Source organism: Streptomyces sp. NPDC057694, assembly GCF_042799415.1.
Lineage (GTDB): Bacteria > Actinomycetota > Actinomycetes > Streptomycetales > Streptomycetaceae > Streptomyces.
The window spans coordinates 60,702-117,090 of record NZ_JBHVIX010000008.1 but is presented as its reverse complement, the minus strand read 5'-3'; the positions used below and the strand labels follow the sequence as shown (position 1 = coordinate 117,090).

General features: G+C 71.9%; 54 protein-coding genes and 1 riboswitch (1 of these 55 running past the window's edge). Of the genes, 38 read left to right on the top strand and 16 right to left on the bottom strand.

Annotated features, from left to right (window positions below; translation table 11 throughout):
• The 13 genes from ACFVDP_RS19835 to ACFVDP_RS19775 form a co-directional block, all read left to right on the top strand.
• Positions 1-28, top strand: the final stretch of a protein-coding gene (locus ACFVDP_RS19835) for an aspartate carbamoyltransferase catalytic subunit (RefSeq protein WP_383491145.1). 950 nt of this gene lie to the left of the window's left edge; the window shows 28 of its 978 coding nt (coding positions 951-978); its start codon lies beyond the left edge, outside the window; its stop codon occupies positions 26-28.
• Positions 29-33: 5 nt separating this feature from the next.
• Complete coding sequence (locus ACFVDP_RS19830) at positions 34-1,320, top strand: dihydroorotase (RefSeq protein WP_383491143.1); 1,287 nt, start codon at positions 34-36, stop codon at positions 1,318-1,320.
• Positions 1,317-1,898 (top strand): hypothetical protein, encoded by a 582-nt coding sequence (locus ACFVDP_RS19825; RefSeq protein WP_383491141.1) that lies wholly within the window; start codon positions 1,317-1,319, stop codon positions 1,896-1,898. Before ACFVDP_RS19830 ends, ACFVDP_RS19825 begins: the two co-directional genes overlap by 4 nt.
• Positions 1,895-3,049: a glutamine-hydrolyzing carbamoyl-phosphate synthase small subunit gene (gene carA / locus ACFVDP_RS19820; protein WP_383491139.1), complete on the top strand. Its 1,155-nt coding sequence runs from the start codon at positions 1,895-1,897 to the stop codon at positions 3,047-3,049. Before ACFVDP_RS19825 ends, carA begins: the two co-directional genes overlap by 4 nt.
• On the top strand, positions 3,042-6,350 hold the full coding sequence (carB, locus tag ACFVDP_RS19815; RefSeq protein WP_383491137.1) for a carbamoyl-phosphate synthase large subunit: 3,309 nt from the start codon (positions 3,042-3,044) through the stop codon (positions 6,348-6,350). The genes carA and carB overlap by 8 nt, the downstream gene beginning before the upstream one ends.
• Positions 6,351-6,405: 55 nt before the next feature.
• A complete protein-coding gene (locus tag ACFVDP_RS19810; RefSeq protein ID WP_383491135.1) occupies positions 6,406-7,509 on the top strand; it encodes a quinone-dependent dihydroorotate dehydrogenase in 1,104 nt (367 codons plus the stop codon).
• Positions 7,506-8,354, top strand: coding sequence for an orotidine-5'-phosphate decarboxylase (gene pyrF, locus ACFVDP_RS19805; RefSeq protein ID WP_383491133.1), 849 nt, complete (start codon positions 7,506-7,508; stop codon positions 8,352-8,354). Before ACFVDP_RS19810 ends, pyrF begins: the two co-directional genes overlap by 4 nt.
• 274 nt (positions 8,355-8,628) lie before the next feature.
• Positions 8,629-8,952: an integration host factor gene (locus ACFVDP_RS19800; RefSeq protein ID WP_026246651.1), complete on the top strand. Its 324-nt coding sequence runs from the start codon at positions 8,629-8,631 to the stop codon at positions 8,950-8,952.
• Between the two features lie 62 nt (positions 8,953-9,014).
• On the top strand, positions 9,015-9,572 hold the full coding sequence (gene gmk / locus ACFVDP_RS19795; protein WP_353941326.1) for a guanylate kinase: 558 nt from the start codon (positions 9,015-9,017) through the stop codon (positions 9,570-9,572).
• A 53-nt stretch (positions 9,573-9,625) separates the two neighbouring features.
• A complete protein-coding gene (rpoZ, locus tag ACFVDP_RS19790; protein WP_005319902.1) occupies positions 9,626-9,898 on the top strand; it encodes a DNA-directed RNA polymerase subunit omega in 273 nt (90 codons plus the stop codon).
• 115 nt (positions 9,899-10,013) lie between these two features.
• Positions 10,014-11,228 (top strand): bifunctional phosphopantothenoylcysteine decarboxylase/phosphopantothenate--cysteine ligase CoaBC, encoded by a 1,215-nt coding sequence (gene coaBC, locus ACFVDP_RS19785; protein ID WP_383491130.1) that lies wholly within the window; start codon positions 10,014-10,016, stop codon positions 11,226-11,228.
• Positions 11,229-11,480: 252 nt separating this feature from the next.
• The gene (gene metK, locus ACFVDP_RS19780) at positions 11,481-12,689 is read left to right on the top strand and encodes a methionine adenosyltransferase (protein WP_383491128.1); all 1,209 of its coding nucleotides are present in this window, start codon (positions 11,481-11,483) and stop codon (positions 12,687-12,689) included.
• Positions 12,690-12,815: 126 nt separating this feature from the next.
• Positions 12,816-14,966 carry a primosomal protein N' gene (locus ACFVDP_RS19775; protein WP_383491126.1) on the top strand — a complete coding sequence of 717 codons (2,151 nt, stop codon included), beginning with the start codon at positions 12,816-12,818 and terminating at the stop codon, positions 14,964-14,966.
• An 88-nt stretch (positions 14,967-15,054) separates the two neighbouring features.
• Here ACFVDP_RS19775 and ACFVDP_RS19770 read toward each other — a convergent pair whose 3' ends face one another.
• Positions 15,055-15,633: a hypothetical protein gene (locus ACFVDP_RS19770; RefSeq protein WP_383491125.1), complete on the bottom strand. Its 579-nt coding sequence runs from the start codon at positions 15,631-15,633 to the stop codon at positions 15,055-15,057.
• Between the two features lie 277 nt (positions 15,634-15,910).
• On the opposite strand from ACFVDP_RS19770, the gene fmt reads away from it, so the two are divergent.
• The 6 genes from fmt (at position 15,911) to ACFVDP_RS19740 (ending at position 21,214) form a co-directional block, all read left to right on the top strand.
• The gene (fmt, locus tag ACFVDP_RS19765) at positions 15,911-16,840 is read left to right on the top strand and encodes a methionyl-tRNA formyltransferase (RefSeq protein WP_383491123.1); all 930 of its coding nucleotides are present in this window, start codon (positions 15,911-15,913) and stop codon (positions 16,838-16,840) included.
• Positions 16,841-16,963: 123 nt separating this feature from the next.
• Positions 16,964-18,421: an RsmB/NOP family class I SAM-dependent RNA methyltransferase gene (locus ACFVDP_RS19760; protein ID WP_383491121.1), complete on the top strand. Its 1,458-nt coding sequence runs from the start codon at positions 16,964-16,966 to the stop codon at positions 18,419-18,421.
• Between the two features lie 193 nt (positions 18,422-18,614).
• Positions 18,615-19,292 carry a ribulose-phosphate 3-epimerase gene (rpe, locus tag ACFVDP_RS19755; protein WP_383491119.1) on the top strand — a complete coding sequence of 226 codons (678 nt, stop codon included), beginning with the start codon at positions 18,615-18,617 and terminating at the stop codon, positions 19,290-19,292.
• 206 nt (positions 19,293-19,498) lie between these two features.
• A complete protein-coding gene (locus tag ACFVDP_RS19750) occupies positions 19,499-20,482 on the top strand; it encodes a sugar-binding transcriptional regulator (protein WP_383491489.1) in 984 nt (327 codons plus the stop codon).
• Positions 20,483-20,558: 76 nt separating this feature from the next.
• Positions 20,559-20,906, top strand: coding sequence for a ribonuclease domain-containing protein (locus ACFVDP_RS19745; RefSeq protein ID WP_383491117.1), 348 nt, complete (start codon positions 20,559-20,561; stop codon positions 20,904-20,906).
• A complete protein-coding gene (locus ACFVDP_RS19740; RefSeq protein ID WP_383491115.1) occupies positions 20,903-21,214 on the top strand; it encodes a barstar family protein in 312 nt (103 codons plus the stop codon). The genes ACFVDP_RS19745 and ACFVDP_RS19740 overlap by 4 nt, the downstream gene beginning before the upstream one ends.
• Before the next feature lie 17 nt (positions 21,215-21,231).
• Here ACFVDP_RS19740 and ACFVDP_RS19735 read toward each other — a convergent pair whose 3' ends face one another.
• The 3 genes from ACFVDP_RS19735 to ACFVDP_RS19725 form a co-directional block, all read right to left on the bottom strand.
• Positions 21,232-21,786, bottom strand: coding sequence for a DUF1097 domain-containing protein (locus tag ACFVDP_RS19735; RefSeq protein ID WP_383491113.1), 555 nt, complete (start codon positions 21,784-21,786; stop codon positions 21,232-21,234).
• Between the two features lie 68 nt (positions 21,787-21,854).
• The gene (locus ACFVDP_RS19730) at positions 21,855-23,105 is read right to left on the bottom strand and encodes an amidohydrolase family protein (RefSeq protein WP_383491111.1); all 1,251 of its coding nucleotides are present in this window, start codon (positions 23,103-23,105) and stop codon (positions 21,855-21,857) included.
• A complete protein-coding gene (locus ACFVDP_RS19725) occupies positions 23,102-24,166 on the bottom strand; it encodes an acetamidase/formamidase family protein (protein ID WP_383491109.1) in 1,065 nt (354 codons plus the stop codon). The genes ACFVDP_RS19730 and ACFVDP_RS19725 overlap by 4 nt, the downstream gene beginning before the upstream one ends.
• Positions 24,167-24,370: 204 nt before the next feature.
• On the opposite strand from ACFVDP_RS19725, the gene ACFVDP_RS19720 reads away from it, so the two are divergent.
• The 4 genes from ACFVDP_RS19720 to ACFVDP_RS19705 all read left to right on the top strand — a co-directional run bounded on the left by ACFVDP_RS19720 (position 24,371) and on the right by ACFVDP_RS19705 (position 30,590).
• Complete coding sequence (locus ACFVDP_RS19720) at positions 24,371-25,942, top strand: PucR family transcriptional regulator (protein WP_383491107.1); 1,572 nt, start codon at positions 24,371-24,373, stop codon at positions 25,940-25,942.
• Between the two features lie 103 nt (positions 25,943-26,045).
• On the top strand, positions 26,046-27,587 hold the full coding sequence (gene fdrA / locus ACFVDP_RS19715; protein WP_383491105.1) for an acyl-CoA synthetase FdrA: 1,542 nt from the start codon (positions 26,046-26,048) through the stop codon (positions 27,585-27,587).
• The gene (locus ACFVDP_RS19710; RefSeq protein ID WP_383491103.1) at positions 27,584-28,990 is read left to right on the top strand and encodes a DUF1116 domain-containing protein; all 1,407 of its coding nucleotides are present in this window, start codon (positions 27,584-27,586) and stop codon (positions 28,988-28,990) included. Before fdrA ends, ACFVDP_RS19710 begins: the two co-directional genes overlap by 4 nt.
• Positions 28,991-29,147: 157 nt before the next feature.
• Entirely contained in the window at positions 29,148-30,590 is a 1,443-nt protein-coding gene (locus tag ACFVDP_RS19705; RefSeq protein WP_383491101.1) for a GuaB1 family IMP dehydrogenase-related protein, read from the top strand.
• Between the two features lie 61 nt (positions 30,591-30,651).
• Here ACFVDP_RS19705 and ACFVDP_RS19700 read toward each other — a convergent pair whose 3' ends face one another.
• From ACFVDP_RS19700 to ACFVDP_RS19670, 7 genes are read right to left on the bottom strand one after another with little or no spacing between them, the layout of a single operon-like run.
• Positions 30,652-31,008 carry an ATP-binding protein gene (locus ACFVDP_RS19700; protein ID WP_383491099.1) on the bottom strand — a complete coding sequence of 119 codons (357 nt, stop codon included), beginning with the start codon at positions 31,006-31,008 and terminating at the stop codon, positions 30,652-30,654.
• A 21-nt stretch (positions 31,009-31,029) separates the two neighbouring features.
• Positions 31,030-31,422 carry an STAS domain-containing protein gene (locus ACFVDP_RS19695; protein WP_383491097.1) on the bottom strand — a complete coding sequence of 131 codons (393 nt, stop codon included), beginning with the start codon at positions 31,420-31,422 and terminating at the stop codon, positions 31,030-31,032.
• The gene (locus tag ACFVDP_RS19690; RefSeq protein ID WP_383491095.1) at positions 31,419-32,636 is read right to left on the bottom strand and encodes a PP2C family protein-serine/threonine phosphatase; all 1,218 of its coding nucleotides are present in this window, start codon (positions 32,634-32,636) and stop codon (positions 31,419-31,421) included. Before ACFVDP_RS19690 ends, ACFVDP_RS19695 begins: the two co-directional genes overlap by 4 nt.
• The gene (locus ACFVDP_RS19685) at positions 32,633-33,649 is read right to left on the bottom strand and encodes a SpoIIE family protein phosphatase (protein WP_383491094.1); all 1,017 of its coding nucleotides are present in this window, start codon (positions 33,647-33,649) and stop codon (positions 32,633-32,635) included. The genes ACFVDP_RS19690 and ACFVDP_RS19685 overlap by 4 nt, the downstream gene beginning before the upstream one ends.
• Positions 33,646-34,104: an ATP-binding protein gene (locus ACFVDP_RS19680; protein ID WP_383491092.1), complete on the bottom strand. Its 459-nt coding sequence runs from the start codon at positions 34,102-34,104 to the stop codon at positions 33,646-33,648. The genes ACFVDP_RS19685 and ACFVDP_RS19680 overlap by 4 nt, the downstream gene beginning before the upstream one ends.
• Complete coding sequence (locus ACFVDP_RS19675) at positions 34,088-34,489, bottom strand: STAS domain-containing protein (protein ID WP_383491089.1); 402 nt, start codon at positions 34,487-34,489, stop codon at positions 34,088-34,090. Before ACFVDP_RS19675 ends, ACFVDP_RS19680 begins: the two co-directional genes overlap by 17 nt.
• A complete protein-coding gene (locus ACFVDP_RS19670) occupies positions 34,486-35,370 on the bottom strand; it encodes an STAS domain-containing protein (RefSeq protein ID WP_383491087.1) in 885 nt (294 codons plus the stop codon). Before ACFVDP_RS19670 ends, ACFVDP_RS19675 begins: the two co-directional genes overlap by 4 nt.
• Before the next feature lie 425 nt (positions 35,371-35,795).
• On the opposite strand from ACFVDP_RS19670, the gene ACFVDP_RS19665 reads away from it, so the two are divergent.
• The 3 genes from ACFVDP_RS19665 (at position 35,796) to ACFVDP_RS19655 (ending at position 39,669) form a co-directional block, all read left to right on the top strand.
• Positions 35,796-37,271 carry an amino acid permease gene (locus tag ACFVDP_RS19665; RefSeq protein WP_383491085.1) on the top strand — a complete coding sequence of 492 codons (1,476 nt, stop codon included), beginning with the start codon at positions 35,796-35,798 and terminating at the stop codon, positions 37,269-37,271.
• 10 nt (positions 37,272-37,281) lie between these two features.
• The gene (locus ACFVDP_RS19660; RefSeq protein ID WP_111665623.1) at positions 37,282-37,734 is read left to right on the top strand and encodes an Lrp/AsnC family transcriptional regulator; all 453 of its coding nucleotides are present in this window, start codon (positions 37,282-37,284) and stop codon (positions 37,732-37,734) included.
• 240 nt (positions 37,735-37,974) lie between these two features.
• Positions 37,975-39,669, top strand: coding sequence for a flavin monoamine oxidase family protein (locus ACFVDP_RS19655; protein WP_383491083.1), 1,695 nt, complete (start codon positions 37,975-37,977; stop codon positions 39,667-39,669).
• A gap of 18 nt (positions 39,670-39,687) precedes the next feature.
• On the opposite strand, the gene ACFVDP_RS19650 is transcribed toward ACFVDP_RS19655, so the two are convergent.
• The 3 genes from ACFVDP_RS19650 to ACFVDP_RS19640 all read right to left on the bottom strand — a co-directional run bounded on the left by ACFVDP_RS19650 (position 39,688) and on the right by ACFVDP_RS19640 (position 42,319).
• Complete coding sequence (locus ACFVDP_RS19650; RefSeq protein ID WP_383491081.1) at positions 39,688-40,344, bottom strand: DUF4232 domain-containing protein; 657 nt, start codon at positions 40,342-40,344, stop codon at positions 39,688-39,690.
• A gap of 225 nt (positions 40,345-40,569) precedes the next feature.
• On the bottom strand, positions 40,570-41,499 hold the full coding sequence (locus ACFVDP_RS19645) for an LLM class F420-dependent oxidoreductase (protein ID WP_383491079.1): 930 nt from the start codon (positions 41,497-41,499) through the stop codon (positions 40,570-40,572).
• Between the two features lie 97 nt (positions 41,500-41,596).
• Positions 41,597-42,319, bottom strand: a complete 723-nt coding sequence (locus ACFVDP_RS19640; protein ID WP_383491077.1) for a DUF5995 family protein — start codon at positions 42,317-42,319, stop codon at positions 41,597-41,599.
• 98 nt (positions 42,320-42,417) lie between these two features.
• Here ACFVDP_RS19640 and ACFVDP_RS19635 point away from each other — a divergent pair, with 98 nt between their 5' ends.
• Positions 42,418-43,608 (top strand): glycoside hydrolase family 6 protein, encoded by a 1,191-nt coding sequence (locus tag ACFVDP_RS19635; protein WP_383491075.1) that lies wholly within the window; start codon positions 42,418-42,420, stop codon positions 43,606-43,608.
• Here ACFVDP_RS19635 and ACFVDP_RS19630 read toward each other — a convergent pair.
• Complete coding sequence (locus ACFVDP_RS19630) at positions 43,590-44,993, bottom strand: uracil-xanthine permease family protein (protein WP_383491073.1); 1,404 nt, start codon at positions 44,991-44,993, stop codon at positions 43,590-43,592. The two genes, ACFVDP_RS19635 and ACFVDP_RS19630, sit on opposite strands and share 19 nt — an antisense overlap.
• Before the next feature lie 190 nt (positions 44,994-45,183).
• On the opposite strand from ACFVDP_RS19630, the gene ACFVDP_RS19625 reads away from it, so the two are divergent.
• Positions 45,184-45,657: an acyl-CoA thioesterase gene (locus ACFVDP_RS19625; RefSeq protein ID WP_383491071.1), complete on the top strand. Its 474-nt coding sequence runs from the start codon at positions 45,184-45,186 to the stop codon at positions 45,655-45,657.
• Here the strand turns inward: ACFVDP_RS19625 and ACFVDP_RS19620 are convergent.
• Positions 45,620-46,843 carry an MFS transporter gene (locus tag ACFVDP_RS19620; protein ID WP_383491069.1) on the bottom strand — a complete coding sequence of 408 codons (1,224 nt, stop codon included), beginning with the start codon at positions 46,841-46,843 and terminating at the stop codon, positions 45,620-45,622. The two genes, ACFVDP_RS19625 and ACFVDP_RS19620, sit on opposite strands and share 38 nt — an antisense overlap.
• 116 nt (positions 46,844-46,959) lie before the next feature.
• Here ACFVDP_RS19620 and ACFVDP_RS19615 point away from each other — a divergent pair, with 116 nt between their 5' ends.
• The 10 genes from ACFVDP_RS19615 to ACFVDP_RS19570 all read left to right on the top strand — a co-directional run bounded on the left by ACFVDP_RS19615 (position 46,960) and on the right by ACFVDP_RS19570 (position 56,286).
• Positions 46,960-48,123 carry an ROK family transcriptional regulator gene (locus tag ACFVDP_RS19615; protein WP_383491067.1) on the top strand — a complete coding sequence of 388 codons (1,164 nt, stop codon included), beginning with the start codon at positions 46,960-46,962 and terminating at the stop codon, positions 48,121-48,123.
• A 469-nt stretch (positions 48,124-48,592) separates the two neighbouring features.
• Positions 48,593-48,723, top strand: a riboswitch (FMN riboswitch).
• 162 nt (positions 48,724-48,885) lie between these two features.
• Positions 48,886-49,500, top strand: coding sequence for a riboflavin synthase (locus tag ACFVDP_RS19610; protein ID WP_383491065.1), 615 nt, complete (start codon positions 48,886-48,888; stop codon positions 49,498-49,500).
• A complete protein-coding gene (locus ACFVDP_RS19605; protein WP_383491063.1) occupies positions 49,497-50,138 on the top strand; it encodes a nicotinamide riboside transporter PnuC in 642 nt (213 codons plus the stop codon). The genes ACFVDP_RS19610 and ACFVDP_RS19605 overlap by 4 nt, the downstream gene beginning before the upstream one ends.
• Positions 50,135-51,424, top strand: coding sequence for a bifunctional 3,4-dihydroxy-2-butanone-4-phosphate synthase/GTP cyclohydrolase II (locus ACFVDP_RS19600; RefSeq protein WP_383491061.1), 1,290 nt, complete (start codon positions 50,135-50,137; stop codon positions 51,422-51,424). The genes ACFVDP_RS19605 and ACFVDP_RS19600 overlap by 4 nt, the downstream gene beginning before the upstream one ends.
• A 48-nt stretch (positions 51,425-51,472) precedes the next feature.
• Positions 51,473-51,958: a 6,7-dimethyl-8-ribityllumazine synthase gene (ribH, locus tag ACFVDP_RS19595; RefSeq protein WP_351460958.1), complete on the top strand. Its 486-nt coding sequence runs from the start codon at positions 51,473-51,475 to the stop codon at positions 51,956-51,958.
• Between the two features lie 35 nt (positions 51,959-51,993).
• On the top strand, positions 51,994-52,266 hold the full coding sequence (locus ACFVDP_RS19590; RefSeq protein WP_383491059.1) for a phosphoribosyl-ATP diphosphatase: 273 nt from the start codon (positions 51,994-51,996) through the stop codon (positions 52,264-52,266).
• A 68-nt stretch (positions 52,267-52,334) separates the two neighbouring features.
• Positions 52,335-53,183, top strand: coding sequence for an ATP phosphoribosyltransferase (gene hisG, locus ACFVDP_RS19585; protein ID WP_383491057.1), 849 nt, complete (start codon positions 52,335-52,337; stop codon positions 53,181-53,183).
• A gap of 16 nt (positions 53,184-53,199) precedes the next feature.
• A complete protein-coding gene (locus ACFVDP_RS19580) occupies positions 53,200-53,646 on the top strand; it encodes a PH domain-containing protein (protein WP_383491055.1) in 447 nt (148 codons plus the stop codon).
• Between the two features lie 226 nt (positions 53,647-53,872).
• Positions 53,873-55,213, top strand: a complete 1,341-nt coding sequence (locus ACFVDP_RS19575) for a hemolysin family protein (protein WP_383491053.1) — start codon at positions 53,873-53,875, stop codon at positions 55,211-55,213.
• Entirely contained in the window at positions 55,210-56,286 is a 1,077-nt protein-coding gene (locus tag ACFVDP_RS19570) for a hemolysin family protein (RefSeq protein WP_383491051.1), read from the top strand. Before ACFVDP_RS19575 ends, ACFVDP_RS19570 begins: the two co-directional genes overlap by 4 nt.
• Positions 56,287-56,389: the final 103 nt, after the last annotated feature.

Sequence of the window (56,389 nt, the reverse complement as noted above, 5' to 3'; positions counted from 1 at the left end):
CACGCACACCCGTACCGAGGGGAACTGAACAACATGAGCAAGATCCTGATCCGTGGTGCGAAGGTGCTCGGCGGCGAGCCGCAGGACGTCCTGATCGACGGCGCCGTCATCGCCGAGGTCGGTACCGGGCTGAGCGCCGAGGGCGCCGAGGTCGTCGAGGCCGACGGCAAGGTCCTCCTGCCGGGCCTCGTCGACCTCCACACCCACCTGCGCGAGCCGGGCCGCGAGGACTCCGAGACCGTCCTCACCGGCACGCGGGCCGCCGCCACCGGTGGCTACACCGCCGTGTTCGCCATGGCCAACACCTTCCCCGTGGCCGACACCGCGGGCGTCGTCGAGCAGGTGTACCGGCTCGGCCAGGAGCACGGCTACTGCGACGTGCAGCCCATCGGCGCCGTCACCGTCGGCCTGGAGGGCGCCAAGCTCGCCGAGCTGGGCGCCATGCACGAGTCCGCGGCCGGCGTCACCGTCTTCTCCGACGACGGCAAGTGCGTCCACGACGCCGTGATCATGCGCCGCGCCCTGGAGTACGTGAAGGCCTTCGGCGGCGTCGTCGCCCAGCACGCGCAGGAGCCCCGCCTCACCGAGGGCGCCCAGATGAACGAGGGCACCGTCTCCGCCGAGCTGGGCCTGGGCGGCTGGCCGGCCGTGGCCGAAGAATCGATCATCGCCCGGGACGTCCTGCTCGCCGAGCACGTCGGGTCCCGCGTGCACATCTGCCACCTGTCGACCGCCGGGTCCGTCGAGATCGTGCGCTGGGCCAAGTCCCGCGGCATCGACGTCACCGCCGAGGTCACCCCGCACCACCTGCTCCTCACCGACGAGCTGGTGCGCTCGTACAACCCGGTCTACAAGGTGAACCCGCCGCTGCGCACCGAGAAGGACGTCATGGCGCTGCGCGAGGCGCTCGCCGACGGCACCATCGACATCGTCGCCACCGACCACGCCCCGCACCCGCACGAGGACAAGGACTGCGAGTGGGCCGCCGCCGCCATGGGCATGGTCGGCCTGGAGACCGCGCTGAGCGTCGTCCAGCAGACGATGGTCGAGACGGGCCTGCTCGACTGGGCCGGCGTCGCCGACCGGATGTCCGCCAAGCCCGCCGAGATCGGGCGGGCCGACGGCCATGGACGCCCCGTCTCGGCAGGTGAGCCCGCCAACCTGGTTCTGGTCGACGCCGACTACCGTGGAGCCGTTGACCCCGCGGGCTTCGCCTCCCGCAGCCGCAACACCCCGTACGAGGGCCGTGAGCTGCCGGGGCGCGTCACCCACACCTGGCTGCGGGGCAAGGCCACCCTCGCCGACGGGAAGCTCGCGTGACACCTCTGCTGCAACTGGCCGCCGAACAGAAGTCGGCGGACGTGACGGACTGGCCCGGCCGGATCGGCTGGATCGTCGGACTGCTGCTCTTCATCGCGCTCGTCTACTGGCTCATGCGCCAGGGCTGGAAGTGGCGCGGCACGCTCCAGGGAGACGTACCGCCGCTGCCCGCCGCGCCGAGTGAGCAGAGCCCGGCGAAACTGGAGCTGAGCGGTCGCTACCACGGCTCGACCACGGCAGGGCAGTGGCTCGACCGCATCGTGGCGCACGGCCTCGGCACCCGCAGCCGCGTCGAGCTGACCCTCACCGACGAGGGGCTGAATGTCGTACGCCCGGGGGCGAACGACTTCTTCGTCCCGACGGCGGCGCTGCGCGAGGCCCGGCTCGACAAGGGCATCGCCGGCAAGGTCCTCGCCGAGGGCGGCCTGCTGATCGTCACCTGGAGCCACGGCGAGAAGCTGATCGACTCCGGGTTCCGCTCCGACCGCGCCGCCGAGCAGGCCGAGTGGGTCACCGCCATCAACAACATGATCGACACGAGTTCCACGCCCATCACGACGGAAGGCACCGCACGATGACCACCTCCACCAGGGGAGCCAGCAAGGTTCCCGCCGTTCTCGTCCTGGAGGACGGCCGCGTGTTCCGCGGCCGCGCCTACGGGGCCGTGGGGGAGACCTTCGGCGAGGCCGTGTTCTCCACCGGCATGACCGGCTACCAGGAGACCCTGACCGACCCGTCGTACGACCGCCAGATCGTGGTCGCCACCGCCCCGCAGATCGGCAACACGGGCTGGAACGACGAGGACGACGAGTCGAGCCGCATCTGGGTCTCGGGCTACGTCGTGCGCGACCCCGCCCGCATCCCCTCGAACTGGCGCGCAAAGCGCTCGCTCGACGACGAGCTGGTCGCCCAGAACATCGTCGGCATCAGCGGCATCGACACCCGCGCCCTCACCCGCCACCTGCGCGAGCGCGGCTCGATGCGGTCCGGCATCTTCTCCGGCGCGGACCTGGCGTCCGACGCCGAGCTGATCGCGAAGGTCCAGGCGCAGCCCGTCATGAAGGGCCTGAGCCTGTACGAGGAGGTCGCCACCAAGGAGGCCTACGTCGTCCCGGCGGTCGGCGAGAAGAAGTTCACCGTCGCCGCCATCGACCTCGGCATCAAGGGCATGACCCCGCAGCGGATGGCCGAGCGCGGCATCGAGGTGCACGTGCTGCCCGCCACGGCGAGCGTCGAGGACGTCTACGCCGTCGGCCCCGACGGTGTGTTCTTCTCCAACGGCCCGGGCGACCCGGCCACCGCCGAGGGCCCCGTCGCGCTGATGACCGCCGTCCTGGAGCGCAGGACGCCGCTGTTCGGCATCTGCTTCGGCAACCAGATCCTCGGCCGCGCCCTCGGCTTCGGCACGTACAAGCTGAAGTACGGCCACCGCGGCATCAACCAGCCGGTGCAGGACCGCACCACCGGCAAGGTCGAGGTCACCGCGCACAACCACGGCTTCGCCGTGGACGCGCCGCTCGACAAGGTGAGCGAGACGCCCTTCGGCCGAGCCGAGGTCTCCCACGTCTGCCTGAACGACCAGGTCGTCGAAGGCCTCCAGCTGCTCGACCAGCCGGCCTTCTCCGTCCAGTACCACCCGGAGGCGGCGGCCGGTCCGCACGACGCCGCCTACCTGTTCGACCGCTTCACGTCTTTGATGAACACCGCCTTGGAGGGCCAGCGTGCCTAAGCGCTCCGATATCCAGTCCGTCCTGGTCATCGGCTCCGGCCCGATCGTCATCGGCCAGGCCGCCGAGTTCGACTACTCCGGCACCCAGGCGTGCCGCGTCCTGAAGTCCGAGGGCCTGCGGGTCATCCTCGTGAACTCCAACCCGGCGACGATCATGACCGACCCGGAGATCGCCGACGCCACGTACGTCGAGCCGATCACCCCCGAGTTCGTCGAGAAGATCATCGCCAAGGAGCGCCCCGACGCGCTGCTGCCCACCCTCGGCGGCCAGACCGCGCTCAACACCGCGATCTCCATGCACGAGCAGGGCGTCCTCGAGAAGTACGGCGTCGAGCTGATCGGCGCCAACGTCGAGGCGATCAACAAGGGCGAGGACCGCGACCTCTTCAAGGGCGTCGTCGAAGAGGTCCGCAAGAAGATCGGGCACGGCGAGTCCGCCCGCTCGGTCATCTGCCACACCATGGACGACGTGCTGAAGGGTGTCGACACCCTCGGCGGCTACCCCGTCGTCGTCCGCCCCTCCTTCACCATGGGCGGCGCCGGCTCCGGCTTCGCGCACGACGAGGAGGAGCTGCGCCGCATCGCCGGTCAGGGCCTGACCCTGTCTCCCACCACCGAGGTGCTCCTGGAGGAGTCCATCCTCGGCTGGAAGGAGTACGAGCTGGAGCTGATGCGCGACAAGAACGACAACGTCGTGGTCGTCTGCTCCATCGAGAACTTCGACCCGATGGGCGTCCACACCGGCGACTCGATCACCGTCGCGCCCTCGATGACGCTGACCGACCGCGAGTACCAGCGCCTGCGTGACATCGGCATCGCGATCATCCGCGAGGTCGGCGTCGACACCGGCGGCTGCAACATCCAGTTCGCGATCGACCCCGAAGACGGCCGCGTCATCGTCATCGAGATGAACCCGCGTGTGTCGCGGTCCTCCGCGCTCGCCTCCAAGGCCACGGGCTTCCCGATCGCGAAGATCGCCGCCAAGCTGGCCGTCGGTTACACGCTCGACGAGATCCCGAACGACATCACCGAGAAGACGCCGGCCTCCTTCGAGCCGACGCTCGACTACGTGGTCGTGAAGGCCCCGCGGTTCGCCTTCGAGAAGTTCCCGAGCGCCGACTCCACGCTGACGACGACCATGAAGTCGGTCGGCGAGGCCATGGCGATCGGCCGCAACTTCACCGAGGCGTTCCAGAAGGCGCTGCGCTCCCTGGAGAAGAAGGGCTCGCAGTTCACCTTCGTCGGCGCGACCGGCGACAAGACCGCCCTCCTCGAAGAGTCGGTCCGCCCGACCGACGGCCGGATCAACACCGTCATGGAGGCGATCCGCGCCGGTGCCACGCCCGAGGAGGTCTTCGACTACACGAAGATCGACCCGTGGTTCGTGGACCAGCTGTTCCTGATCAAGGAGGTCGCGGACGAGCTGGCCGCCGCCGAGCGGCTCGACGCCGAGCTGCTCGCCGAGGCCAAGCGCCACGGCTTCTCCGACCACCAGATCGCCGAGATCCGCGGCCTGCGCGAGGACGTCGTCCGCGAGGTCCGGCACGCCCTGGGCGTCCGCCCGGTCTACAAGACGGTCGACACCTGCGCCGCCGAGTTCGCCGCCAAGACGCCGTACTTCTACTCCTCGTACGACGAGGAGTCCGAGGTCGCGACCCGCACCAAGCCCGCTGTGATCATCCTGGGCTCCGGCCCGAACCGCATCGGCCAGGGCATCGAGTTCGACTACTCCTGCGTCCACGCCTCCTTCGCGCTCAGCGACGCGGGCTACGAGACCGTGATGGTCAACTGCAACCCGGAGACGGTCTCCACGGACTACGACACGTCCGACCGCCTGTACTTCGAGCCGCTGACGCTCGAGGACGTGCTGGAGATCGTGCACGCCGAGTCCCTCGCGGGCCCGATCGCGGGCGTCATCGTGCAGCTCGGCGGCCAGACCCCGCTGGGCCTCGCGCAGGCGCTCAAGGACAACGGCGTGCCGGTCGTCGGCACCTCTCCGGAGGCGATCCACGCCGCCGAGGACCGCGGCGCCTTCGGCCGCGTCCTCGCCGAGGCGGGCCTGCCGGCCCCGAAGCACGGCACGGCCACCACGTTCGCGGAGGCGAAGGCGATCGCCGACGAGATCGGCTACCCGGTCCTCGTCCGCCCGTCGTACGTCCTCGGCGGCCGCGGCATGGAGATCGTCTACGACGAGACCCGCCTGTCCTCGTACATCGAGGAGTCCACCGAGATCAGCCCGTCCCGGCCGGTCCTCGTCGACCGCTTCCTGGACGACGCCATCGAGATCGACGTCGACGCCCTGTACGACGGCGAGGAGCTGTACCTCGGCGGCGTCATGGAGCACATCGAGGAAGCCGGCATCCACTCCGGCGACTCGGCGTGCGCGCTGCCCCCGATCACCCTCGGCGGCTACGACATCAAGCGCCTGCGCGTCTCGACCGAGGCCATCGCCAAGGGCGTCGGCGTGCGCGGACTGATCAACATCCAGTTCGCCATGGCCGGGGACATCCTCTACGTCCTCGAAGCGAACCCGCGCGCCTCGCGCACCGTGCCCTTCACCTCGAAGGCGACCGCGGTGCCGCTCGCGAAGGCCGCCGCCCGCATCTCGCTGGGCGCCACCGTCGCCGAGCTGCGCGCCGAGGGCCTGCTCCCGAAGACCGGCGACGGCGGCACCCTGCCGCTCGACGCGCCGATCTCCGTCAAGGAGGCCGTCATGCCGTGGTCGCGGTTCCGCGACATCCACGGCCGCGGCGTCGACACGGTCCTCGGCCCGGAGATGCGCTCCACCGGCGAGGTCATGGGCATCGACTCGGTCTTCGGCACGGCGTACGCCAAGTCGCAGGCCGGCGCCTACGGCCCGCTGCCCACCAAGGGCCGCGCCTTCATCTCGGTCGCCAACCGCGACAAGCGCTCGATGATCTTCCCGGCGCGCGAGCTGGTCGCCCACGGCTTCGAGCTGCTCGCCACGTCCGGCACGGCCGAGGTGCTCAAGCGCAACGGCATCAACGCCACCGTCGTGCGCAAGCAGTCCGAGGGCGAGGGCCCCAACGGCGAGAAGACGATCGTCCAGCTGATCCACGACGGTGACGTCGACCTGATCGTCAACACCCCGTACGGCACCGGCGGCCGCCTCGACGGCTACGAGATCCGGACGGCCGCCGTGGCCCGCTCCGTGCCCTGCCTGACCACGGTCCAGGCCCTCGCGGCCGCCGTCCAGGGCATCGACGCGCTCAACCACGGCGACGTGGGCGTCAGCTCACTGCAGGAACATGCGGAACACCTGACCGCGGCCCGCGACTAGCAACCCAAGAGGGGGACACCGGAAACGGTGTCCCCCTCTTCATGAGGACACCATCATGTACAAGCTGTTCTTCAACCTCGTCTTCAAGCGCATGGACCCCGAGAAGGCCCACTACCTGGCCTTCCGCTGGATCCGCGGCGCGGCCCGCACCCCCGTCCTGCGCACCTTCGTGGCGGCCGCCCTCGCGCCCCGCCACAAGGAGCTGCGCACCGAGGCCCTCGGCCTGCGCATGCACGGCCCCTTCGGGCTCGCCGCCGGATTCGACAAGAACGCCATCGCGATCGACGGCATGGCGATGCTCGGCTTCGACCACATCGAGATCGGCACCGTCACCGGCGAGCCGCAGCCCGGCAACCCCAAGAAGCGCCTCTTCCGCCTGGTCCCGGACCGCGCGCTGATCAACCGCATGGGCTTCAACAACGAGGGCTCGCTGGCCGTCGCCGCCCGCCTGGCCTCCCGCAACCCGGTCTTCAGGACCACGGTCGGCGTGAACATCGGCAAGACCAAGGTCGTCCCCGAGGCGGAGGCCGTCGGCGACTACGTGAAGTCCACCGAGCGCCTCGCCGCCTTCGCCGACTACCTCGTGGTCAACGTCTCCTCGCCGAACACCCCCGGCCTGCGCAACCTCCAGGCCACCGAGGCGCTGCGCCCCCTGCTGACCGCCGTGCGCGAGGCCGCCGACCGCACCGTCCGCGCGCACCGCGTCCCCCTCCTGGTGAAGATCGCGCCCGACCTCGCCGACGAGGACGTCGACGCCGTCGCCGACCTGGCCGTCGAGCTGGGCCTGGACGGCATCATCGCCACCAACACCACGATCTCCCGCGAGGGCCTGAAGACCACCGGCGCCGTCGTGAACGAGACCGGCGGCCTGTCCGGCGCGCCCCTCAAGGAGCGCTCCCTGGAGGTCCTCAGGCGTCTCTACGCGCGCGTGGGGGACCGGATCACCCTCGTGGGCGTCGGCGGCGTCGAGAACGCCGAGGACGCCTGGCAGCGCATCCTCGCCGGCGCCACGCTGGTCCAGGGCTACTCGGCCTTCATCTACGAGGGCCCGTTCTACGCCCGCGCGATCCACAAGGGCCTCGCCGCCCGCCTTCGTACGAGCCCGTACGCCACCCTCGCCGAAGCGGTCGGCGCCGATGTGAAGAAGGTGTCCGCATGACTGCTCTGGAGCCCTTCGGCGCCCGGCTGCGCCGCGTCATGGACGAGCGCGGGCCGCTCTGCGTCGGCATCGACCCGCACGCCGCCCTGCTGGCCTCCTGGGGCCTGAAGGACGACATCGCGGGCCTGGAGACCTTCACGCGGACCACCGTCGAGGCGCTGGCCGAGACGGTCGCCGTGGTCAAGCCGCAGATGGCGTTCTTCGAACGGTTCGGCTCGCGCGGGGTCGCCGTCCTGGAGAAGGCGGTGGCCGACCTGCGCGCCGCGGGCACCCTCGTCGTCATGGACGCCAAGCGCGGCGACATCGGCTCCACCATGGCCGCGTACGCCCAGACCTTCCTGCACCGGGACTCCCCGCTGTTCTCGGACGCCCTCACCGTGTCGCCGTACCTCGGCTACGGCTCGCTGAAGCCGGCCGTCGATCTTGCGCGCGAGTCCGGCGCCGGGCTCTTCGTGCTCGCGCTGACCTCCAACCCGGAGGGCGGCGAGGTCCAGCACGCCGTGCGGGCCGACGGGAAGAACGTGGGCGCCACGATGCTCGCCCACCTCACCGAGGAGAACGCCGGCGCGGCCCCCATGGGCTCCTTCGGCGCGGTCGTCGGCGCGACCCTGGGCGACCTGTCCTCGTACGCGCTCGACATCAACGGCCCGCTCCTCGCGCCCGGCATCGGCGCGCAGGGCGCCACGGCGGCCGATCTCCCGGCCGTCTTCGGCTCCGCCGTCCACAACGTCGTACCGAATGTGAGCCGGGGCGTCCTCAAGGAGGGGCCCTCCGTGACGGCGCTGCGGGACGCGGCCGTGCGGTTCGCGGACGAGGTGCGTGAGGCGGTCGGGACCGCGAATTGAGGCTGCTCAGGGGTGGCACTGCGTGCCGACCTTTGGCCGAGCGTCCGAATCCTGACCGATTTAGCAGACGATATGCCCGAAATGCGCGGCCTGGGAGAGGCTGACCAGGACTTTTCCTCTGTTCTCGCTGACTCTGACCGCCGCGGCCGCTAGTCTCCGACGAGAGCGAACGGGCGAACGCAGGCAAGCGCGTTGCTCCTAGCTCACCAGGTGTGGGGCGACCAGCTTCCGCACCGGTCCGTATCCGACAGTTGACATCCGAGGTGACGTAGGCGTGGCTCTTCCGCCCCTTACCCCTGAACAGCGCGCAGCCGCGCTCGAAAAGGCCGCCGCGGCTCGCCGGGAGCGGGCCGAGGTCAAGAATCGACTCAAGCACTCCGGCGCCTCCCTGCACGAGGTCATCAAGCAGGGCCAGGAGAACGACGTCATCGGCAAGATGAAGGTCTCCGCCCTGCTTGAGTCCCTGCCTGGCGTGGGCAAGGTCCGCGCCAAGCAGATCATGGAGCGCCTCGGGATCTCCGAATCCCGCCGGGTGCGCGGTCTCGGTTCCAACCAGATCGCCTCCCTGGAGCGCGAGTTCGGCAGCACCGGCGCCTGAGTGACTCCGGGCCGGCCCCGGGGCTGGTCCGGGCACTCCGGAACAACTGGAATAATCGCTGCATGAGTGAACGTCCGCGGCTGACCGTGCTCTCCGGCCCCTCCGGGGTCGGCAAGAGCACGGTCGTCGCTCATATGCGCAAGGAACACCCCGAGGTCTGGCTCTCGGTGTCGGCGACGACCCGTAAGCCGCGCCCGGGCGAGAAGCACGGTGTCCAGTACTTCTTCGTCACCGACGAGGAAATGGACAAGCTGATCGCCAACGGCGAGCTCCTTGAGTGGGCCGAATTCGCGGGGAACCGCTACGGCACCCCGCGGCGTGCCGTCCTCGACCGCCTCGAAGCGGGCGAGCCGGTGCTCCTCGAGATCGATCTCCAGGGCGCGCGTCTGGTCCGTGAGTCGATGCCCGAGGCGCAGCTGGTCTTCCTCGCCCCGCCGAGCTGGGACGAGCTGGTGCGCCGGCTCACCGGGCGCGGTACCGAGTCCGCCGAGGTGATCGAGCGCCGTCTCGACACCGCCAAGGTGGAGCTGGCCTCGGAGGCGGAGTTCGACACGACCCTTGTCAATACCTCCGTCGAGGACGTAGCGCGCGAGCTGCTAGCCTTGATGAAAGTTCTTTGATCTTTACCCCAGTCGGGACCCCTCCGGTTCCGGCGCCCATCGGAAGGCAGAGAGTGTCCTCTTCCATTACCGCGCCCGAGGGCATCATCAACCCGCCGATTGATGAGCTGCTCGAAGCCACCGACTCGAAGTACAGCCTGGTCATCTACGCCGCCAAGCGCGCGCGTCAGATCAACGCGTACTACTCGCAGCTCGGTGAGGGCCTCCTCGAGTACGTCGGCCCGCTGGTGGACACCCACGTCCACGAGAAGCCGCTCTCGATCGCCCTGCGCGAGATCAACGCGGGTCTGCTGACGTCCGAGGCCATCGAGGGCCCGGCGCAGTAACGCTCGTCTCTCGCGGTATGTACGTCGTCACAGGCCCGGCAGAGCTTCTGCCGGGCCTGTGGTGTGTCATGGAGTCGTACGTTTCCTCGTACGCAGTGGAGTCAGGGGAGAGCCGGTGCCGTCGAAGCCGAAGGTCGTTCTGGGAGTCAGCGGTGGGATCGCCGCCTACAAGGCGTGCGAGCTGCTGCGTCGGCTGACGGAGTCCGGCCACGACGTACGCGTCGTCCCCACCGACTCGTCGCTGCACTTCGTCGGCGCCGCGACCTGGTCCGCCCTCTCCGGCAACCCGGTCTCCACCGAGGTCTGGGACTCCGTCCACGAGGTCCCGCACGTGCGCATCGGCCAGCACGCCGATGTCGTGGTCGTCGCCCCGGCCACGGCCGACATGCTGGCCAAGGCGGCCCACGGCCTCGCCGACGACCTCCTCACCAACACGCTCCTCACCGCCCGCTGTCCGGTGATCTTCGCGCCCGCGATGCACACCGAGATGTGGGAGCACCCGGCGACCCAGGAGAACGTCGCCACGCTGCGCCGCCGCGGCGCCCTCGTCATCGAGCCCGCCGTCGGCCGGCTGACCGGCGTGGACACCGGCAAGGGGCGCTTCCCCGACCCGGTGGAGATCTTCGAGTACGTGCGCCGGGTGCTCGCCCGCGGCGCCGAGGCCCCGGACCTGTCCGGGCGGCACGTCGTCGTCAGCGCCGGCGGCACCCGCGAGCCCCTCGACCCGGTCCGCTTCCTCGGCAACCGCTCCTCCGGCAAGCAGGGCTACGCGCTCGCCCGCACCGCCGCCGCGCGCGGCGCCCGGGTCACGCTGCTGTCCGCGAACGCGACCCTGCCCGACCCGGCCGGCGTCGACGTCGTCCACGTGGGTACCGCCGTGCAGCTGCGCGAGGCGGTCCTGAAGGCGGCCGCCGACGCCGACGCGGTCGTCATGGCCGCGGCCGTCGCCGACTTCCGCCCCCAGGCGTACGCCACCGGCAAGATCAAGAAGAAGGACGGCGAGGAGCCCGCGCCGATCACCCTGGTCCGCAATCCGGACATCCTCGCCGAGATCTCCGCCGGGCGGGCGCGCCCCGGCCAGGTGGTCGTCGGCTTCGCCGCCGAGACCGACGACGTCCTCGCCAACGGCCGCGCCAAGCTCGCCCGAAAGGGCTGTGACCTGCTCGTCGTCAATGAGGTCGGGGAGCGCAAGACGTTCGGCGCGGAGGAGAACGAGGCCGTCATCCTCGGCTCCGACGGCAGTGAGAACCCGGTTCCGTACGGCCCCAAGGAAGCACTCGCGGACCGTATCTGGGATGCCGTCGCATCCCGGTTGCCCCAAAAAGAGTGAAAACCCGCATTCGCCCCTTTGGGCGCACCGAACCCCCGAAAACACCGGAATTTCGGGCGTCCCTCACTCTTCCTAAGACCGATCGTCATATCGGAGAATGCGGTGTCGCAGGTCACAGCGCTCCCAGTAGGCGAGACGCGTGGTCCGGCGAGCGAGCACGACCGATAAACTGTTTCTGGATGTCGTCGGGCGCAGCTCCCGTACCCATCCGTAAATGATCAGCCAGCAGCCGCTGCAACCACAGGGAGCGTTGTGTCCCGTCGCCTGTTCACCTCGGAGTCCGTCACCGAGGGCCACCCCGACAAGATCGCTGACCAGATCAGCGACACCATTCTCGACGCGCTCCTGCGCGAGGACCCCACGTCCCGCGTGGCCGTCGAGACGCTGATCACCACGGGCCTCGTGCACGTGGCCGGCGAGGTCACCACCAAGGCGTACGCGCCGATCGCGCAGCTCGTGCGCGAGAAGATCCTGGAGATCGGCTACGACTCGTCGAAGAAGGGCTTCGACGGCGCGTCCTGTGGCGTCTCGGTCTCGATCGGCTCGCAGTCCCCGGACATCGCGCAGGGTGTCGACACCGCGTACGAGAAGCGGGTCGAGGGCGATGACGACGAGCTGGACAAGCAGGGCGCGGGCGACCAGGGCCTGATGTTCGGCTACGCGTGCGACGAGACGCCGGAGCTGATGCCGCTCCCGATCCACCTCGCGCACCGTCTGTCGCGCCGCCTGTCCGAGGTCCGCAAGAACGGCACGATCCCGTACCTGCGCCCCGACGGCAAGACGCAGGTCACCATCGAGTACGACGGCGACAAGGCCGTCCGCCTCGACACGGTCGTGGTCTCCTCGCAGCACGCGAGCGACATCGACCTGGAGTCGCTGCTCGCCCCCGACATCCGCGAGTTCGTCGTGGAGCCGGAGCTGAAGGCGCTCCTGGACGACGGCATCAAGCTGGAGACCGAGGGCTACCGCCTCCTGGTGAACCCGACCGGCCGTTTCGAGATCGGCGGCCCGATGGGCGACGCCGGCCTGACCGGCCGCAAGATCATCATCGACACGTACGGCGGCTACGCCCGCCACGGCGGCGGCGCCTTCTCGGGCAAGGACCCGTCCAAGGTCGACCGTTCCGCCGCGTACGCGATGCGCTGGGTCGCCAAGAACGTCGTGGCCGCGGGTCTGGCCTCGCGCTGCGAGGTCCAGGTCGCGTACGCGATCGGCAAGGCCGAGCCGGTGGGCCTGTTCGTCGAGACGTTCGGCACCGCGACGGTCGACACGGACAAGATCGAGTCGGCGATCTCCGAGGTCTTCGACCTCCGCCCGGCCGCGATCATCCGCGACCTCGACCTGCTCCGCCCGATCTACTCCCAGACGGCCGCCTACGGCCACTTCGGGCGCGCGCTGCCCGACTTCACCTGGGAGCGGACGGACCGCGTGGACGCGCTGCGCAAGGCTGCCGGGGTGTAGGTCCCGCGTCATGCCCTGTGGGCCCGGTTCTCCTTTGGGAGAACCGGGCCCACTGCTTTCCGGACGCGGGGGCGGGCCCGTCCGCGGCCCGGACCGCTGTCAGTTCCCTCTGGTAGGAATGCACCTGTGAGCAGCGAGAACGACAGGCCCGAGCGGGACGGCGGTGGGAGTGAGCCCGAGCAGCTCGCGTTGATTCGGGAGAGTGTGCGCCGGGCCAAGGCGCCGAAGGCCAAGCCGCGGACGTGGCGGGGGGCCGCGCTGGCCAAGGAGCTGCCCGTCGCGCGGGTGCTCGTCGACAAGGGGGTGCTGCATCTCGACCGGTACTTCGAGTACGCGGTGCCCGAGGAGCTCGATGCCGTCGCGCAGCCGGGCGTGCGGGTCCGGGTGCGGTTCGGGGCCGGGTCGAAGAACGTGCGGGACGGGCGGCGCGAGGGCGGTGGGCTCATCGACGGGTTCCTCGTCGAGCGCGTCGCCGAGGCCGAGTACCAGGGACCCCTTGCCGCCCTGGCGCAGGTGGTGTCGCCCGAGCAGGTGCTCGACGCGGAGTTGCTGGGGCTGACGCGGGCCGTGGCCGACCGGTACGCGGGGAGCCTCGCCGATGTGCTCCAGCTCGCGATCCCGCCGCGGCACGCCAAGGCCGAGGCACGGGAGTTCCCGGCCCCGCCCGCGCCGCCCGCCGTTCCCGAGCCCGGTTCCTGGCAGCGCTACGAGCGCGGGGCCGACTTCGTCGCCTCGCTCGCCGCGGGGGGCTCGCCGCGGGCCGTGTGGACCGCGCTGCCGGGTCCCGAGTGGGCCGAGGAGATCGCCCGGGCCGTGCAGGCGACCCTGGCGTCGGGGCGCGGAGCCCTGGTCGTCGTACCGACCGTGCGACTCGCCGCGCGCGTCGATCAGGCGATGCGGGAGCTGCTCGGGCCGGGACAGCACGCCCTGCTCACCTCCGAGGCCGGGCAGCAGCGGCGGTACTCGGAGTGGCTCGCCGTGCGCCGCGGGACAGTGCGGGCCGTGGTGGGGACCAGGGCCGCCATGTTCGCCCCCGTAAGGGAGTTGGGGCTCGTGGTGGTGTGGGACGACGGGGACGCGCACCACAGCGACGACCATGCGCCCTTCCCACACGTGCGCGAGGTACTGGAGTTGCGGGCCGCCCGGGACAAGTGCGCCTTCCTGGCGGGGAGTTGGAGCTGCACCGTCGAAGCGGCGCAGCTGGTGCGCAGCGGGTGGGCCGCCGCTGTCGCCGCCCCGCGGGCCGAGGTGCGCCGGACCGCACCGCTCGTGCGGACCGTCGGCGATCTCGATCTCGCGCGGGACGAGGCGGCGCGCGCGGCCCGGCTGCCCAGCATCGCGTGGGAGGTCGCGCGGACGGCGCTGCGCGAGGGCCCGGTGCTTGTGCAGGTGCCCCGGCGCGGCTACGTGCCCCGGCTCGCCTGCCAGCGCTGCCGGGAGCCCGCCCGCTGCCGGGCGTGCGCCGGGCCGCTGGAGGCACGGGAGGCGACCGGCGTGCTCGCCTGCGGCTGGTGCGGCCGCGAGGAGCCCGGCTGGAGCTGCGCCGAGTGCGGGGGCACCCGGCTGCGGGCCCAGGTCGTCGGCGCCCGGCGGACCGCCGAGGAGCTGGGCCGGGCGTTCGCCGCCGTCCCGGTGCGGACCTCGGGGCGCGAGCAGGTGCTCGACACCGTGTCCGGGGAGCCCGCGCTCGTGGTGAGCACACCGGGCGCCGAGCCGGTCGCCGAAGGAGGCTACGCGGCGGCGCTGCTGCTCGACGGCTGGGCCATGCTCGGCCGCGCCGATCTGCGGGCCGGCGAGGACGCCCTGCGGCGCTGGATCGCGGCGTCCTCGCTGGTCAGGCCCCAGGAGGCGGGCGGCACCGTCGTCGTCGTGGCCGAGCCGACCCTGCTGCCTGTGCAGGCACTGGTGCGCTGGGACCCTGTGGGGCACGCGGTGCGGGAACTCGGCGACCGGGCCGAGCTGGGGTTCCCGCCGGTGTCCCGGATGGCCGCGGTGAGCGGTCAGCCGGACGCGCTGGCCGGATTCCTGAGCGCGGTCGAACTGCCCGCGGACGCCGAGGTGCTGGGGCCCGTGCCGGTGCCCGAGAGCGCCGGCGGGGGCACGCGCAGGCCGGGCGCGCCCCCGCCCGGTGAGCACTGGGAGCGGGTGCTCGTGCGGGTTCCGCCGGGCAGCGGCGCCGCGCTCGCCGCGGCCCTCAAGCAGGCGCAGGCGGCGCGGATGGCGCGCGGGGGGAACGAGCCGGTGCGCGTGCGGGTCGACCCGCTCGACATCGGGTGACCCGGCGTCAGGCCGGATTGCCGCGGGAGCGTCAACATGGCAAAGCCTCCCCGGACACGATGTGCGGGGAGGCTGTGTCGAACGCGGCTCAACCGTTGCGCGGGCCGGGGAAGGCGCTCGGGCGCGCCTCTTCGCGCAGGCCGGAGCTGCCCGCCGTCGGCTGGGTCGGCATCGACCGGGCGGCGGGCACCGACGGAAGCGGGCCCGTGCTCAGCGGACCTGTGGCCAGCGGACCCGCGGTCAGCGGAACGGGCGGCCGGGGTGCGGTGGCCGTCGGGGTCTCGGTGGCCCGCTCGGCCTCGGCGGCGGCCTGGGTCGCGGCCCGGCGCGCCCCGTAGCGGCGGTGCACCGCCTGCTTGGTGACTCCGAGCGCGGAGCCCACCGCGTCCCACGAGAATCCCAGCGAGCGGTCGAAGTCCACGGCCGCTGTCACCAGGGTCTCGACGCTGTCCCGCAGCTCCTGGGCGAGGCGGACGGTCGGGGCGGGCGCCCTGCCGTAGACGACGAAGCCCGCGGAGGGGCCTGAGCGGCGCGGGCGGTAGACGTTGCCGAGCTGTGCGGTGAGGGTGCGCAGTGCGTCCACCTGCCGCCGGACCCGCTCGATGTCCCGCACCAGCAGGTGCAGGCTGGCCCGTGCCTGGGCGTCGTGGGTTGCGTGGTCGGCCATTTACAAGCCTCTCGAACCGGCGATGAAAGATGAAAATGATGGGGCCGGTCAAGCACCGATCGGCGACTGCGTGTGACGACGATCGAGTGACCACGGCCCGCTGACTGGTCAACTCTTTCTTGACCAACGCGCCATCCGGTGAGGGGTCACGCTGTTCGGGCGTATCCGCATATGCGCAGGGCGCACGTTCTGGCGTGCGCCCCATGCGTATGTGCGAGCGGGCGCCCATAGACTGGTGCGCTGCCCGTCACCCCGCCCGAGAGGCCACGATCCATCGATGAAGCTCGTCTTCGCCGGCACCCCCGAGGTCGCCGTTCCCGCCCTGGACGCCCTGATCGCCTCCGACCGGCACGAGGTCGTCGCGGTCGTCACCCGGCCCGACGCCCCCGCTGGTCGCGGCCGCCGCCTGATCGCGAGCCCGGTCGCCGAGCGGGCCGAGGAGGCGGGCATCGAGGTGCTCAAGCCCGCCAAGCCGCGCGACGAGGAGTTCCTGGCCCGGCTGCGCGAGATCGGCCCGGACTGCTGCCCCGTCGTCGCCTACGGCGCGCTGCTGCCGAAGATCGCGCTCGACGTGCCGGCCCGCGGCTGGGTCAATCTGCACTTCTCGCTGCTGCCCGCCTGGCGCGGCGCCGCGCCCGTGCAGCACTCGATCATGGCCGGGGACGAGATCACGGGCGCCTCGACCTTCCTCATCGAGGAGGGGCTCGACTCCGGGCCGGTGTACGGCACGGTGACGGAGGCGGTCCGGTCCACGGACACCAGTGGCGACATGCTGACGCGGCTCGCGTTCGCCGGCGCCGGGCTGCTCGTCGCGACCATGGACGGGATCGAGGACGGCTCCGTGCAGGCCGTGCCGCAGCCCGCCGACGGCATCTCCCTCGCCCCGAAGATCACCGTCGAGGACGCCCGGATCGACTGGGCCGCGCCCGCGCTCCGGGTCGACCGGGTGGTGCGCGGCTGCACCCCGGCGCCCGGCGCCTGGACCGAGTTCCGCGGGGAGCGGCTCAAGGTGCGCTCCGCCGTGCCCGTGCCGGACCGCACGGACCTGGCACCGGGCGAGATGGCCGTCGGCAAGAAGAACCTGTACGTCGGCACGGGCTCGTACGCCGTCGAGCTGCTGTGGGTGCAGGCCCAGGGCAAGAAGCCGATGGCGGCGGCGGACTGGGCGCGCGGCGTGCGGATCACGGTGGGCGAGCTGCTGGGCTGAGGCCCGCAGGGGCCCGTAGGGGCCCGGAGAGCCCGGGAGGGGGCCTGGTCGTAGGCTGGGAGGGTTCACATCGGCGTACGACCTTGAGCGCGACGCCCGTACGAATCCAGTAGCGGAGCACCTTTGAACGACCAGCACGCCCAGCCCGCCTCCTCCGGCAAGGGCCCCCGCAAGCCCGGCAAGCCCCACCGTCGTCCCAAGAAGGACCCGGTGCGCATCCTCGCCTTCGAGGCGCTGCGCGCGGTCGACGAGCGGGACGCGTACGCGAACCTCGTGCTGCCGCCGCTGCTGCGCAAGGCGCGCGAGAAGGAGGGGCCCGACAAGTTCGACGGGCGCGACGCGGCCCTCGCGACGGAACTCGTCTACGGGACGCTGCGGCGGCAGGGGACGTACGACGCGATCGTGGCGGCCTGCATCGACCGGCCCCTCAGGGAGGTCGATCCGCCGGTCCTGGACGTGCTGAACCTGGGCGTGCACCAGCTGCTCGGCACGCGGATCCCGACGCACGCCGCCGTCTCCGCCTCGGTGGAGCTGGCGCGGGTGGTGCTCGGCGACGGGCGGGCCAAGTTCGTCAACGCGGTGCTGCGGAAGGTCTCGCAGCACGACCTCGACGCCTGGCTGGAGCGCGTCGCGCCTCCGTACGACGAGGATCCCGAGGATCATCTCGCCGTGGTGCATTCGCATCCGCGATGGGTGGTGTCGGCCCTGTGGGACTCGCTGGGCGGCGGTCGCGCCGGGATCGAGGACCTGCTGGAGGCGGACAACGAGCGGCCCGAGGTGACGCTCGTGGCCCGGCCCGGGCGGACCACCGCGGAGGCCGTGCTCGCCGAGGTCGGGGAGGACTCGGGGCTGCCGGGGCGCTGGTCGCCGTATGCCGTGCGGCTCGCCGAGGGCGGTGAGCCGGGATCGTTCGACGTCGTCAGGACCGGGCGCGCCGGCGTGCAGGACGAGGGCAGCCAGCTGGTCGCGCTCGCGCTCGCGAACGCTCCGGTCGAGGGATCCGACAGCAAGTGGCTCGACGGGTGCGCCGGGCCGGGCGGCAAGGCCGCCATGCTCGCCGGGCTCGCCGCCGAGCGGGGCGCCGTGCTCCTCGCCTCCGAGAAGCAGCCGCACCGGGCCGGACTCGTCGCCAAGGCGCTGGCCGGCAATCCGGGGCCGTACCAGGTGATCGCGGCGGACGGGACGCGGCCGCCGTGGCGGCCCGGGTCGTTCGACCGGGTCCTCATGGACGTGCCCTGCACGGGGCTCGGCGCCCTGCGGCGGCGGCCCGAGGCGCGGTGGCGGCGGCGGCCGGAGGATCTGGACGGGTTCGCTCCGCTGCAGCGGGGGTTGTTGCGGACCGCCCTTGAGTCCGTGCGGGTCGGGGGGGTCGTGGGGTACGCGACGTGCTCGCCGCACCTTGCCGAGACTCGGGCTGTCGTCGATGACGTGCTGAAGTCTGTGGGCGGGGCCGAACTCATCGATGCGCGGCCTTTGTTGGAGGGTGTGCCCGGGTTGGGGGAGGGGCCCGATGTGCAGTTGTGGCCGCATCTGCACGGGACCGATGCGATGTATTTGGCGTTGATTCGGCGGACCGCCTAGGGGCACGTGCGGGTGCGTGGGGGCTGAGGTTCTGGGGCTCTGCCCCAGGCCCCGGTCCTCAATCGCCGGACGGGCTTGAAGGGGGCCGGTCTGGGCTTGGATGGTGAGGGCTCGTGCTCGAAAGCGGGCCTGGAATGCAAGGCTGGTCCAGACCGGGGAGGGAAAGACGGCTTCGGCATGGCAGTCTTGGGGCATGGCCGTTCAGATCAACCCCAGCATCCTCTCCGCGGACTTCGCCCGCCTCGCCGACGAGGCGCAGGCCGTCGCGGGCGCCGACTGGCTCCATGTCGACGTCATGGACAACCACTTCGTCCCGAACCTCACCCTGGGGGTGCCGGTCGTAGAGTCGCTGGCACGGGCGACGGACACCCCGCTGGACTGCCATCTGATGATCGAGGACCCCGATCGCTGGGCTCCCCAGTACGTCGAAGCGGGTGCCGGATCCGTCACCTTCCACGCGGAGGCCGCCCACGCGCCCGTCCGGCTCGCCCGGGAGATCCGCGCCAAGGGCGCCCGCGCCTCGATGGCGCTCAGGCCGGCGACCCCCATCGAGCCGTACGAGGATCTGCTGCCTGAGCTGGACATGCTGCTGATCATGACGGTTGAGCCCGGGTTCGGCGGGCAGGCATTCCTGGACATCATGCTGCCGAAGATCCGTCGGACGCGTGAGCTGATCTCCAAGCACGGGCTCGAGCTGTGGCTGCAGGTCGACGGCGGGGTCTCCGCGTCGACCATCGAGCGGTGCGCGGAGGCGGGGGCGGACGTGTTCGTCGCCGGTTCGGCCGTATACGGGGCGAGCGACCCGGCCGAGGCGGTGCGAGGCTTGCGCGAGCAGGCGGCGGCGGCGTCGACCTGGGCGTGCGGCCACTGAGCCACGGTTCCGTGAACGCCGTTCCATCAGGGCTGATCAAGCCCGCCGGATCTGCAAGGATGAACGGCGTATCCAGGTTGTGAACAGAAGTACGTGCGGTGGGCGCGGTATCAGTACTTGTGTCCACTGTTGTCGTGTGAGTCGTGAAGAAGAGCAGTGAGGAGATCGCCGTGTCCGCATCATCGGCGGGACGCGCAGCCCTGCGGATGGGACCCGCGGAGCTGATGCAGGCGGCGGCCATGGCCCGCCGCTTCTATCTGGAGGGCAAGTCCAAGATCCAGATCGCCGAGGAGTTCGGCGTCAGCCGCTTCAAGGTGGCCCGGGTCCTGGAGACCGCCCTGGAGCGAGATCTCGTACGCATCGAGATCCGGGTCCCGGCCGAGCTGGACGCCGATCGCTCCGACGCGCTGCGCGCGCGGTACGGACTGCGGCACGTGGTGGTCGTCGAGTCGCCGGCCGAGGCCGAGGAGTCGCCCGACCCCGAGAACCTGGGAGAGGTCGCCGCCGATCTGCTCGGCGAGCTCGTCACCGAGGGCGATGTCCTGGGTCTCGCGTGGGGCCGCTCCACCATTCACATGGCCGCCGCTCTCGACCGGCTCCCGCCGTGCACCGTCGTGCAGCTGACCGGTGTGTACGACGCCGGGACCGCGGAGCGCGGCTCCGTGGAGGCCGTGCGGCGGGCCGCGCAGGTGTCCGGCGGGGACGCGCACCCGATCTACGCCCCGATGCTGCTCCCCGACGAGGCGACCGCCGCGGCGCTGCGCAACCAGACCGGGATCGCCCGCGCCTTCGAGTACTTCGACAAGGTCACCGTGGCGTGCGTGTCCATCGGCTCCTGGGAGCCGGGCATCTCCACCGTGCACGACATGCTCAGCGACGAGGAGCGCGCGCACTACGCGTCGCTGGGCGTCGCCGCCGAGATGTCGGCCCACCTGTTCGACGCCCAGGGGCGTCGGGTCGGTCGGGATCTCGGCGAGCGGTGCATCACGGTGGAGGCGGAGCGGCTGCGGCGGATACCTGAGGTCGTCGCGATCGCGGGTGGGCAGCGGAAGGCTGCCGCCATTGATGCCGTGCTGCGGTCGGGGCTGGTGACCAGTCTGGTCACCGACACGTCCGCTGCCGATTATTTGCTGACTGCCGGGCCGACGCCGAAGCCTGCGTTGCAGAGGGCCGACCCCGACGGAGTGTAGGTCGCGGGGCTCCGCCCCGGGCCCCGCTCCTCAATCATCCCCCAGACTCCGTCCGGGGGGACCCCCAAGAGGCTTGATGGTGGCTCGTCGTCTTCTTTGTCTGCTGCTGGTCTGTTGTGCGCTTCTCGTCGGGTGTTCCGGCTCGGGCATGGGCACCGTCCGGGAGAGTCAGCTGCCCGTCGAAGCTCGGCGGACGCTCACCCTCATCGATCAGGGCGGGCCCTTCCCGTACGCGAAGGACGGCAGCGTCTTCGGGAACTACGAGCACGAGTTGCCCGAGCAGCGGCGCGGCTACTACCACGAGTACACCGTGCCCACCCCGGGCTCGCGCGACCGTGGTGCCCGGCGTCTCGTCACCGGTGACGAGCGGGAGACGTACTACACCGATGACCACTACGAGTCGTTCAAGGAAGTGCTGCGATGAGCGCGAGCGGTGACTGGACGGTCCGGGTGCTCGATCTCGACGGGGCCGTCGACAAGGCCGCCTTCATGGAACGCTGCGCCGCCGCCCTCGACCTGCCGCAGTGGTTCGGGCGGAACTGGGACGCGCTGGCCGACGCGCTCGGCGACCCCGGGCAGTTGCCGGAGGAGGCCGCCGAGCGCGGGCTGCTGCTCGTCGTCACGGGGTGGCGGGAGTACGCGCGCCGGGCGCCCGGGCAGTGGGAGATCGCCCAGGAGATCTTCGAGCAGGCCGGAGCGGTGCGGGTGGCCCTGGCCCTGGGCGCCCTCTAGAACCTTCGGCGCACGCCCTAGGCCTGCTGGACCGGCTCGGTCTCGGAGGCCGCCGAAGAGCGGGGAGCGTTCGCCGTCGCGAAGGTCAGCTTCGTCGACAGGTACGCGAAGACCGGGCCCAGGGCGTTCATCGCGACGACGCTGAGCCAGGCCACCCACACGTTCCCCGGATCGTGGCCGAAGCCGCCGAAGTACGTCGCGAAGTAGCTGGCGAACCCGAAGAACATGCCGGGGATCAGGGCGAGGGCCTTCAGCCGGCCCGCGTACATCAGAGCGCTGTTGACGACGAGGATGACCAGCGCCTGGAACGTGTTGCGGGCCCACTGGCCGTCGCCGAACGCGCCGCCCGCGTGGTTCTCGATCACCACGATGACCAGTGCGAACGTCGAGCCCGCGGGCATCGCGAACCACAGCTTCCTGGCGTTGGCGAGGCTCGGGCCGCCCAGCAGGAAGGTGCCCGCCCACGAGATGAAGATCGCCCAGGGCGGCAGATGGAGCGCGTTGCCGCCGATGAACGCCGTGAGGCCGGCGAGTACGGAGGCGACGATTTCGTGCGGGAGGCGTTCGCGCATGGGGACTCCTTGGCGGAGGGGAGGGGTGGGATGCGTGCGCGGGTGCCGTGCGGGTGGGGCGACTCGCCTCAGGGGGCGAGTAGTTCGGACGTGCGGGTGGTGCGGGCCACGATCCGGCCCGCCTTGATCACGTAGGCGCGGTCGGGGCGGTCGAGGACGATGTCGTCGTACGCGGTCGAGTCCAGGACCACCAGATCGGCGCGGGCGCCCGGGCGGACGCCGTAGGTGTCGGCGGTGCCGGTCACCCGGGCCGCGTCGTACGTGACCATGCGCAGGACGCGGGCCAGGTCGGCGGGGCCCGACAGATGCCCGGTCTGGGCGAGGAGGAGCGCCGTGTCCAGGGCGTCGGCGCTGCCGTACGGGGTGAAGGCGTTGCGGATGTTGTTCGAGGAGCAGGCCGTGAGGACGCCCGCGTCCCACATCTCGCGGACCGGCGCGATGCCGCGGCGGACCGCCGAGGCGTCGTGGCGGCCGCCCAGATGCAGGTCGGTGGCCGGGAGCGGGACCACGGCGACGCCCGCCGCGGCGAGCGCGGCCAGCGTGCGGGCGCGGTCGGCGGGCGGGCGGCCCGCGAGGGAGGTGGCGTGGCCCAGCGCGACCCGTCCGGACAGGCCGCGGCGCGCGGTCTGCTCCGCGATGAACTCGGCGAGCGCGTACCGGGGATCGCTCGCGTCGTCCGCGAAGTCCGCGTGCAGGTCAGCGGGCAGGCCGTGCTCCACCGCCAGATCCAGGACGAGTTCCACATGGCGGCGGGCGTCGGCGGGGGAGTCCTCGTTGTACGGGCAGCCGCCGACGACGTCCGCGCCGGCCGCGACGGCGTCGATGAGGAGCTTCTCGGTGCCGGGGGAGCGGAAGATGCCCTCCTGGGGGAAGGCCACGATCTGGAGGTCCACCAACGGCCGGTAGGTGTCGCGGAGTTCGAGCAGCACCTCGACGCCGAGCAGGCCCGCGAGGGGGTCGACGTCGGGGTGGGCGCGGATCAGGGTCGTGCCGTTGCGGATCGCCGTCTCCAGGACCGTACGGGCCCGGTCGCGGACATCGGCATGCGTGAAGGAGCGCTTCAGCTCGCCCGTCACCGCGATGGCGCCGGCCAGGGTGCCGTCGGGATTCGGGCGGACGGCGTCCAACAGGGCCTTGTCCAGGTGCAGATGGGGTTCGACGAAGCCGGGCAGGACGATCCGGCCCGCGCAGTCGAGCGTCTCGCCGGCCGCGTCGTCGGGGACGGTGCCCACGGTGTGCACGAGCCCGTCGGCGAGGAGGAGGTCGCAGGGCGCGGCGGCGTTCTCGACGCGGGCCCCGCGCAGGATCAGCCGGCTCACCGGGCGCCCCCGGAAGCGAAGTCCGCCTTGCGGATCAGGCAGTGCACGCCCTGCACCTGGTCGACGACCTGCGACACCTCGAAGTCGGCGGCGGCGCTCAAGTAGGCGTAGGCGGCGTGGGTTTCCATGCCGAAGCGGTCGGTGAGGAAGTTGAGGGCGGAGCGCACGGCCGCCTTCATCGCCAGGTTCAGGTCCTCGTGCAGTCCGATGGGGATCCAGTGGCGGTCGGTCTCGCCGAACGGTTCGCCGAGGGTCGCCGCGGCGGCGCGGGCCCGCGCGCCCTTGAGGACGGTGAGCCGGAACGTGGCGCGCAGCGGCGCCTCGAACGCGGTGAGGGCGACCTCGCCGTTGCCCTGGGAGTAGTGCGGATCGCCGGTGTGGAAGCCCGCGCCCTCGGTCTGCACGGGCAGATAGACGGTGGCGCCGGTGCCGAGGTGCTTCACGTCGATGTTGCCGCCGTGCCGGCCCGGCGGGACGCTGTGCGCGGGCGTCTCGGTGTCCGTGGCGACGCCCATGATGCCCAGGAAGGGGTGGAGCGGGAAGCGCGCGGCACCGTCGGTGCCGTAGCGGATGACCCCGGCCTCGCGCTCCACCGCGCAGAAGGTGAACTCCGGCTCCTCCAGAGCGAATTGCTCGGGCAGTGCGCCGCGTCCGTGGCGGCTGGAGACCAGGCCGTAGTCGGCGCGGCGGTGCAGCGCGAGGATGTCGACGCGCAGCAGGTCGCCGGGTTCGGCGCCGCGCACGTGCACCGGCGCGGACACGACGTGCGGGCCGTCGTGGTCCGCGTCGCGCAGGTGCGGGGTCCTGGCGAGCAGGCGGGCGTCGGACAGGACGTCGTCGGCGGCGACCCCGTACCGGCCGAAGAACTCCACCGGGTCGCTGCCCTGGTCCTCCAGGATGCCCTCGTGGGACACCGTGTCGAAGGTGACCGTCTCGCCGGAGGAGACCTTGAGGGCGGCGGGTGTGGCGGCGCAGGGGAGCCGGCCCCACAGCACGTTCTCCGGAGCGGCCGTCAGATAGTGTGCGCCGTCGATCGGGCCCTGCCCGGATTCCAGAGTCACTGCGGCCTCCCAGTGGTGAGCGGTCCCGAGATCATGCGGTCAAGGTAGGCGCGGTGCGGCGGGGCGTCATGGGCAGCGGACGCCAGGAAGACGGACCCCTCGCTGACACCGGATGACAACGCTTCCGACATGCCCGACCGGGACACACGGAAGTAACGCGCGGTGTCTTACGGATGGCATCGGGTGGTCGCATAGTGACTGGACATGACAGACATCGGCATCGGTACCGGCCAGGCCCGCGGCTACGACCTCTCCTCGGGTCTCACCGTGCGCGAGGCGCTCGACCTGCCGTGCCTGGGCGGCGCCCGGCTCGTCGCCGGAGCCCGCGGCGGCGCGCGCCGCATCCGCGTCGTCAACATCATGGAAGTGCCCGACATCGTGCGCTGGATGCGCGGCGGCGAGCTGCTGCTGACCACCGCCTACGCGGTGCGCGACGACGAGGCGGCGCTCACCGCCCTCGTGCCCACCCTCGCCGGTCGCGGGCTCGCCGCGCTCGGCGTCAAGGTCGGCCCGTACCTGCCCGAACTCCCGCCGAAAATGCTGGCGTTGGGCGACACGCTCGGCTTCCCGGTGATCGCGCTGCCCGGCGACGTCATGTTCAACGACATCCTCTCCGAGGTCCTCGGCACCGTCCTCAACCGGCACGCCCTGGAGCTGGAGCAGTCCCGCGCGCTGCACGAACGGCTCACCGCGGTCGCCGTCGACGGCGGCTCCTACCAGGAACTCATGAACGTACTCCTGGAACTGTCCGGCTGCGCCGTCGCCGTCCACGACCGGCAGGGCGGCGTCCTCGCCTCGGCCGGCGCCCCGCCGCGCGACGTGCCCGCCACCGCCACCCGGCCCCTGGACACCGGCATCCGGCGCGGCGGCGCCGTCGCGCTGTGGGCCGACGACGGCGCGCGGCTCACCCCGCACCAGCGGATGGCGCTCGACCACGCCACCACCGTCGCCTGCATGATCGCCGCGCAGGAACAGGCCACGGCCAGCCGCCAACAGCGCTACCGGACCACGCTGTTGACGGACCTGGTGTCCCGCGCGCCCCGCGACCGCGCCGACACCCTGAGCCGGGCCGCCGCGCTCGGCTGGAACCTGCGGCTGCCGCGCGCCGCCGTCCTGCTGGAGGCGACGGCCGCCGACGGGTCCGCGCCGCTGCCCGGACCGCTCTTCGAGGAACGCCTGCTGAGCCTCGTGCGCGGCGCCGCCGGACCGCAGGCCCTGCTGTGGGGCAACCAGACGGGGCTCGCGGGACTCCTCGAACCCGGCGACTCGCTCCCCGCCCGCTGTCAGGCGCTGCACACGGCCGTCACCGGCGCCCATCCCGACTGGAACGTGGTCGTCGCGGCCGGCACCGAGCAGACCGACTTCGCCGCGTACCACCGCAGTTACGAGGAGGCCGTGCAGACCCTCGGCCTTGGTCGCGAGGTGCACGGCGACGAATTCGTGCGCACCTACGCCGACATGGGCGTCTACCGGCTGCTCGGCCAGGTGCCCAGCACCGAACTGCGCCGCATGGTCGACGACGCGCTCGGCCCGCTCATCGACCACGACGCGCGCACGGACGGCGCCCTCGTCGAGACCCTCGGCGTGTACCTGCTCCAGGACCGCAACGGCGTCGCGGCCGCGGCCCGGCTGCACATCCACTACAACACCCTGCGCTACCGGCTGCGCCAGATCGAACGCCTCACCGGCGGCCTGGAGCGGCACGCCATGGCCCGCCTGCAGACCGAACTCGCCGTGTACGCGCAGCGGTTGCTGACCGTGCGGGAGAACCGCTGAGCGCCCCGGAGGCGGGCACTGTCATCCGGTGCCGGTAAACCCCCGCGGGCACTGGCAACGGGAGCCATGTCCCGGGGCGGCGCCCGCTGCCTACAGTCGGCCCATGGTGCTGCGAAACGCCGTGCACAACGACCTGTACGCCGACTCCGTCGCCCTGATGAGAGTGGCCGCGCGCCTCGCCGGATCGCCCGGCGTGGACGCCGTGAGCCTCGTCATGGGGACCCCTGCCAACCGTGAAGTCCTCGCCGAAGCGGAGCTGTTGGGCGAGGAAGGGCGATCCGCCGCCCCCAACGACCTGATCGTCGCCGTGCGCGGGACACCCGACGCCGTGGAGCGCGCACTGGCCGAGGCCGTCACCATGCTGCGCGACAGCGGCGGCCCGCCCGACGACGCACCCGGATCCGCCGCGCCGCCGCCGCGCTCCCTCGCCGCCGCGCCCGCCGACGCCGACCTGGCACTGATCTCCACACCCGGCGCCTACGCGGCCGCCGAAGCCCGCAAGGCGCTCCGCCGGGGCCTGCACGCCTTCGTCTTCAGCGACCACGTGCCGCTGGACGACGAGGTGGCGCTGAAGCAGGAGGCCGCCGAGCGCGGCCTGCTCGTCATGGGACCCGACTGCGGCACCGCCGTCATCGGCGGCGTGCCGCTGGGCTTCGCCAACGCCGTGCGACGCGGCGGCATCGGCCTCACCGGCGCCTCCGGCACCGGGCTGCAACAGGTCTCGACACTGCTGCACGCCATGGGCGCGGGCGTCAGCCACCTCATCGGCACCGGCAGTCGCGACGTGAGCGAGGCCGTCGGCGGCCTGACGACCCGGGCCGCGCTCGACGCCCTCGCCGCCGACCCGGGCACCGACTCCGTCGTCCTCGTCTCCAAACCGCCCGCGCCCCGCGTCGCCGAGCGGCTGCTCGCCCGGATCGGCGAGCTGGGCAAGCCCGCCGTCGTCTGCTTCCTCGGCTGGGACCCCGCAGGGGCGCCCGTGCCGCCCGGCGTCACCCTCGCCCCGACCCTGTACGAGGCCGCGCGCGCCGCCGCCGGACAGGCCCTGGGACACCCCGTCCCCGCCGAACCCGTACCGTCGCTGCCCGCGCCGCCGCCCGCCCGCCGCCTGCTGCGCGCCCTGTACACGGGCGGCACCTTCGCCCATGAGGCGAACCTGCTGCTCGGCCCCGCGCTCGGGCCGCTCGACCGCAGCGCGGGCCGGCCGGGCGCGCCGCCCGCGCTGCCGCCCCGCCACCTCGTCCTCGACCTCGGCGACGACGCCTACACCGCGGGCCGCCCGCACCCGATGATCGACCCCGGAGTGCGCACCGCCTGGCTGCGGGCGGCGCTCGCCGACCCGGCCGCCGCCGTGATCGTCCTCGACCTCGTCATCGGCCACGGCGCCGCCCCCGACCCGGCCGCCGCCGTCGCCGAGACCCTCGCCGGGGCCGGAACCGACCGGCCCACCGTGCTCTGCTTCGTCGTCGGCACCGACGACGACCCGCAGGGGGCGAGCGCCCAGCGCCGCGTCCTGCGGGAGGCGGGCGCCGAGGTCGTCGGCAGCAGTACACAGGCGGCCCTCGCCTGCGCCCGCCTGCTGGGCGGGGACCGGTCGGCACCGCCGCCCACGCCACGACCCGCCACGATCGGAGGCCCCGCATGACCCCGTCCGCCCGCCCGCTCCTCGCCGCCCCGCCGCACGTCGTCAACGTGGGCGTCGAGGAGTTCGCCGCGGCGCCGCGCGCCGCCGGGGCGACGGTCACCCAGATCGACTGGCGGCCGCCCGCCGCCGGGGACGCCCGCCTCGCCGCCAAACTCGCCCGGCTCACCGCCCGCCCCGACATCGAGACGGCCAACGAGACCGCGCTGCGGCGCGTCCTGGACGTACAGCCGCTGTGGACCGACGTCCGCCCGGCCGGCGAACTGATCCCCGCTCTCGCCGACGAGCGGCTGCTGCTGCACGCCGGGCCGCCTGTCGCCTGGGAGCGGATGTGCGGCCCGATGCGCGCCGCCGTCGTCGGCGCGGCCCTCCTCGAAGGCTGGGCCGCCACCGAGGACGAGGCACTGCGGCTCGCCGACTCGGGAGGCATCCGCTTCGCGCCCTGCCACCACCACGACGCGGTCGGCCCGATGGCGGGGATCGTCTCCGCGTCCATGCCGCTGATGGTCGTGGAGGACCGGGCCAGCGGGCTGCGCGCCTACTCCAACCTCAACGAGGGGCAAGGGCGCTGCCTGCGCTACGGGGCGCTCGGCGACGACGTCATGCGGCGGCTGCGCTGGATGGGGGAGCGGCTCGGGCCCGCCCTGCGCGCGGCCCTGCGGTCCCTGCCCGAACCGGTCAACCTCCGAACCGTCACCGCGCAGGCGCTCCAGATGGGCGACGAGTGCCACAGCCGCAACACCGCCGCCAGCGCCCTGCTCACCCGTGAACTCGGTCCCGCCCTCGCCCGCCACGCCGACCTCGGCGGCATCGAGGCCCTCGACTTCCTGCGCGACAACAACTACTGGTTCCTCAACTTCTCCATGGCGGCCAGCAAACTGGCGCTCATGGCCGGACACGGAGTGGAGCACTCCACCCTCGTCACCGCCTTCGCCCGCAACGGCGTCGACGTCGGCATCCGCGTCAGCGGTCTCGGCGACGCCTGGTTCACGGCGCCCGCCGCACCCGTCGAGGGGCTGTACTTCGCCGGGTACGGGCCGGACGACGCCAACCCCGACATCGGCGACAGCGCCATCACCGAGACCCACGGCCTCGGCGGCTTCGCCCTCGCGGCGGCCCCGGCGATCGTCGGCTTCGTCGGCGGCACCCCCGAGCGGGCCCGCCGGATCAGCGAGGACATGGCGACGATCACCCTCGGCCGGCACCGCGACTACCGGCTCTCCGGGCTCGATTTCGCGGGCAGCCCCGTCGGCATCGACGTACGCAAGGTCGTCGACACCGGACTCGAACCCGTCATCACCACCGGCATCGCCCACCGCGAACCCGGCATCGGCCAGATCGGCGCCGGGCTCACGCATGCGCCGCTGAGCTGTTTCACGGGGGCGCTGGACGCGTTTCCGGAGTGACAGGCCCCCTCTCGGATGATCATCCAAGCCGGGTTCGTGGCCTTGGGACGTTCGGCCCGAAGACGTGACCATGGCCCACGTGGGAAAATGAAGTACGTGCTTTGTGCTCCGGCGGCATCCTTCCGGGGCTCCCTTCTAGCGATCGGGACCTGCGCACGTGCGTTTCCTCAATGACATCCAGCCCGCGTACGACCTGACGTACGACGACGTCTTCATGGTGCCGCGCCGGAGCGCCGTCGGCTCCCGGCAGGCCGTGGACCTCTCGTCGCCGGACGGCACGGGCACCACGATCCCGCTGGTCGTCGCCAACATGACCGCGATCGCCGGCCGCCGCATGGCCGAGACGATCGCCCGCCGCGGCGGCATCGTCGTCATTCCGCAGGACATCCCGATCGAGGTCGTCACCGACGTCATCTCCTGGGTCAAGACGCGCCACCTGGTGCTCGACACCCCGATCGTCCTGGCCCCGACGCAGACCGTCGCCGACGCCCTGGCCCTGCTGCCCAAGCGCGCGCACAACGCCGGTGTGGTCGTCGACGACGAGCTGCGGCCCGTCGGCGTCGTCACCGACGAGGACCTGACCGGCGTGGACCGCTTCACCCAGCTGTCCGAGGTCATGTCCCGCGACCTGCTGCTGCTCGACGCGGACATCGACCCCCGCGACGCCTTCAACAAGCTGGACGGCGCCAACCGCCGCTACGCCCCGGCCGTCGGCAAGGACGGCAAGCTCGCCGGCATCCTGACCCGCACCGGCGCCCTGCGCGCCACCCTCTACACCCCGGCCACCGACGCCGAGGGCAAGCTGCGCATCGCCGCCGCCGTCGGCATCAACGGCGACGTGGCGGGCAAGGCCAAGCAGCTGCTCGACGCCGGTGTCGACACGCTCGTCATCGACACCGCCCACGGGCACCAGGAGTCGATGATCTCCGCGATCAGGACCGTGCGCGCGCTCGACCCGCAGGTCCCGATCGTGGCGGGCAACATCGTCGCGGCCGAGGGCGTCAAGGACCTCATCGAGGCCGGCGCGGACATCATCAAGGTCGGTGTCGGCCCCGGCGCCATGTGCACCACCCGCATGATGACCGGTGTCGGCCGGCCGCAGTTCTCCGCCGTCCTGGAGTGCGCCGCCGAGGCCAAGAAGTACGGCAAGCACGTCTGGGCCGACGGCGGTGTCCGCCACCCGCGCGACGTCGCCATGGCCCTCGCGGCCGGCGCGTCGAACGTGATGATCGGCTCCTGGTTCGCCGGGACCTACGAGTCCCCGGGCGACCTCCAGCACGACGCCAAGGGCCGCGCCTACAAGGAGTCCTTCGGCATGGCCTCCGCCCGCGCCGTCAAGAACCGCACCTCGGACGAGTCCTCCTACGACCGCGCCCGCAAGGCGCTGTTCGAGGAGGGCATCTCCACCTCCCGCATGTTCCTCGACCCGCAGCGGCCGGGCGTCGAGGACCTGATCGACTCGATCATCGCGGGCGTCCGCTCCTCCTGCACCTACGCCGGTGCCAACTCGCTGGCCGAGTTCGAGGAGAAGGCCACCGTCGGCATCCAGTCCGCCGCCGGCTACGCCGAGGGCAAGCCGCTGCACGCCAGCTGGAGCTAGCAGGACCGCGGTGCACCCGGCCCCGCCTCTTCACGCGTACGTGTGAAGAGGCGGGGCCGGGTCACGCCGTGGTCGGCGCCGTCCACGCGGCCGCGATGCACTTGCCGTCCGCCGCCGGACGCACCGACAGCTGCTCGGCAAGGCGTTCCACCATGTGCCAGCCGAAACCGCCCCCGCCGCCGAGATCCGGCGTCCGCGGCACCGGAGCCCGCGGATCCGCGTCCTCCACCTCCACCGCGAGCCCGCCCGCGTCCGAGCGCAGCCGCAGCCTGGCCAGTGCGCCCGTGTGCCGGGCCGCGTTGGTGACCAGCTCCGAGACGACCAGGAGCACCGCGTCCGCGTCGGCCCAGGGGCAGTGCTCGGCGACGAACCGGGCAGCTGTGTGCCGGGCCTGTGTCCCCGTCAGGGGACCGTCCATCACGATCTCCATCTGTACCGGCTACCCCGCCGACGGGCTGGTACCGGTACCGGTTCCGGCCGGTCCGTCGGGAACCAGGACCGTGTCGAGCCCCGTGATCCGGAAGATCCGCTCGACGACCGGGGACAGCCTGCGCACCGCCAGTCCTACGCCTCGCTCCTGGAGCGCGACACGCGCCCGCAGCAGCGCGTTGATGCCGCCCGAGTCGAAGAACCGTACGTCCGACAGGTCGAGGGTGAGCGTGCCCCCGTCCGGCACGGCGACCCGGGTGAGGGCGTCGAGCAGCCGCGGCGCGCTCTCGTAGTCCAGGTCACCGGTGAGGGCGACGACCGGACCGTCCTCGCCCGGCACGGTGGCCAGCCGCAGCACGTGGGACGGGTCGCCGGGTATCGCCCCGGTCGCGGCGTGGGTCATCGGCTTCTCCGTACGGTGAGGGCGAGCGTGTCGTCCGGGTGCAGGATCACGGTGTGCATCTCCTGAGCGAGGGCCCCGGGGATCTCTTCGGTGGGGCGGTGCCGGTGGCGGACGGCGGCCGCGGCGAGCCGCCGTTCCCCTTCGTAGGGGTCGCGACGGCTCTCGGTCAGGCCGTCCGTGTAGAGGACCAGGAGGTCGTCGGGGGCGAGCTGTTCGTGGCGCAGCCCCTCGCTGCCCGCCATCGGATAGCCGATGCCACGGCCGCGTACCTCCAGGAAGCGGGTGCTGCCGTCGCCGCTCACCAGCAGGGGCGGCGGATGGCTGCCGTTGGCGACGGCGACCCGGCCGGAACCGGGGTCGATGCGGACCAGCTGGACCGTCGCCATCAGCTCCCGGTCGTAGGGCAGCAGGATCTCGTCGGTGCGCCGCACGATCGTCTCCAGCGAGTGGCCCTCCAAGGTGAGGGTGCGCACGGCATGGGTGACGTCCAGGGCGCTGCGGGTACTGGTGACGCCGTGCCCGAGGGCGTCGACGACCGTGATGTGCACGGTGCCGTCGGGGAGCTCGAACCAGTCGTAGAGGTCGCCGCCGGTCGGGGCGTCGGTGCCGGCCGGCGCGTAGTGGATGGCCAGCTCCAGGCCGTCGACCTTGATGGGTGCCGGGCGCAGCGCGTCCTCCAGCTCGCGCAGCATCTGGCCGTGCGCGCGCCGCAGTTGCTCGTCGCGCTCCTCCAACTGCACGTACAGGGCGAGGACACCGCTGTTCGTCTCGTCCAGCTCGTGGGTGAGGCTGCGCCGGTCGGCCTCCAGGGTCTCGGCCCGGTGCACCGCCACGCGCAGCTCCTCCTCCAGCAGCTCCACGGGGGAGTGCGCCCGCTGCCCGGCCGGGACCTGCGCGGGCAGCGGAACGCGCCACACCGTGCTGTCCGCCTCCCGCTGCGCCGGCAGCGGCAGGTTCTCCACCGCGGACGCGGACGCGGCCCGCAGCCGCAGCGTCAGCTCCCGGTCGTCCGGTGCCTGCGGCGGCGCCGCCTCCAGGGTGACCGGACGCCCCGCCCGCAGTTCCGTCTCGGCCACCCGGGACACGGACTGGGCGAGGCGGGTGCGCAGCTCGGCAGGCAGGTGCAGCCTGGCCGCCAACGCCCGCACCGCCGAGCGCAGTTCGGGCAGCGACCGGTGCGTCGTACGCAGGTGCGCGGCCGCCTGGTCGGTCATGAACTCCTCCTTGCCGCCCCGGAGACCAGAGCGGTCGCGTCGTCGCGTGCGCTGCGGTGGCCGTGCCCCAGGGCGGCGGCGAGCAGCCGCGGCGGCATGCCCAGCAGGAAGGGGGTGGCGGTGTCGGGCCAGCGGGCCGTGATGCCGTCGCTGTGCACGACCGCGGCGCACTCCTCGGGCATGGGCAGCGTGCGGGCCAGCGGCTTCGGCATGTTCCAGCCGACCACGCCCGGCTGGCCGAGCCCCCGGGACCGTACGCCGTCCTGGGCCACCAGCAGCAGCCGTACGTTGCCGATGCCGCAGTGCTCCACGGAGCCGGGCCGCAGCCGCATCAGGCCGACCGCCGCGCCGCGGCCCGAGCGCAGCGCCCGGTCCATCGCGGCGAGGATCTCGGGCAGCGGGCGCTCGGGCGCGGCCCGGAACGCGGTCACGGCGGCGGCGCCCGCCTCGGCCGCCTCCGCCCCGTGCCCGAGCCCGTCCACGACGACCGCGGTGCGCCCGCCGGGCGCGTCCACCACGGCGGCGCTGTCCCCGCAGGCCCGCTCACCGCGCACCGGCAGGCACAGCAGACCGAGGTCGGACAGCGGCGGCCGGGTGCCGGGCGCGTGGAAGCGGGCGCAGATCAGGGTGCCGACGCCGGGCAGGGTGCGCAGCGTCAGCTCGTCGGCGAGCCGGCGGGCCGCGCCCATGCCCGAGCCGAGCGTGCCGGTGGTGCTGAACCCGTCGACCATGGCCCGGTCCGGGCTCGCCATGCCGGGGCCGCGGTCCACGGCGACCACGTCGAGGCCGCCGCCCAGGGGGTGGCACTGCACGTACACGGCGCCGCCCACCGCGTGGAGCAGCAGGTTTCCGGCGAGCTCGGTGGTGAGCACCGCGGCCCGCTCGGCGGCGGTGCCGTCCAGGCCGCCGTGGCGGGCGGCCCGCCGCGCCAGCGTCGCCGCGTGGTGCACGGCGCTGGCGTGGTCGACGACGACGTGCGCGGTGACCGCGGGATCGTGGGCCTCTCCGGTCATCGCAGCGTCCAGCGCACCGCGGTCACCGTCGTTCCCGCTCCGGGCCGGGTGTCGACGTGGAACTCGTCCATCAGCCGACGGGCGCCGCCCAGGCCGTGGCCGAGACCGCCGCCGGTGGTGAAGCCGTCCCGCAGCGCCGCGCCGAGGTCCGCGATGCCGGGTCCCTCGTCCCCTATCACCAGCCGGATGCCGCTGCCGCCGGGCCGGGCGAGCAGCTCCACCGTGAGGGTGCCGCCCTTGCCGTGGACGTAGGCGTTGCGGGCGAGTTCGCTCGCCGCGGTCACCACCCGGGTCTGGTCGACCAGGCCGAAGCCGCACTCGACCGTCGCCGCCCGCACGGCATGACGCGCCGTCAGCAGGTCGTCGTCCGACCGTACTTCGTACGTGCGCTGCACGGTCACCCGCAGGCCCGGGGGATGGGCCACGGGTGCCGTCTGCTCATCCGACAAGGTCATGGCCGGGAGCCTCCAGGGTCCGCTGCCAGCCGAGCGCGGTCAGGCCCTGCTCCGCGTTGAGCGCGGTCTCCACGCCCGTCAGCCGGATACCGAGTTCGACCAGGGTGATGGCGACGGCGGGACGCATCCCGGCGACGATCACCCGGGCGCCGAGCAGCCTCGACATCGTCGTCAGCTCCATGAGCGTACGGGCCACGAACGAGTCGATGATCTCCAGCCGCGAGATGTCGATGAGCACCCCGCGGGCATGGTCCGACACGATCCGCTCGGTCAGTTCGTCGGTGAACACGACGGCGGACTTGTCGTCCAGCTCGTTGAGCAGACCCGTCACCAGGACGTCGCCCAGCCGGAGAATGGGAACGCCCTGCGGGCGCGGGGTGGTCACCGGGCTGCCGATTCGGCGACTGCCAGGCCCACGGCGGGCTGGTCCGTGAGCCTGACCGCCGCCGACAGCGCGTCGGCCAGGGTGGCACGGGTCAGGATGGTGGACAGGTCGATTCCCAACTGGGCGATGGTCTGGGCGATGGGCGGCCGGATACCGCTGATGACACAGTCCGCGCCCATCAGCCGGACCGCGTTGACGGTCTGCATGAGGTGCTGGGCGACCGCCGTGTCGACGGTCAGCACCCCGGTGATGTCGATGATGGCGACCTTCGCCTCGTCGTCCTGGATGGCCTGGAGCAGCGACTCCATGACGATCTGGGTGCGCGCCGTGTCCAGCGTGCCGATCAGCGGCACCGCGAGTACGTGCTTCCACAACCGCACGACCGGCGTGGACAGTTCCATCAGCTGCCGGCTCTGCCGCCGGATGATCTCCTCGCGGCCCTCGACGTAGGTCTCGAAGGAGATCGCACCGGCCGCGTCCAGCATCCGGTTCACCAGGATCGCCGCCGAGAACAGCTCGCCCATGTCCCGCGTGGTGTGCTGCACGGCCGCCAGCAGCGCCTCCTTGAGGGAGAGCACCGCGAGCGAGGTGTCGGTGGGGGTGGCACCCGCGCGGACCCGGCGCAGCGACAGCTCCGTGATCGCCGTACGCAGGTCATGGTGCGAGGTCACCAGCCGCTCGACCGGGGTGTCGCCGGTCAGCGCGTCGGTGAGGGCGTCGATGAGGGTGCGGGCCTCTTCACGCAGTTCGCCCTCGGTCATGTCCGTGCCGAGTGCGGCCTGTTCCAGCTGGAGCGTCGTCCAGCGGGCGGCGATCTGTTCCTCCTGATCCCTCAGCGCCTCGAGCAACAGGGTGCGGATGTCGGTGTCGCTGGTACTCACGAGCCTCTCTCACATCGCTTCTCCGGACATGTGCGTCGAGCACATGATGCCTTTCCCGAACCACCCCTGCCGAAGCCCGGGTTGATGTCAGGTCATCTTCCCGGGCAACGGCAGGGGCGGCGGTGACGAGTACCCACCACCGGGGCTTTCACTCCCCCTCGCGGTATGTGGTCTCGCACACATCGGTCGCCCCACGTGTGGCGGGCGACGCAACGAACACGTGTGGGGCGACAGTACGCGCAACGATCTTGCGGGTGCACGCAAGGTTGCTGCATTACAGACGGGAACAGACGTCCTCTAGAGTCATCCGCTGTACGTGGCACGGCGGGGGACGGCCTGCTCGGCGGTCCCCGGCCAGGGTGAGGACCGTCACGTCTCCTTGTCGCCACGGCCGACCCCACCGGCAGCGATCAAGGAGCCAGCGCGTGCTCGACCAGGGAACCCCACCCGCAGCAGGAACCTCCCCAGGGCTCGGCGCCCGCCTCATGCGGCGCAAGCCCGTGGAACGCCTGGTCGCGGAGGGCGGCCAGGGCGAGGGCGGCTCTCTGCGGCGCTCGCTCGGCCTCTGGCAGCTGACCATGATCAGCATCGGCGCCACGCTCGGCACCGGCATCTTCGTCGTGCTCGGCGAGGCGGTCCCGAAGGCCGGCCCCGCGGTCACCCTCTCCTTCGTGATCGCCGGCCTGACCGCGCTCTTCTCGGCCCTTTCGTACGCCGAACTGGCCGGGACCATCCCGGTCGCGGGCTCCTCCTACTCGTACGCATACGCAACGATGGGCGAGCTGGTCGCCTGGGTGTGCGGCTGGTGTCTGATCCTGGAGTACGGGGTCTCGGTCGCCGCCGTCGCCGTCGGCTGGGGCGAGTACCTCAACGAACTGCTCGACGGCACGATCGGCGTCACCATCCCGGACGCGCTCTCCGCGCCGCCCGGCGACGGCGGCATCTTCAACCTGCCCGCGCTCATCGTCGTCCTGCTCGCGATGGTCTTCCTGCTCGGCGGCGCCCGGGAGTCCGCCCGCGCCAACACGATCATGGTCGTCGTGAAGATCGTCTCGCTGCTGCTCTTCTGCGCCATCGGCCTCAAGGGCTTCGAGTCCGGCAACTACGAGCACTTCATGCCGCTGGGAATGGCCGGAGTCAGCGCGGCCGGCGCCACGCTCTTCTTCTCCTACATCGGCTTCGACGCCGCCTCCACCGCGGGCGAGGAGGCGAAGAACGCCCAGCGCGACCTGCCGCGCGCGATCATGCTCTCGCTGGTCATCGTCACCGCGCTGTACGTGCTCGTCGCCGCGGTCGCCGTCGGCGCCCGGCCCTGGAAGGAGTTCGACGACACCGAGGCCACCCTCGCCGGGATCATGCAGGACGTCACCGGCCAGTCGTTCTGGGCCACGCTGCTCGCCGCGGGCGCCGTCATCGCGATCGCCTCGGTCGTGCTGACCGTCCTCTACGGCCAGACCCGCATCCTGTTCGCCATGGCCCGCGACGGCCTCGTGCCGAAGACGTTCGCCCGGGTCCACCCGAAGAGTGGCGCGCCGCGCGCCAACACCGTCATCGTGTCGCTGTTCTGCGGGGTGCTGGCCGCCGCGATCCCGCTCGGCCAGCTCGCCGACGCCACGAGCATCGGCACGCTCTTCGCGTTCGCCCTGGTCAACGTCGCCGTGGTGCTGCTGCGCCGGACCCGCCCGGAGATGAACCGCACCTTCCGGGTGCCGCTCTTCCCGCTGCTGCCGGTCCTCGGGTTCGGCTTCTGCATCTGGATGATGGGCAGTCTGTCCGTGATCACCTGGATCGTCTTCGGTGTCTGGATGGCCGTCGGCCTCGTGTTCTACTTCTGCTACGGGATGCGTCGCTCCCGTCTCGCCGCCCCGGAAGTCACCGCTGACCCCGCAGCCCAGAAGTGAACCTCCTGCCTTGCTGAACGATCTCGACGAACGCATCGTGCACGCCCTCGCCGAGGACGCCCGCCGCTCCTACGCCGACATCGGCCAGCTGGTCGGCCTGTCCGCGCCCGCCGTGAAGCGCCGCGTGGACCGGCTGCGGGCCACCGGCGCCATCACCGGCTTCACCGTACGGGTCGACCCGGCCGCGCTCGGCTGGGAGACCGAGGGGTTCATCGAGGTCTACTGCCGCCGCAACACCTCGCCGGACGCGATCCGGCGGGGCCTGGAGCGGTACCCGGAGATCGTGGCCGCGTCCACCGTCACCGGGGACGCGGACGCGCTGGTGCAGGTCTTCGCCTCCGACATGCGGCACTTCGAGCGGGTCCTGGAGCGGATCGCGGGGGAGCCGTTCGTCGAGCGGACCAAGTCCGTGCTGGTCCTGTCGCCCCTGATGCGCCGCTTCACGTCGGGGTCACCGGCCTGACCCGGCGCGGGGTCCACGTACGCGAAACGCCGTCCGGGCCGCCCGGCGCGCAATGAATCACCGTTTCCGGCGCCGCGCACGCAACGAAACGCACACGCAGACGCAACAGTCCCGTCTTGTCCCGCTGACCAGCGAAAACGTACCGTTCTCTGGGCCCGCTGAGTTGTCGCGGGCGCACCCTCAGCCAGCCCAGGCCGGGCACTCTCCTGCTCAACCGCGTCCGCAAGGAGTCCGCACCCCATGACGTCCACGGTGCCCACCGCCGTCCAGCACACCGACGCCCAGCCGCCGATCACCATGTTCGGACCGGACTTCCCGTACGCGTACGACGACTTCCTCGCGCACCCGGCGGGCCTCGGCCAGATACCGGCGACCGAGCACGGCATCGAGGTCGCCGTCATCGGCGGCGGCCTCTCCGGCGTCGTCGCCGCGTACGAGCTGATGAAGATGGGCCTCAAGCCCGTCGTGTACGAGGCCGACCGGATCGGCGGGCGGCTGCGGACCGTGGGGTTCGACGGCTGCGACCCGGCGCTGACCGCCGAGATGGGCGCGATGCGCTTCCCGCCGTCGTCGACGGCGCTCCAGCACTACATCGACCTGGTGGACCTGGAGACCCGGCCGTTCCCCAACCCGCTCGCCGAGATCACCCCGTCGACGGTCGTCGACCTCAAGGGCGAGAGCCATTACGCGGAGACCGTCGACGACCTGCCGCAGGTCTACCGCGATGTCGCCGCCGCCTGGAACGCCTGTCTGGAGGACGGCGCCGACTTCTCCGACATGAACCAGGCGATGCGCGAGCGGGACGTGCCGCGCATCCGGGAGATCTGGGCGAAGCTCGTCGAGAAGCTCGACAACCAGACGTTCTACGGGTTCCTGTGCGAGTCCGAGGCCTTCAAGTCCTTCCGGCACCGCGAGATCTTCGGCCAGGTCGGCTTCGGCACCGGCGGCTGGGACACCGACTTCCCGAACTCGATCCTGGAGATCCTGCGCGTCGTCTACACCGAGGCGGACGACCACCACCGGGGCATCGTCGGCGGCTCGCAGCAGTTGCCGCTGCGGCTGTGGGAGCGCGAGCCGCAGAAGCTCGTGCACTGGGCGCCGGGGACGTCCCTCGCCTCCCTGCACCCGGACCGGGACCCGCGTCCCGCCGTGACCCGGCTGTCGCGCACGGCCGGCAACCGCATCACCGTGACCGACGCCGAGGGCGACATCCGCACGTACAAGGCGGCGATCTTCACCGCCCAGTCGTGGATGCTGCTGTCGAAGGTGGCGTGCGACGACGCGCTCTTCCCGATCGACCACTGGACCGCCATCGAGCGCACCCACTACATGGAGTCCAGCAAGCTGTTCGTGCCCGTCGACCGGCCGTTCTGGCTGGACAAGGACGAGACCACCGGCCGGGACGTCATGTCGATGACGCTGACGGACCGGATGACGCGCGGGACGTATCTGCTGGACGACGGACCCGACCGGCCCGCCGTGATCTGTCTGTCGTACACCTGGTGCGACGACAGCCTGAAGTGGCTGCCGCTGTCGGCGAACGAGCGGCTCGAAGTGATGCTGAAGTCGCTCGGCGAGATCTATCCGAACGTCGACATCCGCAAGCACATCATCGGCAACCCGGTGACCGTGTCCTGGGAGAACGAGCCGTACTTCATGGGCGCGTTCAAGGCGAACCTGCCCGGCCACTACCGCTACCAGCGCCGGCTGTTCACGCACTTCATGCAGGACACCCTGCCGGCCGACCGGCGCGGGATCTTCCTCGCCGGTGACGACATCTCCTGGACGGCCGGCTGGGCCGAGGGGGCGGTGCAGACCGCGCTGAACGCGGTGTGGGGCGTCATGCACCACCTGGGCGGGGAGAGCGACGCGGCCAACCCCGGACCGGGCGATCTGTACGAGGCGATCGCTCCGGTCGAACTGCCCGAGGACTAGAGAAGGACGGGAAAGGGGTCACTGCTTGCCGGTGCCGACCGGGTCCACGTTGATGTCGCCGGAGGGCTTGTCGGTGACCGGCAGGTTCAGGGTGACCGGCACGGTCTTGGAGTGGGTCTCGTTCGGGGGCGTGACGACGAGGCTGGTGATCGTCACGCCGGAGCCGCCCGTGTTGTTCGGCGTGTAGTGCAGGTGGAAGCGGGTCGTCTCGCCGTTCTTGAGGACGACCGACACCGGGGCGACACCGGTGCGCCCGGCGCTCATGGTGCCGCCGTCGTTGTCCGCCTTGAGGTCGACGCCGGGGAAGCCCTTGAGGGAGCAGGCGTCGCTGGTGTTCTTCATGGCGACCATGAAGTCGCCCTCGCCCATGCCGTGGGCGGTGCTGAAGCTGAGGTTGGCGGTCTTGCAGGGGCCGGTGTTGATCTGGCCGCCGCCGCTGCCCGGGGCGTCGTCGTCGCCGGCGGACGCGTCGCCGCCCTTGGAGGACGTCGAGCCTCCGGCCGAGGACGTGGAGCCGCCCGTGCCTTCCGCGGAGGACGCGTCGGACGAGGACGAGGCCGACGACGAGGCGGAGTCGTTCGAGGCCGACGCAGCGTCCCCGTCGTCCTGGCAGGCGGTGAGGGCGAGGCCGGCGGTGAGGACTACGGCGGCGAGGGTGAACTTCTGGGCGCGCATCGTTTCTTCCTTCATGATCGTGGCGGCCGTTGGAGTGAGCGGCTTACTGATCATCAAGACTCACCGGCCGCGCGGCCCGTTCCACCTTCCGCCTTCCCCATACATGCCTGTTACACGCGATGCGGGAAGGCGGTGGTGGAGCGGGTTTCCCTCGTATCCCCGTTCGGATCACCGGCACTGTTTCGTGACACGGCCGTCCTTGACCTGTGGGAACGGTGGAGACGGTCAGACGCCCGCGGCCCGCGCCTTCTCGTAGACCTCGGCCGCCACGTCCTTGAGTTCCTCGGCGTCGCGCAGGGGGCCCTGGAGGTCGATCAGGATCTCGTCCAGGCCCACCTCGTCGTGCGCCACGAGGTCCTCGACGATCTGGTCCACGCTGCCCTGGAAGGGCCGGCGGTCGTCGCCGGTGTACGGCTCGGGCGTGCGGACCGTGTTCACCCGCAGCACGCTCTGCAGCGGCTCCGTGCGCCCGCGCTCCTCGGCCAGCTCCCGCAACTGCGCCCAACTCTGCTTGAGCGGCTCGGCTCCCATCCCCACCGGCATCCAGCCGTCCGCCCGGTCGACGAGGCGCCGCTGGGCCTTCGGGCTGCCGGCCGCGAGCAGGATCGGCAGGGGCCCGGCCGGCTTGGGGCCGACGACGGACGGGGCGACGGTGGTCAGCTCGCCCTCGTACGCGACCGGATCCGGACCCCACACCGCGCGGCACACCTCGATCAGCTCGTCGAGGACCTGGCCGCGCCGGGCGAACGGCGCGACGCCCGCCGCCGCGTACTCGTCGTGCGACCAGCCCGTGCCGAGCCCCGCCACCACCCGGCCGCCGCTCGCCGCGTCCAGCGAGGCCAGTGAGCGCGCCAGTTGGAAGGGCACGTGCAGCGGCGCCACCAGCACGCTGGTGCCGAGGCGGGCCGTGGACGTGGCCGCCGCCGCGAGGGTGAGCGAGACGAGCGGATCGGCGACCGAGCGGTATCCGTCGGGCCACGGCATGCCGGGGATCCCGTACAGCCCCTGCCGGGCGGGCTCGGGGTAGAGGATCCGCTCGAAGACCCACAGGCTCTCGTAGCCGGTGGCCTCGGCGGCGCGCGCCACGTCGGGGATGTCGCGGCCGATGGCGTACTGCCGCATCTGCGGGAGTCCGAGTCCGAGTCGGGTCGTCATACAGGTCTCCTTCGTCGCGTACGTGTCCGGTGCAGGGGATGTCGCACCTTCAACGTATCCGTGCGGCAAGGGAGTTCCGGAGCCGGAACGGCCGGTTTCAGCCGGGGAAGGCGGGCAGCGGGGTGAGCAGCATCCGGCCGACCAGACCCACCGACGCGTCCAGGCGCTGAGCGAACTCGGAATGCAACGCGGGCAGTTCACGCAGGGCCCACAAGGCGCAGGCCGCCGCCCACGCCCCGTCGCGGGCCCGCTCCAGACTCCAGGAGCCGAGCAGATGGGTGAGCGGATCGGCGACCTGGAGGAGATCGGGGCCCGGCATCAGCTCCTCGCGGATGCACTCCTCCAGCGAGACGAGAAGGTCGCCCACGCCGTCGAACTCGTCCTCCAGAGCGGCCGGTTCGCAACCGAGCGTACGGCAGGTGTCCACGACGGCCAGGGCGAGATCGTGGCCGATGTGCGCGTTGATGCCCGCGAGCGCGAACTGCAGTGGACGTACTCCGGGATGGCTGCGGAACTGCAGCAGCGGCCGCCAGCACGCCGGTGGCCGCACCCCGCACGCCGCCGCGTCGACCGCTTCGAGATAGCGCTCGGCGAAGCGGACGTCCAGCGCGACCGCGGCCGCCCGGTCCCGGAAACCGCCGCGTGCCCCCTGGTCGATGGCGTGATCCACGGCTTCCGTGACGGACAGATAGATCCGGTTGAACACCGCCACACCGTCCTGCGCCGGCAGCTGCGCGGCGACCGCGCGCATCCGTGCGATCACCGAGTCGACTCCTTGGGCCGGGATGCGCGGCCCTGCGATGCGTTCCAACTGCGCCATGCACGAAGCGTCCCAGCCCTAGGCTGACGCGGGCGTCGGCTGGCCGGGGGCTTCCCCGAAACGAGGGAACGGCGGCCGGGAAGCCGGGGGAGAGCACGGTGTCAGGGTGGAGGGCGCGGCGGCTCGCCGAGCGGCGGGTGGCCCGGCGGCGGGCGGTGTGGCGGGACGCGATGGTCACCGCCGCCGCGGCCGTGGCCGCCGTCGGGACCGTCGCGGGACTGGTGTCCGCCCTCGACACGGACCGGGGCGGCGGCGACGAGGCGCGGCCCACCGTCAGCCCGGTCCCGAGCCGGGTGCCGCTGCCCGCCGTGCCGAGCGCGACGCGGCACGCCACCGACTCGCCTTCCCCGACGCGGAGTTCGGCACGGCCCAAGCCGTCGAAGCGGCCCGCCACCCGCCCGGCACCGGCCACCCGGACGCCCGCGCCCACCGGCCTGTACCGGTACGGCGGCTCCCAGGTGCTCGACTGGGTGCGCTCCCACCCCTCCGACCCGCGCCGCCCCCTCATCGAGTCCCGGATCGCGGCCCGGCCGGCCGCCGTCTGGTTCGCCGACTTCACGCCGGACACCATCGCGTCCCGGGTGCGCGCGGTGACCTCCGGCGCGGCGCGCGCGGGCCAAGTGCCGGTCGTCGTCGCGTACGCGATCCCGCAGCGGGACTGCGGCGGCGCCTCCGACGGCGGGGCGCCCGACATCGGCGCGTACGACGACTGGATCGACCGGTTCGCGGCGGGGCTCGGCTCCCGCGAGGTCATCGTGATCCTGGAACCGGACGTGCTGTCCGAGACCGGGTGCCTCAGCCGCAGTCAAAGGGGCGACCGCTACGCCGCGTTGGCGCGCGCGGGCCGTGTCATGAAGGCGGCGGACCCGCGGGCACGGGTCTACTACGACGCGGGGCACTCGGACTGGAACCCGGCCGGTGCGCAGGCGGCCCGGCTGCGGGCTTCGGGCGCGGCGTCGGGTGCCTCGTCCGACGGGATCTTCACCAACGTCTCCAACTTCAACCGGACGTCGGACGAGATCGCGTACGCCCGGCAGGTCCTCGCGGCGATGGGCGGGCCGAGCGGCCTGGGCGCCGTCGTCGACACGAGCCGCAACGGCAACGGCGCTCCCGCGGACGGCGCGTGGTGCGATCCGGACGGCCGCGAACTGGGGCAGGCGCCGACCCTGCGGACCGGGGAGTCCGGGATCGACGCCTACCTGTGGGTGAAGCTGCCGGGCGAGTCCGACGGCTGCAAGGGCTCGCCGGGCACGTTCACGCCCGACTACGCCTACGAGTTGGCCGACTGACCGTCGCCGTCCTTCGTCTTGTCGTACGTGGAGGTGCCCTGGTCGAGCAGCGGCTCCTGCTGCTTGAGGTGCGCGGGGGCCATCGCCCGCAGGGCGTGATAGCCGGTGATGACCACGATCGTGCCGAGGGCGATGCCGCTCAGCGAGAAGGTGTCGGTGAACTTCAGGGAGACGTTGCCGACGCCGATGATGATGCCCGCGGCGGCCGGCACCAGGTTCAGCGGGTTGCGCAGATCGACCTTGGCGTTGATCCAGATCTGCGCGCCGAGCAGGCCGATCATGCCGTACAGGATGACGGTGATGCCGCCGAGCACGCCGCCCGGGATCGCGGCCACGATCGCGCCGAACTTCGGGCACACGCCGAAGAGCAGCGCGAAACCGGCCGCCGCCCAGTAGGCGGCCGTCGAGTAGACCCGGGTCGCGGCCATCACGCCGATGTTCTCGGAGTACGTGGTGTTGGGCGGGCCGCCCACGGCGGTGGAGAGCATGGAGGCGACGCCGTCGGCGGAGATGGCGGTGCCCAGCTTGCCGTCGAGGTTGTCGCCGGTCATCTCGCCGACGGCCTTCACGTGTCCGGCGTTCTCCGCGATCAGCGCGATGATCACCGGCAGTGCGACGAGGATCGCCGACCACTGGAACGACGGGGCGTGGAAGGACGGCAGTCCGATCCAGTCGGCCTTGCCGACGCCGGACAGGTCCAGACGCCAGTGGTCCACGGCCGTCGTGCCGCCGTTCGTCGAGTGGATCTTGCCGAAGACCTGGTCGAACAGCCAGGAGACCGCGTAGCCGAAGATCAGGCCGAGGAAGATCGCGATGCGGGACCAGAAGCCGCGCAGACACACCACGGCCAAACCGGTGAACAGCATCACGAGCAGCGCCGTCCACTGGTCGGTCGGCCAGTACGTGGAGGCCGTGACCGGCGCCAGGTTGAAGCCGATCAGCATGACGACCGCGCCGGTCACGATCGGCGGCATCGCGGCATGGATGATCCGCGCCCCGAACTTCTGCACGGCCAGACCGACGACGAACAACAGCACGCCGACGACGAAGACCGCGCCGGTGACCGTGGCACTGTCGCCGCCCGAGGCCCGGATGACGGCGGCGACCCCGACGAAGGAGAGCGAACAGCCCAGGTAGCTGGGCACCCGGCCGCGCGTGGCCAGCAGGAAGATGACCGTCGCGACACCGGACATCATGATCGCGAGGTTCGGGTCGAGACCCATCAGGACCGGAGCGACGAACGAGGCGCCGAACATCGCGACCACGTGCTGGGCGCCGAGCCCGATCGTGCGCGGCCAGGTCAGCCGCTCGTCGGGCCGGACGACGGCGCCCGGGGCCGGGACTTTGCCGTCGCCGTGCAGTTTCCAGCGGACGCCGAGGTCCATGTGCGCACTCTGCTTTCTGTGGCCTGAAACGATCGCCTCATGTTAATGCGACGTAAGTAGGCGTTCTCGTCGTGCCCGTCGCCCGGCCCGGGAGCCGCTGAGGTGCAGGTCACGCCGTTCTGCTGAGCGTTTGCTTAGATCATCGCCGTACGATGACGCTCCCACCCGCACCGCACCAGGAGCCCCATCCGTGACCGCCGTCACCCCCGACCTCAAGCCCGGCACCACCGACGGCTCCGGCCGCCACGGCTGCCTCGTCCCGGTCCAGGTCCACTTCGACGACCTCGACGCCCTCGGCATGCTGCACAACGCCCGCTACCCGGTCCTCGTCGAGCGCGCCTGGACCGCGCTGTGGAACGAGCGCGGCCTCGTCTTCGAGGGCGACTGGGACGCGGCCGGCGACTTCTGCAACGCGGTCAAGGAACTCACCGTCAGCTACGAGGCACCGGTCCTGCGCCCGGGCGCGTACGCCGTGCACCTGTGGATCGAGCGGCTCGGCAACACCGGCCTGACCTACGGCTTCCGCTTCTGCTCGGCGGACGGCGCGACCACGTACGCGCGCGGGACGCGCGTCCTGGTCCGGCTCGACCCGGGGACGCTGCGCCCCACCCGCTGGAGCGACCGCTTCAGGACTTGCGCGCGGGATCTGCTGCCGCCGGGCTGACCTGCTCCGGCACCTTCGTGCGCGCCGTGCGGTCGCCGGCCCGCAGCACCCCGGCGAACACCACGAGCCCGCAGGCCAGCACGGTGACCACGCCGAACGACACCACCAGGCTCGTCGTCTCGGCGATCGTGCCGATCGCGGACGGCGCGACGAGCCCCGAGGTGTACGTGATCGTGGCGACACCGGCGATGGCCTGGCTCGGGTTCGGCCCGCTGCGCCCGGCCGCCGCGAAGGCGAGCGGCACGACCACCGCGATGCCGAGGCCGAGCAGTCCGAATCCGGCCATCGCGACGGCCGGGTTCGGCGCCACGACCACCATCAGCGCGCCGAGCGCCGCGCCGATCCCGCTGATCCGTACGGTGCGCACCGCCCCGAACCGGTCCACGACCCGGTCGCCCGCGATCCGGGCGATCGCCATGGTCAGGGTGAAGCCGGTGGTGCAGGCGGCCGCGAGCCCCGCCGACGTGTCGAGCACGTCCCGCAGATAGACCGCCGACCAGTCCAGGCTGGCGCCCTCGGCGAAGACCGCGCAGAACCCGACCGCGCCGATCAGCAGCGCGGACTTCGGCGGCAGCGCGAACCGAGGCGGCGGCTCCTCGTCCTCCGTCGGCCGCAGATCGAGCACCCAGCGGCAGGCGATGAACCCCGCGACGGTCAGCACTCCGGCGGCGAGCACATGGTGCAGCCGGGCGTCCGCGCCCAGATGCGCGGCGAGGGTGCCGCCCGCCGAACCGATCAGGGCGCCCGCACTCCACATGCCGTGCAGGCCCGACATGATCGACTTGTCGAGCCGGGTCTCGACCTCCACGCCGAGGGCGTTCATCGCCACGTCCGACATGCCGGCCGACGCCCCGTAGACGAACAGCGCCGCGCAGAGCGTGAGCAGATTCGGCGCGAGGGAGGGCAGGATCAGCGCCAGCGTCCACAGCGCGAGCAGTCCGCGCAGGGCGGTCCTGGCGCCGAACCGGTGGCTGATGCTGCCGGCCAGCGGCATCGCCACGGAGGCGCCGATCGCCGGGAAGGCCAGCGCGAGCCCGAGCTGGCCCGCGCTGACGCCCGCGTGCTCCTGGATCCAGGGCACCCGGGTCGCGAACGAACCCGTCACGGCCCCATGGACGCAGAAGACGGTCGCGACGGCGTACCGCGCCCGCTTCAACTCCCTTGTTCCGTATATGACTTCACTCATCCCGCGGGCCCCTCCCGGTGTGTTCCCCTGCTCGTCCCTCACAGTGCCGCCGTAAACTATCAGGAACCCTGCCTGATAGTTAACCTGTTTCGGCCGCCGAGCCGTAGGATCCCGCCATGCCCGCATCGCCGAGGACCGCCCGAGCCATCAACGACCGGCTCGCGCTGCGCTTCCTCCAGGAGGAGGGGCCGCTCACCGCGGGCCAGCTCAAGGAGCGCACCGGACTGTCCCGGCCCACGGTCGCCGACCTCGTCGAGCGCCTCACGGCCTCCGGCCTCGTCGCCGTCGTCGGGGAGGCCGGGGCGCAGCGGCGCGGTCCGAACGCCAAGCTGTACGGGATCGTCGCCGACCGGGCCCATCTCGCCGCCCTCGACGTGCGCACCGAAGGGGTCCGGCTCGTCGTCGCCGACCTGCTCGGCACCGTACTGGCCGAGGCTGCCGTGCCCGTCGAGGACGGTGAAGAGACGGGGGCCGCCGTCGAGCGTGCCGTCGCCCTCCTGGAGCGCACCGCCAAGGAGGTCGGCGCCGGGCCCCTGCACACCGTCGGGGTCGGCGCCCCCGGCCTCATCGACCCCGCGACCGGCGAACTCCGCGACTCCTCCGGCCTGCCCGAATGGCACCGCCGGCTGATCGCGGCCCTCCAGGAAAGGCTCCCCGCGCGCGTGCTCGTCGAGAACGAGACGAACCTCGCCGCCCTCGCCGAACAGCGCGACGGTGCCACCCGGGGCCGGGACACGTTCGTGCTGCTGTGGCTCGGGCTCGGTATCGGCGCGGCCGTCGTCCTGGACGGGAAGCTGCGCCGCGGGGCCTCCGGCGGGACCGGGGAGATCGGGTTCCTGCCCGTGCCCGGCACCGGTGGGGTGCCGTCCGCCACCGACTGCGACGGGGGCTTCCACTCGCTGGCCGGCTCGGCCGCGATTCTCGAACTCGCCGCGGAGCACGGGCTCGTGGCGCCCGGGGAGCCCGTGGGGCGGGCCGCCGAGGTCGTCCGCGCGGCTGTCGCCTCCGGCGCGGAGGGGTTTCTCGACGCGCTGGCCGACCGGGTCGTCCTCGGCGCGGCCGCCGTCGTGGCCGTGCTCGATCCCGGCTGCGTGGTCCTTGCCGGGGAGGTCGGTCGGGCGGGCGGCGACCTGCTCGCCGAGCGCGTCGCCGCACGACTCGCTCGGATGTCACCGCTGGCCACCGAGGTGCGGGCCGGTGAGTTGGGGGGCGGGGCCGTGTTGCGCGGGGCGCTGCTGATGGCCCGCGAGTCGGCGCAGGACGCCGTGTTCGCGCCGTAGGGGCGGGGCCGGTCGGGCGAGTGCGGGTCACGCTTGCGCTCGGCGCCCTGGGTTGTCGGTCGTGTGCGGGCCGGTGGCCGCTTCTCGCGCAGTTCCCCGCGCCCCTGGAGATGCGCACTGCGTGCGCGACCTCCATCAGAGGGCGCGCCATCTGCCCCCGGTGAGGCGCGCGTAGCGCAGCCTCTAGGGGAGGCGGCGCGTAGCGCCTGCCTCAGGGGCGCGGGGAACTGCGCGACCAGCCCCCACCGGCCCGCAGACGAGAAACAAGCCGATAAGGGGCGCGGGGAACTGCGCGAGAAGCGGCCACCGGCCGTCAGCTGACCGACAACCCGAAAAGGGACGCGGGGAACCGCGCGGCGCCGTATTCCCGGGTGCTTGCACAAACCATCGCCCCGGGCTGTGAAACAGCCCACAGCATTCGCATGCATGCACAACCATCGGACGTGGCAGACTGGCCCTGTACCAGAAGCAGCGCACTCCGGGGTCGGTGAAAGTCCGAACCGGCGGTTACAGTCCGCGACCCGGTCACGTCCAGTGGCCGGTTGACCAGGTGAAATTCCTGGACCGACGGTTAAAGTCCGGATGGGAGGCAGTGCGCGGCGGGCGGGCACCACAGGTGCGCGTCGCCGGCTGTTTCACCGTTCCCGCAAGGGACCGGTGTCGAACACGGCGTCGACTCTCCCGGTGTCGCAGTCCGTACGTTCTGTCGTCGTCGTACGACAGTGCCCCGGAGTCCAGGCCCCAAGAGGGAGGACCCGGGAAGTGTTCACCGGAATCGTCGAAGAGCTGGGCGAAATCACCGCCATCGAGACGCTCGATGACGCCTGTCGCTTCCGTGTCCGCGGCCCCGTCGTCACCGAAGGCGCCCAGCACGGAGACTCCATCGCCGTCAACGGCGTATGCCTCACGGTTGTCGAGCACGGCGACGGCGCGTTCACCGCCGACGTGATGGCCGAGACCCTCAAGCGTTCCAGCCTCGGCGCGCTGACCACGGGCTCCCGCGTCAACCTCGAACGCCCGATGGTGGCCGACGGCCGCTTCGGCGGGCACATCGTGCAGGGCCACGTCGACGGCACCGGCACCGTCGTCGAGCGCACCCCCTCCGAGCACTGGGAGATCGTCAAGATCTCGCTCCCCGCGGAGCTCTCCCGGTACGTCGTCGAGAAGGGCTCGATCACGGTCGACGGCGTCAGCCTCACCGTCGTCGAGGCGGCCGCCGACTACTTCACCATCAGCCTCATCCCCACCACGCTCGCCCTGACCACGCTCGGCATCAAGCAGCCCGGCGACCCGGTCAACCTCGAGGTCGACGTCATCGCCAAGTACGTCGAGCGGATGCTCGGCACCGGCCACAGCACCGACGGGGGCACCAAGTGAACTGGCTCAACTCCGAGGCGTTCACGGCCTTCGGGCAGCACATCCTGTGGTCCGACATGATCGGCAACACCTTCGGCCTGGTCGCGCTCGCGCTCGGCTGGAAGCGCTCCATCTGGACCTGGCCCGTGCAGTTCGTCTCCGGCCTGATCCTCTTCGGCGCCTTCGCCGGACACCTGACCGGCAGCGCCGGCAAGCAGGTCGTCGTCATGGTCGTGGCCGCGATGGGCTGGGCCGCCTGGGTGCGCGGCAGGAAGCAGGCGCAGGACGGCTCCATAGCCGTGCGCTTCGCCACCTGGAAGGAGCGCGGCCTGATGGTCCTCGCCGGGGCCGCCGGCACCGTGGCCGTCGCGCTGCTCTTCAAGGCCTACCCGACGCTGTCCTGGGACCCGTGGCCGGACGCGTACATCTTCGTCGGCACCGTCGTCGCCATGTACGCCCAGGCCCGCGGCATGGTCGAGTTCTGGTTCGCCTGGCTGCTGGTCGACGCCGTCGGCGTCCCGCTGAACTTCGCCAACGGCTACGCCTTCTCCGGCTTCGTCTACGTCATCTACGGCGCGCTCGTCCTGTGGGGCATGCGCGACTGGTGGCAGCGGTCCCGCGCGGCCGCCGCCCCCGCTCTGGAAGGAGCGCACGCATGAGCACGGCACCCCACCTGTACGAGGTCTCCCAGGACACCGACCTCTCCCTCGACCCGGTCGAGGCGGCCGTCCGCGACATCGCCGCGGGCCGCCCCGTCGTGGTCGTCGACGACGAGGACCGGGAGAACGAGGGCGACCTGATCGTCGCCGCGGAGAAGATCACGCCCGAGATCGTCGCTTTCATGATGAGCGAGTGCCGCGGCCTGATCTGCGCCCCCATGGAGGGCGCCGAACTGGACCGGCTCGACCTGCCGCAGATGGTCGGGAACAACACCGAGTCGATGAAGACCGCCTTCACGGTCTCCGTCGACGCCTCCGGCGCGCACGGCGTCACCACCGGCATCTCGGCCGCCGACCGCGCCACCACGCTCCGCCTCCTCGCCTCCGGCACGGCCGAGGCGGGCGACTTCGTCCGGCCCGGCCACATCTTCCCACTGCGCGCCAAGGAAGGCGGCGTCCTCGCCCGCAACGGCCACACCGAGGCCGCCGTCGACCTGGCCCGCCTCGCGGGCCTGCGCCCGGCCGGCGCCATCGTGGAGATCGCCGGCGAGGACGGCGTCATGCTGCGGCTGCCCGAGCTGATCCCGTTCGCCCGCAAGCACGGCCTGACGATCATCTCCATCGAGGACCTGATCGCGTACCGCAAGAGCGCCGAGCCCACGGTCAAGCGCGAGGCCACCGTCCAGCTCCCCACCGCCCACGGCGAGTTCACGGCGTACGGCTACCGCTCCACGGTCGACGGCGTCGAGCACGTCGCCCTCGTCCACGGCGAGGTCGGTGAGGGCGATGACGTCCTCGTGCGGATCCACTCCGAGTGCCTGACCGGCGACATCTTCCACTCGCTGCGCTGCGACTGCGGCCCTCAGCTGGAGGAGTCCATGCGCCGCGTCGTCGAGGCGGGCCGCGGGGTCGTCGTCTACCTGCGCGGCCACGAGGGCCGCGGCATCGGTCTGCTGTCCAAGCTGCGCGCCTACGAACTCCAGGAGCAGGGCCGCGACACCCTCGACGCCAACCTGGAACTGGGCCTGCCCGCCGACGCCCGCGACTACGCCGCCGGCGCCCAGATCCTCCAGGACCTCGGCGTGCGCAGCCTGCGCCTGATGACCAACAACCCCGACAAGACCGACGCCCTCACCCGGCACGGCCTGAAGGTCACCGCCCGCGAGCCGATGCCCGTCACGGCCGGCGAGCACAATCTCCGCTACCTGCGCACCAAGCGGGACCGGATGGGCCACGACCTGCCCTGGCTGGACGCGCCCCGCACGTCCGCCTGCAACAACCAGTAACTACCTCAACTCCCTTAATTTCATCTACGTACGTACGAGGAGAAGCGCGTGAGCGGCAAGGGTGCACCCGAACTGAGCGTGGAGAACTGCGGCGACCTGCGGGTGGCCGTCATCGCCGCCCAGTGGCACGAGAAGGTCATGGACGGCCTGGTCGACGGCGCCCTGCGGGCGCTGAACGAGCTGGGCATCAGCGAGCCCACCGTGCTGCGCGTCCCCGGCAGCTTCGAGCTGCCGGTCGTCGCCAAGCGCCTCGCGGACCGCGGCTACGACGCGATCGTCGCGCTCGGCGTCGTCATCCGCGGCGGCACCCCGCACTTCGAGTACGTGTGCCAGGGCGTCACCCAGGGTCTGACCCAGGTCTCCGTCGACACCGGGGTCCCCGTCGGCTTCGGCGTGCTGACCGTGGACACCGAGGAGCAGGCCCTGGACCGGGCGGGCATCGAGGGTTCCAACGAGGACAAGGGGCACGAGGCCGTGACCGCCGCCGTCGCCACCGCGACCACGCTGCGTACCATCGCCGAGCCCTGGCGTTAAGAGCCTGAGGAGACCCGCGTAAAGTAGGCAGCACCATGTCCAATAAGACGTTCGAGGAGCTCTTCACCGAGCTCCAGCAGAAGGCCGCCACCGGCGACCCCGCCACTTCCCGCACCGCTGAGCTGGTCGGCAAGGGTGTCCATGCCATCGGCAAGAAGGTCGTCGAGGAGGCCGCCGAAGTCTGGATGGCCGCCGAGCACGAGGGCAAGGACGCCGCCGCCGAGGAGATCTCGCAGCTGCTCTACCACGTCCAGGTGATGATGGTCGCCCGCGGCATCTCGCTCGACGACGTGTACGCCCATCTCTGAGCCGCTGTCTCAGCCGCTGTCTCCGCCCGTTCGTCCAACTCCCTGATCACGCGAAGGAATCCCGCCTCATGCTGCGCATCGCCGTCCCCAACAAGGGTTCACTGTCCGGACCTGCGTCGGCGATGCTGCATGAGGCCGGATACCGCCAGCGCAAGGAGTCCAAGGAACTCGTCACGGTCGACCCGGACAACGAGGTGGAGTTCTTCTACCTCCGTCCCAAGGACATCGCGATCTACGTGTCCTCCGGCAAGCTCGACATCGGCATCACCGGACAGGACCTGCTGATCGACTCGGGCGCCGACGCCGAGACCATCCTGCCGCTCGGTTTCGCCCGCTCCACCTTCCGCTTCGCCTCCCGCCCCGGCGCGGTCAAGGACCTCGCCGACCTCGCGGGCAGGACGATCGCCACCTCGTACGAGGGCATCGTCGGCAAGTACCTCGCCGACCACGGCGTCGACGCCTCCGTCGTCCACCTCGACGGCGCCGTCGAGACGGCCATCGAGCTGGGCGTCGCCGACGCGATCGCCGACGTCGTCGAGACCGGCACCTCGCTGCGCAACGCGGGCCTGGAGGTCTTCGGCGACCCGATCATGAAGTCCGAGGCGTGTGTCATCCGCCGCACCGGCGCCGACACCGACAACACCAAGGCCCAGCAGTTCCTGCGCCGCCTTCAGGGCGTCCTCGTCGCCCGTACGTACGTGATGATGGACTACGACTGCCGCGCCGAGCACCTGGAGCGGGCCGTCGCCCTCACCCCGGGCCTGGAGTCGCCGACCATCTCCCCGCTGCACAACGAAGGCTGGGTCGCGGTGCGTGCCATGGTTCCGGCCAAGGACGCGCAGCGGATCATGGACGACCTGTACGCCCTGGGCGCGCGGGCCATCCTGACGACGGCCATCCACGCCTGCCGCCTCTGAGGACACCGAGAACACCATGTCGGAAGCCCTGCCCAGCCTGCCCGTCACCTTCAGGCCGGGGCGCACCCGCGCCATCCTGCACACGCTCGGCGCCGCCTGCTTCGTCACCATCACCGTCGTCGCGCTCTTCCTCGACGGGATGCGGCCGGCGGAGCGGAGCAGCTTCATCTTCACGGCGGCGCTGTTCTGGGGCGTCCTCGCCCTGCTGGCCCGCCCCAAGGTGGTCGCCGACGGCGAGGGCGTCACCGTCGTCAACATCGCGCGCAGCCGCCGCCTGTCCTGGGCGGAGATCGTCCAGGTCAACCTGCGCCCCGGCGACCCGTGGGTGTTCCTCAACCTGACCGACGGCACCAGCATGGCCGCGATGGGCATCCAGCCCGGCCTCGCCAAGAAGAGCGCGATCCGCGACGCGAGGACCCTGCGCGCCCTCACCGACGCGGCCCACGCACAGCCCCGGGGCTGACTCGTCGCCCCTTCGGCCGCTCAGCCCCTGACGCCCTGCCCCCAGTCGTGATTAATCTGGTGGCAGGGCGCGCGCCGAGCGCCGCCCCGCCCCGGCCCGACCGTCCGGGGTTCCTGCTAACCAAGGAGTGACTCCCTCCAGCGATGGACGGATCGTCCGGTAGTACCTGCGCCGCCCCCTCCCGACATAGCGCGACCCGCTCGCGTACGTCCTCGGAGGCGGCGGCATGACCATCCCGTTGCTGCTTCTCGCGGCCGCCTTTCTCCTCATCCTCGCCAACGGCTTCTTCGTGGCGGCCGAATTCGGCCTCGTCACCGTGGAACGCCCCGACGCCGAACAGGCCGCGGCCGCGGGCGACAAGCGCGCCCGCACCGTCGTGAGCGCCCTGAAGGAACTCTCCTTCCAGCTCTCCGGCACCCAGCTCGGCATCACCATCACCTCCCTGGTCGTCGGCATGCTCGCCGAGCCGGCCCTCGCCGAGCTGCTGCGCGGACCGTTCACGGCCGTCGGCGTGCCCGGCGGCGCGGTCGGCGGGGTGTCCGTCGTCGTCGGCATGCTGCTGGCCTCCGCCGTGCAGATGGTGATCGGCGAACTCGTACCCAAGAACTGGGCGGTGTCCAAGCCGCTCCAGGTGGCCCGCTTCGTGGCCGGTCCGCAGTCGGTCTTCGCCCGGCTGTTCCGCCCGGTCATCGCCCTGCTCAACACGGTCGCCAACCGGCTCGTGCGGGCGCTCGGCGTGGAACCCGCCGACGAACTGGCCTCCGCCCGCACCCCCGGCGAACTGGTCTCGCTCGCCCGGCACTCCGCGCAGGCGGGTGCCCTGGAGCAGGACACCGCCGATCTGTTCGTGCGCACCCTCTCGCTCGGCGAGCTGACCGCCCAGCACGTCATGACGCCGCGGGTGAAGGTCAGCGCGCTCCAGTCCTCCGCGACCGCCGAGGACGTGGTCAATCTGACCCGCGCCACCGGCCTGTCCCGCTTCCCCGTCTACCGGGAGCGGATCGACGAGGTCATCGGCGTCGTCCACCTCAAGGACGCCCTCGCCGTCGCCGCGCACGACCGCCTGCGCACCCCGGTGAGCCGGATCGCCCAGGCGCCGCTGCTGATCCCCGAGACCCTCCCGGTCCAGCCGCTCCTGGCCCGGCTGCGCAGCGAGCAGCCGATGGCCGTGGTGGTCGACGAGTACGGCGGCACCGCAGGCGTCGTCACCCTGGAGGACATCGTGGAGGAGCTCGTCGGCGAGGTCCGCGACGAGCACGACGGTCTCGACCTGCCCGAGCTGGCCACCGCGCCGGCCGAGGACGGCCGCCCCGCCTGGGACGCCGACGGCGGATGCCGCGTCGACATCCTGCGCCGCATAGGCCTCGACGTCCCCGAGGGTCCCTACGAGACGGTGGCCGGCCTCGTCGCCGACCTCCTGGGCCGCATCCCGGCTCCCGGGGACAAGGCCGAACTCCCGGGCTGGAAGCTCTCGGTCCGTCAGGTCGACCACTACCGTGCCGAACGGGTCCGCCTCGTGCGCACCGCGGACACCGAGCAGGCCGCAGTCCTGGAGGCGGCCCGATGAGCGCCCTGCAACTGTTCTTCGCCGCCCTCCTGGTGCTGGCCAACGGCTTCTTCGTGGGAGCCGAGTTCGCCCTGGTCTCGGTCCGCCGCAGCCAGATCGAACCCATCCCCGGGAACCGGGCCCGCCAGGTCCTCTACGGGCTCGAACACCTGCCGCAGATGATGGCGGCGGCCCAGTTCGGCATCACCGTCTGCTCGCTGACGCTCGGCGCGGTCGCCGAGCCCACCGTGGCCAAGCTCCTGGAGCCGCTCTTCGAGGCGATCCACCTGCCGCACGGCGTCATCCACCCGCTGGGCTATGTCATCGCGCTCGCCGCGGTGGTCTTCTTCCACCTCGTCATCGGCGAGATGGTCCCGAAGAACCTGGCGATGGCCGCGCCCGAGAAGACCGCGCTGTGGTTCAGCCCGGGCCTCGTCGCCTTCGCCCGCCTGTGCAGGCCGATCACGCTGGCGCTCGGCGCCTGCGCCCGGCTGATCCTCAAGCTCTTCCGGGTCGAGCCCAAGGACGAGGTCGAGGCGGTCTTCACCAGCGAGCAGCTGAACCGGCTCGTGGAGGACTCCGGGCAGGCCGGCCTCCTCGACCCCGAGGAGCAGGAGCGCCTGGACAACGCCCTGGAACTGGGCTCGCGCCCGGTCACGGACGTCCTGCTGACCAAGGCGTCCCTGGTGACGGTCGGCCCGTCGGTCACCCCGGCGGAGGTCATCGGCCTCACCGCCCGCACCGGCTTCTCGCGCTTCCCGATCTGCGCGGACACCGGAGCGTTCATGGGTTACCTGCACGTGAAGGACGTCCTCGACCTGATCGAGGGCCCCGACACCGACCGGGCCGTCCCGCAGCACGTCTGGCGTCCCATGACGACCCTGCGCGCCGAACTGCCGCTGGACGACGCGCTCACCGTGATGCGGCGCGCGGCGACCCACCTGGCGCAGGTCGCGGACGCCTCGGGCCGGGTCCTGGGGCTCGTCGCGCTGGAGGACGTACTGGAACTCCTGGTGGGCGAGGTCACCGACCCGGCCCACCGGGACGAGCCGGTGGTACCTCCGGCGCGCAGCCGGCAGGGCGTTCCGGCCTGACCCGTCGTGCGGGGGGCGTCCTCTGACACATCCCCCCCCCCCCCCCCCCCGGCCCCCCCCCCCCCCCCCCCACAACCCCCCCCCCCCCCCCCCCCCGAGGTCC

Excerpts from the sequence above, each read along its gene's own strand:
- rpe (WP_383491119.1), top strand. The coding sequence starts at position 18,615 with ATGGCCGTTCAGATCAACCCCAGCATCCTCTCCGCGGACTTCGCCCGC.
- ACFVDP_RS19575 (WP_383491053.1), top strand. The coding sequence starts at position 53,873 with ATGACCATCCCGTTGCTGCTTCTCGCGGCCGCCTTTCTCCTCATCCTC.
- ACFVDP_RS19570 (WP_383491051.1), top strand. The coding sequence starts at position 55,210 with ATGAGCGCCCTGCAACTGTTCTTCGCCGCCCTCCTGGTGCTGGCCAAC.
- ACFVDP_RS19590 (WP_383491059.1), top strand. The coding sequence starts at position 51,994 with ATGTCCAATAAGACGTTCGAGGAGCTCTTCACCGAGCTCCAGCAGAAG.
- ACFVDP_RS19690 (WP_383491095.1), bottom strand. The coding sequence starts at position 32,636 with ATGACCGACCAGGCGGCCGCGCACCTGCGTACGACGCACCGGTCGCTG.
- ACFVDP_RS19630 (WP_383491073.1), bottom strand. The coding sequence starts at position 44,993 with ATGGACCTCGGCGTCCGCTGGAAACTGCACGGCGACGGCAAAGTCCCG.
- ACFVDP_RS19810 (WP_383491135.1), top strand. The coding sequence starts at position 6,406 with ATGTACAAGCTGTTCTTCAACCTCGTCTTCAAGCGCATGGACCCCGAG.
- pyrF (WP_383491133.1), top strand. The coding sequence starts at position 7,506 with ATGACTGCTCTGGAGCCCTTCGGCGCCCGGCTGCGCCGCGTCATGGAC.
- ACFVDP_RS19830 (WP_383491143.1), top strand. The coding sequence starts at position 34 with ATGAGCAAGATCCTGATCCGTGGTGCGAAGGTGCTCGGCGGCGAGCCG.
- ACFVDP_RS19700 (WP_383491099.1), bottom strand. The coding sequence starts at position 31,008 with ATGGACGGTCCCCTGACGGGGACACAGGCCCGGCACACAGCTGCCCGG.
- fdrA (WP_383491105.1), top strand. The coding sequence starts at position 26,046 with ATGGTGCTGCGAAACGCCGTGCACAACGACCTGTACGCCGACTCCGTC.
- ACFVDP_RS19615 (WP_383491067.1), top strand. The coding sequence starts at position 46,960 with ATGCCCGCATCGCCGAGGACCGCCCGAGCCATCAACGACCGGCTCGCG.
- ACFVDP_RS19735 (WP_383491113.1), bottom strand. The coding sequence starts at position 21,786 with ATGCGCGAACGCCTCCCGCACGAAATCGTCGCCTCCGTACTCGCCGGC.
- ACFVDP_RS19620 (WP_383491069.1), bottom strand. The coding sequence starts at position 46,843 with ATGAGTGAAGTCATATACGGAACAAGGGAGTTGAAGCGGGCGCGGTAC.
- ACFVDP_RS19750 (WP_383491489.1), top strand. The coding sequence starts at position 19,499 with ATGGGACCCGCGGAGCTGATGCAGGCGGCGGCCATGGCCCGCCGCTTC.
- ACFVDP_RS19640 (WP_383491077.1), bottom strand. The coding sequence starts at position 42,319 with ATGGCGCAGTTGGAACGCATCGCAGGGCCGCGCATCCCGGCCCAAGGA.
- ACFVDP_RS19680 (WP_383491092.1), bottom strand. The coding sequence starts at position 34,104 with ATGACCTTGTCGGATGAGCAGACGGCACCCGTGGCCCATCCCCCGGGC.
- gmk (WP_353941326.1), top strand. The coding sequence starts at position 9,015 with ATGAGTGAACGTCCGCGGCTGACCGTGCTCTCCGGCCCCTCCGGGGTC.
- ACFVDP_RS19740 (WP_383491115.1), top strand. The coding sequence starts at position 20,903 with ATGAGCGCGAGCGGTGACTGGACGGTCCGGGTGCTCGATCTCGACGGG.
- ACFVDP_RS19695 (WP_383491097.1), bottom strand. The coding sequence starts at position 31,422 with ATGACCCACGCCGCGACCGGGGCGATACCCGGCGACCCGTCCCACGTG.
- ACFVDP_RS19745 (WP_383491117.1), top strand. The coding sequence starts at position 20,559 with ATGGTGGCTCGTCGTCTTCTTTGTCTGCTGCTGGTCTGTTGTGCGCTT.
- ACFVDP_RS19580 (WP_383491055.1), top strand. The coding sequence starts at position 53,200 with ATGTCGGAAGCCCTGCCCAGCCTGCCCGTCACCTTCAGGCCGGGGCGC.
- ACFVDP_RS19720 (WP_383491107.1), top strand. The coding sequence starts at position 24,371 with ATGACAGACATCGGCATCGGTACCGGCCAGGCCCGCGGCTACGACCTC.
- ACFVDP_RS19710 (WP_383491103.1), top strand. The coding sequence starts at position 27,584 with ATGACCCCGTCCGCCCGCCCGCTCCTCGCCGCCCCGCCGCACGTCGTC.
- ACFVDP_RS19600 (WP_383491061.1), top strand. The coding sequence starts at position 50,135 with ATGAGCACGGCACCCCACCTGTACGAGGTCTCCCAGGACACCGACCTC.
- ACFVDP_RS19685 (WP_383491094.1), bottom strand. The coding sequence starts at position 33,649 with ATGACCGGAGAGGCCCACGATCCCGCGGTCACCGCGCACGTCGTCGTC.
- hisG (WP_383491057.1), top strand. The coding sequence starts at position 52,335 with ATGCTGCGCATCGCCGTCCCCAACAAGGGTTCACTGTCCGGACCTGCG.
- ACFVDP_RS19655 (WP_383491083.1), top strand. The coding sequence starts at position 37,975 with ATGACGTCCACGGTGCCCACCGCCGTCCAGCACACCGACGCCCAGCCG.
- ACFVDP_RS19770 (WP_383491125.1), bottom strand. The coding sequence starts at position 15,633 with ATGGCCGACCACGCAACCCACGACGCCCAGGCACGGGCCAGCCTGCAC.
- carA (WP_383491139.1), top strand. The coding sequence starts at position 1,895 with ATGACCACCTCCACCAGGGGAGCCAGCAAGGTTCCCGCCGTTCTCGTC.
- ACFVDP_RS19645 (WP_383491079.1), bottom strand. The coding sequence starts at position 41,499 with ATGACGACCCGACTCGGACTCGGACTCCCGCAGATGCGGCAGTACGCC.
- ACFVDP_RS19650 (WP_383491081.1), bottom strand. The coding sequence starts at position 40,344 with ATGCGCGCCCAGAAGTTCACCCTCGCCGCCGTAGTCCTCACCGCCGGC.
- fmt (WP_383491123.1), top strand. The coding sequence starts at position 15,911 with ATGAAGCTCGTCTTCGCCGGCACCCCCGAGGTCGCCGTTCCCGCCCTG.